Source organism: Paenibacillus sp. J22R160, assembly GCF_059692135.1.
Window position 1 is genome coordinate 1 of record NZ_JCAUAU010000032.1, and the last position, 44662, is coordinate 44662.

At 41.1% G+C, this 44662-nt stretch carries 40 protein-coding genes; 4 read left to right on the top strand and 36 right to left on the bottom strand.

The annotated features are described in order from the left end of the window. Positions 1–189: 189 nt before the first annotated feature. From AC58UW_RS31780 to AC58UW_RS31795, 4 genes are all read right to left on the bottom strand, one after another. Positions 190–1296 (bottom strand): acyltransferase family protein, encoded by a 1107-nt coding sequence (locus AC58UW_RS31780; protein WP_497424545.1) that lies wholly within the window; start codon positions 1294–1296, stop codon positions 190–192. A 150-nt stretch (positions 1297–1446) separates the two neighbouring features. Further along, positions 1447–1593 carry an ATP dependent DNA ligase gene (locus AC58UW_RS31785; RefSeq protein ID WP_497424546.1) on the bottom strand — a complete coding sequence of 49 codons (147 nt, stop codon included), beginning with the start codon at positions 1591–1593 and terminating at the stop codon, positions 1447–1449. Positions 1594–1613: 20 nt separating this feature from the next. Then, complete coding sequence (locus tag AC58UW_RS31790; protein WP_497424547.1) at positions 1614–1772, bottom strand: hypothetical protein; 159 nt, start codon at positions 1770–1772, stop codon at positions 1614–1616. Positions 1773–2329: 557 nt separating this feature from the next. Then, positions 2330–2581 carry a hypothetical protein gene (locus AC58UW_RS31795; RefSeq protein WP_497424510.1) on the bottom strand — a complete coding sequence of 84 codons (252 nt, stop codon included), beginning with the start codon at positions 2579–2581 and terminating at the stop codon, positions 2330–2332. 200 nt (positions 2582–2781) lie between these two features. Between AC58UW_RS31795 and AC58UW_RS31800 the strand changes: the two genes are divergently transcribed. Further along, positions 2782–3861, top strand: a complete 1080-nt coding sequence (locus tag AC58UW_RS31800) for an acyltransferase family protein (RefSeq protein WP_497424511.1) — start codon at positions 2782–2784, stop codon at positions 3859–3861. Between the two features lie 53 nt (positions 3862–3914). Here the strand turns inward: AC58UW_RS31800 and AC58UW_RS31805 are convergent, their stop codons facing one another. The 19 genes from AC58UW_RS31805 to AC58UW_RS31895 all read right to left on the bottom strand — a co-directional run bounded on the left by AC58UW_RS31805 (position 3915) and on the right by AC58UW_RS31895 (position 22449). Beyond that, on the bottom strand, positions 3915–4040 hold the full coding sequence (locus tag AC58UW_RS31805) for a hypothetical protein (RefSeq protein WP_497424512.1): 126 nt from the start codon (positions 4038–4040) through the stop codon (positions 3915–3917). A gap of 84 nt (positions 4041–4124) precedes the next feature. Then, positions 4125–5531 (bottom strand): undecaprenyl-phosphate glucose phosphotransferase, encoded by a 1407-nt coding sequence (locus AC58UW_RS31810; RefSeq protein WP_497424513.1) that lies wholly within the window; start codon positions 5529–5531, stop codon positions 4125–4127. A gap of 6 nt (positions 5532–5537) precedes the next feature. Continuing rightward, entirely contained in the window at positions 5538–6404 is an 867-nt protein-coding gene (locus AC58UW_RS31815; protein ID WP_497424514.1) for a glycosyltransferase family 2 protein, read from the bottom strand. A gap of 96 nt (positions 6405–6500) precedes the next feature. Next, on the bottom strand, positions 6501–7448 hold the full coding sequence (locus AC58UW_RS31820; protein WP_497424515.1) for a glycosyltransferase family 2 protein: 948 nt from the start codon (positions 7446–7448) through the stop codon (positions 6501–6503). Then, on the bottom strand, positions 7435–8292 hold the full coding sequence (gene rfbD, locus AC58UW_RS31825; protein ID WP_497424516.1) for a dTDP-4-dehydrorhamnose reductase: 858 nt from the start codon (positions 8290–8292) through the stop codon (positions 7435–7437). Before rfbD ends, AC58UW_RS31820 begins: the two co-directional genes overlap by 14 nt. 2 nt (positions 8293–8294) lie before the next feature. Then, entirely contained in the window at positions 8295–9311 is a 1017-nt protein-coding gene (rfbB, locus tag AC58UW_RS31830; RefSeq protein WP_497424517.1) for a dTDP-glucose 4,6-dehydratase, read from the bottom strand. A 17-nt stretch (positions 9312–9328) separates the two neighbouring features. Then, the gene (gene rfbC / locus AC58UW_RS31835; protein ID WP_497424518.1) at positions 9329–9874 is read right to left on the bottom strand and encodes a dTDP-4-dehydrorhamnose 3,5-epimerase; all 546 of its coding nucleotides are present in this window, start codon (positions 9872–9874) and stop codon (positions 9329–9331) included. A gap of 14 nt (positions 9875–9888) precedes the next feature. Beyond that, positions 9889–10632, bottom strand: a complete 744-nt coding sequence (locus AC58UW_RS31840; RefSeq protein WP_497424519.1) for a sugar phosphate nucleotidyltransferase — start codon at positions 10630–10632, stop codon at positions 9889–9891. 27 nt (positions 10633–10659) lie between these two features. Then, entirely contained in the window at positions 10660–11007 is a 348-nt protein-coding gene (locus AC58UW_RS31845; RefSeq protein ID WP_497424520.1) for an EamA family transporter, read from the bottom strand. Positions 11008–11026: 19 nt separating this feature from the next. Further along, positions 11027–11410 carry a DUF2304 domain-containing protein gene (locus tag AC58UW_RS31850; RefSeq protein ID WP_497424521.1) on the bottom strand — a complete coding sequence of 128 codons (384 nt, stop codon included), beginning with the start codon at positions 11408–11410 and terminating at the stop codon, positions 11027–11029. A 9-nt stretch (positions 11411–11419) separates the two neighbouring features. Next, entirely contained in the window at positions 11420–12127 is a 708-nt protein-coding gene (locus tag AC58UW_RS31855) for a glycosyltransferase family 2 protein (RefSeq protein WP_497424522.1), read from the bottom strand. A 36-nt stretch (positions 12128–12163) separates the two neighbouring features. After that, a complete protein-coding gene (locus AC58UW_RS31860; RefSeq protein ID WP_497424523.1) occupies positions 12164–13429 on the bottom strand; it encodes a glycosyltransferase family 4 protein in 1266 nt (421 codons plus the stop codon). Positions 13430–13441: 12 nt separating this feature from the next. Further along, positions 13442–14623, bottom strand: coding sequence for a class I SAM-dependent methyltransferase (locus AC58UW_RS31865; protein WP_497424524.1), 1182 nt, complete (start codon positions 14621–14623; stop codon positions 13442–13444). Between the two features lie 4 nt (positions 14624–14627). Further along, positions 14628–15833, bottom strand: a complete 1206-nt coding sequence (locus tag AC58UW_RS31870) for an ABC transporter ATP-binding protein (protein ID WP_497424525.1) — start codon at positions 15831–15833, stop codon at positions 14628–14630. 11 nt (positions 15834–15844) lie between these two features. After that, positions 15845–18166, bottom strand: a complete 2322-nt coding sequence (locus AC58UW_RS31875) for a glycosyltransferase (protein WP_497424526.1) — start codon at positions 18164–18166, stop codon at positions 15845–15847. Beyond that, the gene (locus AC58UW_RS31880) at positions 18163–19836 is read right to left on the bottom strand and encodes a glycosyltransferase family 2 protein (RefSeq protein WP_497424527.1); all 1674 of its coding nucleotides are present in this window, start codon (positions 19834–19836) and stop codon (positions 18163–18165) included. The genes AC58UW_RS31875 and AC58UW_RS31880 overlap by 4 nt, the downstream gene beginning before the upstream one ends. Before the next feature lie 22 nt (positions 19837–19858). Next, on the bottom strand, positions 19859–20356 hold the full coding sequence (locus tag AC58UW_RS31885) for a hypothetical protein (protein WP_497424528.1): 498 nt from the start codon (positions 20354–20356) through the stop codon (positions 19859–19861). Next, on the bottom strand, positions 20353–21612 hold the full coding sequence (locus AC58UW_RS31890; RefSeq protein ID WP_497424529.1) for an ArnT family glycosyltransferase: 1260 nt from the start codon (positions 21610–21612) through the stop codon (positions 20353–20355). Before AC58UW_RS31890 ends, AC58UW_RS31885 begins: the two co-directional genes overlap by 4 nt. A 39-nt stretch (positions 21613–21651) precedes the next feature. Next, positions 21652–22449 carry an ABC transporter permease gene (locus AC58UW_RS31895; RefSeq protein ID WP_497424530.1) on the bottom strand — a complete coding sequence of 266 codons (798 nt, stop codon included), beginning with the start codon at positions 22447–22449 and terminating at the stop codon, positions 21652–21654. Between the two features lie 233 nt (positions 22450–22682). Between AC58UW_RS31895 and AC58UW_RS31900 the strand changes: the two genes are divergently transcribed. Beyond that, positions 22683–25196 carry an O-antigen ligase family protein gene (locus tag AC58UW_RS31900; RefSeq protein WP_497424531.1) on the top strand — a complete coding sequence of 838 codons (2514 nt, stop codon included), beginning with the start codon at positions 22683–22685 and terminating at the stop codon, positions 25194–25196. A 58-nt stretch (positions 25197–25254) separates the two neighbouring features. Here AC58UW_RS31900 and AC58UW_RS31905 read toward each other — a convergent pair whose 3' ends face one another. From AC58UW_RS31905 to AC58UW_RS31915, 3 genes are all read right to left on the bottom strand, one after another. Then, entirely contained in the window at positions 25255–28308 is a 3054-nt protein-coding gene (locus AC58UW_RS31905; RefSeq protein ID WP_497424532.1) for a DEAD/DEAH box helicase, read from the bottom strand. Further along, positions 28305–29573, bottom strand: a complete 1269-nt coding sequence (locus AC58UW_RS31910; protein WP_497424533.1) for a hypothetical protein — start codon at positions 29571–29573, stop codon at positions 28305–28307. The genes AC58UW_RS31905 and AC58UW_RS31910 overlap by 4 nt, the downstream gene beginning before the upstream one ends. 114 nt (positions 29574–29687) lie before the next feature. Then, positions 29688–29942 carry a hypothetical protein gene (locus tag AC58UW_RS31915; protein WP_497424534.1) on the bottom strand — a complete coding sequence of 85 codons (255 nt, stop codon included), beginning with the start codon at positions 29940–29942 and terminating at the stop codon, positions 29688–29690. A gap of 313 nt (positions 29943–30255) precedes the next feature. Here AC58UW_RS31915 and AC58UW_RS31920 point away from each other — a divergent pair, with 313 nt between their 5' ends. Then, positions 30256–34491: a GGDEF domain-containing protein gene (locus tag AC58UW_RS31920; protein WP_497424535.1), complete on the top strand. Its 4236-nt coding sequence runs from the start codon at positions 30256–30258 to the stop codon at positions 34489–34491. A 369-nt stretch (positions 34492–34860) separates the two neighbouring features. Here the strand turns inward: AC58UW_RS31920 and groL are convergent, their stop codons facing one another. The 9 genes from groL to AC58UW_RS31965 form a co-directional block, all read right to left on the bottom strand. Next, on the bottom strand, positions 34861–36489 hold the full coding sequence (gene groL / locus AC58UW_RS31925) for a chaperonin GroEL (RefSeq protein WP_497371644.1): 1629 nt from the start codon (positions 36487–36489) through the stop codon (positions 34861–34863). Positions 36490–36582: 93 nt separating this feature from the next. Beyond that, entirely contained in the window at positions 36583–36864 is a 282-nt protein-coding gene (gene groES, locus AC58UW_RS31930; protein ID WP_028553854.1) for a co-chaperone GroES, read from the bottom strand. A gap of 231 nt (positions 36865–37095) precedes the next feature. After that, entirely contained in the window at positions 37096–37854 is a 759-nt protein-coding gene (gene tatC / locus AC58UW_RS31935) for a twin-arginine translocase subunit TatC (RefSeq protein WP_497424536.1), read from the bottom strand. 72 nt (positions 37855–37926) lie between these two features. Further along, a complete protein-coding gene (locus AC58UW_RS31940) occupies positions 37927–38484 on the bottom strand; it encodes a twin-arginine translocase TatA/TatE family subunit (RefSeq protein ID WP_497424537.1) in 558 nt (185 codons plus the stop codon). Between the two features lie 188 nt (positions 38485–38672). Then, positions 38673–39668 carry a molybdopterin-binding protein gene (locus tag AC58UW_RS31945; protein WP_497424538.1) on the bottom strand — a complete coding sequence of 332 codons (996 nt, stop codon included), beginning with the start codon at positions 39666–39668 and terminating at the stop codon, positions 38673–38675. Between the two features lie 14 nt (positions 39669–39682). Continuing rightward, positions 39683–40174, bottom strand: a complete 492-nt coding sequence (locus AC58UW_RS31950; protein ID WP_497424539.1) for a MogA/MoaB family molybdenum cofactor biosynthesis protein — start codon at positions 40172–40174, stop codon at positions 39683–39685. A gap of 104 nt (positions 40175–40278) precedes the next feature. Further along, positions 40279–40767, bottom strand: a complete 489-nt coding sequence (gene moaC, locus AC58UW_RS31955; protein ID WP_497424540.1) for a cyclic pyranopterin monophosphate synthase MoaC — start codon at positions 40765–40767, stop codon at positions 40279–40281. Between the two features lie 16 nt (positions 40768–40783). Then, a complete protein-coding gene (locus tag AC58UW_RS31960) occupies positions 40784–41413 on the bottom strand; it encodes a 5-formyltetrahydrofolate cyclo-ligase (RefSeq protein WP_497424541.1) in 630 nt (209 codons plus the stop codon). A gap of 64 nt (positions 41414–41477) precedes the next feature. Further along, the gene (locus AC58UW_RS31965; protein WP_497424542.1) at positions 41478–42311 is read right to left on the bottom strand and encodes an endonuclease/exonuclease/phosphatase family protein; all 834 of its coding nucleotides are present in this window, start codon (positions 42309–42311) and stop codon (positions 41478–41480) included. 145 nt (positions 42312–42456) lie between these two features. Here AC58UW_RS31965 and abc-f point away from each other — a divergent pair, with 145 nt between their 5' ends. Then, positions 42457–44400, top strand: a complete 1944-nt coding sequence (gene abc-f / locus AC58UW_RS31970; protein WP_497424543.1) for a ribosomal protection-like ABC-F family protein — start codon at positions 42457–42459, stop codon at positions 44398–44400. A 50-nt stretch (positions 44401–44450) separates the two neighbouring features. Here the strand turns inward: abc-f and AC58UW_RS31975 are convergent. Further along, the coding region (locus AC58UW_RS31975; protein WP_497424544.1) for a hypothetical protein at positions 44451–44662 on the bottom strand (212 nt) is incomplete at its 5' end.

A 44662-nucleotide genomic window follows, 5' to 3' on the forward strand; every position in this document is an offset into this window, starting at 1 on the left:
CCAAGGTTTGTTGTTGCCGAATCATCAGCTCTCACCCGCTTTTCATGATACCTTACTAATTCGGCAAAAAAGGTACAGCCTCCTTCATTTCTGAAGGTCTGTACCTTTTTTTGTAAGTGGACTTTTTCAGTGCCCTCTTATTGATTAGTGAGGACTTCTTTTCTATGTTCACTTCGTCTGTTTAATATCTTAGGCAGATTTGGAATTTATATTTTCTACATAAACCTTTTTCTTCGTCTGATTAAACCCAACAACTATTTTCCCAAGAGCAATCGATGGCTTTTCTACTAATAAATACATCACCGATGATAGAATTAAGGAAATAACTACTGCCAATACAAATAAGTAAGATGTTGGCATATGACCATACCATAATTTACGTGTGTAGAACATAACAATCAGGTGAATCAGGTATAGACTATATGATATTTTTCCTACCCATAGCACTGGTTTGATTGTAAGAAACCTAGTAAACCTATCGAATGAAAGTGCTGAAATGATAATGATTGATGCTCCGATAATTGTAGACCACTCAGCCCAAAATTGAATTTTATTCGGATCATAGCTTTGCATATAATTAGCATATAACATTATACCTATAAGAAGAAAAAGTACTTTCGACACTGGTTTGTGCTGTCTCAAAATATTAACGATATCCTCTCTATACTTAGCGATTGTAGCGCCAATGATAAACATCGATGTGTAATGTAATGTGTCAAAGTAATTTATTAAATAGTTAGGATCATGTATGAATCTTCCATGCAACAAACTAGCTGCGCAAGAAAGCAAGAGTGCTACACTTAGAATAGATATCCAACTTCCAGGCAAAAGTATCATTAATATTGGGAAAATAAGTGATATGCGCATTTCATGAACTAGTGACCATACAACACCTAAGATTGCGTTATAGTTGAAGTCGCCTATGAGAAGTGTATGTCCCATTAATACATTACTCGAAGGTAGTTGATCGGTTAAAAAATATAAAGCTACCGCAATCGCCACATAATATGGAATGTAAATTCTGAAGATACGTTTGATGATAAAAGGAAAGTATAGCGTGTTTTTTTTATTTAAAAATTGAAGTGCCAAAACAAATCCACTTAAAACGAAAAAGAAAATAACTGCTTCATGAGCAAGAAACAATACACTTGCAGGTGTTTTTTCAGAGAGGTACTTAATTTTACTGGTGTCGTATTCACCTGTTTGCTTATAAAATATAGTAATTGCATGACCGAACACAACTGTTAAAGCAGCTAACCCACGGAGTGAATCTAGCTCTTCATATCTATTCTTCATTAATTTCACCTTTTCATTAGAATGATTGGATTATATCAGAATTCGACATCAAAATATATTTTAATTATGACAAATTATAGCAAGCATCAAAAAAACCTAGTTTAGGAAAGCATCCTTGCTAGGCTTTTTTGTGTTTTGGATAGTCATCCCCTAAACTATGAATTCCTCAAAGACTGGAAATCGCATGGCTCCAGACTTAAACCAACCCCGATACTTTACCTTGCAACGAATAACAGGTTTAACATATACATATTCCTTTGTTTCTCCGTTTTTGAATGACTGAAACAAATGCCACATTGACTGACGAGCAGAAAGCGTTATTTCAGCTCCATTGTACCGATCGGACGAATACGATCTCCATCTGGATAACCGAGCAACCAAGAACTTTCCTTCTTATTGTAGCCTGTTATGTAGACCTCTGCCTTTTGATAAAAAAATGACCTTTTGCCAAGACCAGGAGCGAATTCCTTTTTCATACTTCGAGTCTTTCTTCTTGATCACAATACCCTCAAGTCCATGCTGGCATACGATCTTAAAAAGTCCATTGCACTGCCGTTTATGGGCCTGACAATTCTATAGTGATCAGTTTCCTTGAGGGTTAATTTTAGTAGCTTCTAACGCTGCTCCAACGGCAGTCCAGCCACATCTAAACCGCGGTGGTACAAGATGTCAAAAGCCATGAACACGACTGGTTGACGCTTCTTACTGGAGCGAAACCCAGCATTCGTTGCTTCAAAATCGGCAACGACCTTGCTCCATATGGAACTTGTGGATTGTGTAACTCTGGATATTTGGCTGTTGCATTCGTGTTTTTTGTATATAGGTTTAGTTCATCCATATTAGAGACGATTAGTCTTATGCCATCCCACTTTAGTTCGGCGTTAGTGGAAGAATCGTTAAACGGAAGATTGTTTTTACTGTATTGTAGTAGCATTGGAGGAATAAACATTTTCTTCTTCACCCATAATATTGTTACACCTTAGAGCTATGCATGACTATTGGTACTTGAAGGGAAGTAAGATCCTTATGCTTCTTACTTCTTGATGTGTTCCATCATCGTTACAGCAATTTGCTCACCTTGCTGCACTTGTACTTGTTTGATTTCTTGTAGAGTGTCATCTACTTTTGACATTCTGTTCTCTATGTTACCCATTCGGTCTTCAAGATTACCCATACGTCTGTCCATACTGTCAACTCTGTCTTTAATGGCTTTAACATCCGCGCCAATTTCATTAATTCTACCGAGCATGGCACTTAAAAACTCACGATCTGTCATTTCAGCCATTACCTTGTCCTCCAACCTATAAGCCTTAGTCCTTTTATTATAACCTAGGAGAGGAGCAAAAAGAATCCCTCAAAAAAATGAAATGACCTATTTGCACTCAATTAAATTCAGCAACTCTTCAGGTTCTAGACATATTTATTTCACAGTTATCTGGCATAATGATCTATTGAAGATCCATTCATGAACCGGAGGAATTATCATTGAATAACAACCAAAAAATCACACTCCAAGCTTCAAGAGGAGCGGCAGCCTTCTTTGTTCTGCTTTTCCACATTTCTGCCATGTCCTTTAAGTATTATCAATACGACTTTTTAGGGATCAGCTCGATTGGGAGATCAGGCGGGGTAGACTTCTTTTTTCTATTAACCGGCTTCCTGCTCTTTCATACATATGGCCACAAAATCGGAACCCAAATAACCGTTCTCCCTTACATAACTAATCGCCTCATACGTATCTATCCCTTCTACTGGCTGATTACACTCGTCGTGCTGCCTGTATATTTTTTTGTTCCGAGCTTTGGATACGGCTTTGAGACCCATAAAGATACCATTATTAAATCATTCCTGCTGCTCCCTCAAGCACACGGTCCTGTGCTGCCAGTGGCTTGGTCGTTAAGCTACTTTGTGCTATTTTACTTGGCGTTTAGCCTTCTCCTGGCTTTTGGGAAAAAGCCTGCTTATATATTCGCATCTATATGGATTGCCTTAACTTTATGTCTTTTTCTGCGCGTACCTCTGATAAGTGCCGATATCGACCGTCATTTCTATTTAAACTTTCTTTTTAGTGATGTGAATATAGAGTTTATCGCAGGCTGTTTATTGGCCAAATGGGTGGAGCAACATAGAAGTAAACATTACAAATGGTTGATTTCTAGCGGTGCGTTTGGATTTTTACTTATATGGATCAATAACAAATATCAACTTGCTCCTCTTCACAACTATCTGCTATATGTTATTCCAGCCATATTTGTTCTGCTAGGTGCTTCTTCCGTACCTGAGCAGCTCCGCCTGCCCTGGTGGGTGCAGGCTCTCAGTAAGCTAGGTAATGCTTCTTACGCCGTATTGCTTACACATCTGATATTCATTTCAATATTAATGAAACTAAGTGTGGCTACTCATGTCGTTGACTATTTAGGTTATCTACTCACGAATGTATTAATTGTGATGCTAGTCTTGCCACTATGCTACCTAGCGTACAGGTTGGCTGAGAAACCGCTTGTTGCAGGTCTTAGAGACATAATTAAGTTACGTCCTTCCCATTCATCCAAACCTGCCTCTTAAACAAAAAGACTGCCTAAGCTTTATTATAAGCCCAAGCAGTCTTTTATTTATTTTCACCACATATACACAATACCGGTAATAATACCTGCCCAGATCAGGGAACCGAACACCACACCAACAATCAAACCTTTGCCAATTGAAACGCGTTCATCTTGGTAAGCGTCATCATGATCGATCATAAAAAAAACCTCCCCGCACCATAAGTATATGCTTAGTATGGGGAAGATGTTGACGAATCATGCGGTTGAGGTAAAAAAATTTAACTAATACGCATTTTTATTAATAAAACCGTTAATAATCGTTCGCCAAATAATTTTAATATCAAATAAAAAAGTCCAATTTTCAATGTAAAAAATATCATGCTTGATTCGTTCTTCAATCGAAGTGTCTCCACGCAAGCCATTGCTTTGCGCCCATCCCGTAATACCAGGGCGAATGTGATGCTTCACCATATACTTCGGAACTTCTTCTTTGAATTGTTCCACGAAATAAGGACGTTCCGGCCTAGGACCGACTACACTCATGTGCCCAAAAAGCACATTAAAAAACTGTGGCAACTCATCCAAACTCGTTTTGCGAAGGAACGTTCCGACCTTTGTGCGGCGCGGGTCATTTTCAACCGTCCATTCCGTATTAGAGGCACTTTCCGGCAATACATTCATGCTGCGAAACTTATACATCATAAAATTCCTGCGATTTAGTCCAACACGCTCTTGCTTGAAGATAATAGGGCCATTAGAGGTAAGCTTAATTGCAATTAAAGATGCCAACATCACCGGCGCTGTAATAAGGATTGCTGCAAGAGAGAATATGATATCAAAAGCCCGCTTGAAAAGCCGATTTCGGAACTCATCCAGAGGAATATCACGTACATTAATGAGCGGCATCTCCGCAAAATTATCGAAATAAGGACGTGACGGTAAGAAGTCATAAAAATCCGGAATGATTAATGTTTTAACGCCGACTTTCTCACAAACATTGATAATATGACCGAATTTACGATGGGCATCCAACGGGAGTGCAATAATGACCTCATCGACAATACTATCATTCAAAATTGATTCGAGGTCATCGATTTTGCCAATAATCGGTTTATAATTCTGGTAAGGAATTTCGTGCTTTTCTTGATAATCATCAAGAAATCCAACAACCTCATAACCTAGCTCTGGATGCTGTCTGAGCTTCATGTAAAACTGTCTGCCAAGCGATCCCGCCCCGAGAATAAGAATGAATTGCTTATTATAGCCCTTCTGTCGAACTCGCTTCAGCGAAATTTTGATCATATAGCGATAAAAGCTAATGGCTAAAATATTGTTCACTAGGAAAAGCAACAGATAAGAACGCGAGACGTCTACCTCTTTTAATATGAACAAAAGGCTTAAAAGCAGCAGCAAGCTGAATACATGGACTTGAATAATTTTAAATACCTCATACGAGAACTGCTTCTTCCTCTTCGGAGTATAAAAATTAGTCATATAACTTATGAAAATCGCGATTAGCGCGTAGCTTACACTCCACATCAAATAATGCTTAATTGGCAGTGGAGAATCAAAATGAATCCAGCCACTTTTAAATTTCAGCCACCAGGAAAGTAAGAACACGAGCTGAATACAAAGAAAATCGGCCAGCGCGTATAGTTGGGTCAAAAAACCTTGACTCTGTCGAATCAATGTAAATCACCTCGTTGGTTTTAGTTTATTTCTTGCTAAAGACAGCCCGAACTTCAAGCCTACGCCTATGTAAACCGCCATATTTGTGAGCCAGGAATACTTCTGACGATAGTGTTTATTATGGAACAAAATCATCGCACGATGAAACTCATAAATGATTTTATAAGGCTTCCTTCGACTGCTTGCTCCCTTGTAATGAACGATTTGAGTCCGAGGGTAATAATAATTTACCCAACCTGCCTCTTTAATTCTATAACACCAATCTATATCCTCACCATACATAAAAAATTCCTCATCGAGCATCCCTACTTGTTCAATAGCTTCTCGGCGGATTAACATGAAAGCACCTACTAAGGAATCGATACCGTATTCCTCGTCTGGATTCAAGTATCCTAATTGGTATTGATTGAAGCGTGGGATTTTCGGGAAAAGCTTAGAAAAGCCGAAGGCATAGTAGAATGACGCTGACGGCGTCGGAAAGCCACGCTTACATGCTTTGTCGAGCGAACCGTCTGGCAGTACAATTTTGCAGCCACTGGCGCCTACGATCGGATTCTCGTCCATGAAACGCAGCATTGTTTCCAGCGTGTCATGTTGGACGATGGTATCGGAGTTCAGGAGCAGCACGTATCTCCCTTTCGCGATTCGAATACCTTGATTATTGGCTCTTGAGAAGCCTACATTGTCTTTATTAGCGATGCAGATGACCTGCGGGAACTGCTCATTAGCGGACTTAATGATGCCGTCATTCGAGGCATTGTCGATTAAAATAATCTCGTATTTGTATGCTGTAGCTGACGAAAATACTGACTTTATACAGGCTAGGGTTAAGTCATGTGTTTTGTAATTAACGATAATAATTGATAAATCCAAGGGGAAACCTCACTTATATTTAATTCATTAACCCTATTATAACATGGGTATATTAAAATTAGCCTAAAAAAATAAGACTAGCTTGTGCTAATCTTATTATTCAAACCATTTATTAAGTTCGCTTGGCGATACTCTTTGCTTATTACGAATGGAATGTCTCTTCTTACGGAGATCCGAATATTTGCGAAAGAAGTCAGCCCACGCTCCTAGCAGCTTGGGTTCCCTTACAAGAGCGTAGGCAAAACTAAGGCATTCGTATATGAAAAGAGGAGCAATTTGCTTACACATATTGGAAACGGTATCGTTCTTCACCATCATTTTATAACGATTAACGTAGGACAATCTCCTGACAAAAAGCGGCTTACTGCTCCTACCGCCTTCTTTCCAGCCTCGCTCGTGATACGCGACAGCAGATGGCTCGTAAAGAGCCTTCCACCCTAGTAGCTGTCCTCTCCAGGCGACGTCTACATCTTCTTTGTAGGCAAAAAAGTCTTCATCGAAAAATTCGCCATCTAAACTTATGTCATTAATCATCTCACGAGAGTACATGGCCGCGGCACCTGAGACGCCAAACACCTCTTCAGCTTGGTGATATTGATCGCTTGGTTGATGTGCGCCGCGGTCGAAGGCTCTACGAGATTTGTTAATGATTAGGCCTGTGCTATCAATGTTAGAAGGATTTGCTTTAAAAAGCAGCTTTCCTGTGGAACTACCCGCATGAGGTGTGTTCTCTAATGCTTTGATTGTCTTAAGCACATAGTCTTTATGGAGGACTACGTCTGGATTCAAAATCAGGCAATAGTCTGTGTCTGTCATTCTTATTGCTTGATTGTGTCCACCAGCGAAGCCGTTGTTCGTAGTGTTTTTTACAAGTTGAATCTTAGAGGTCCACTTTTGCAGCTTCTCGAGCGTGTTGTCTTTTGATGCATTATCTATAATAACGATTTGAGTTATAGGATAGGTTTGCATGATGACTGCCTCTAAGCAGTCGTCGATGTGTTCAGAGCTATTGTAGGTCACTATATGGATGCTAGCGGTGTACATTACTTACTCCAAGTTCCTTTAAAAAAGCCTGTAACCCCTCACGCCATGGTCTCAAATCTTCAAAACCATTCGCCCGAATGGCCATATGCTCCATCGCCGAGTATCGCGGTCTTGGAGCAGGTCGCGGAAACTCTTCTGTGGAGCACGGCTCCACATTCATCCTCTTTCCACTCTCTTCAAAGATAGCATTTGCAAAATCAAACCACGAACATACTCCTGAATTCGAAGCATGATAAATACCGTAGCGCTCTGTCTGAATGAGTTGCTCTAGAAAGTTAGCAAGATCAACTGTATAGGTTGGTGATCCGAACTGATCATTAACAACCTTTAAGCTATCGCGATCTTGGCCAAGTTTAAGCATGGTTTTCACAAAGTTCGCCCCATACAAACCATAAACCCACGATGTCCTAACGATAAAGTATTTCGTAGAAAGAGTTTGAACGAGATGCTCCCCAGCTCTCTTGGACTTTCCATAAATACTTTGGGGATTCGTATTATCATATTCTCGATATGCCTTTGTGCCAGTTCCATCAAAAACGTAATCTGTGCTTATATAACAGAGCTTCGCCCCTACCTTTTCCGAGACAACAGCCAAATTCCTTGTTCCAAATGCATTGATTTTATATGCCAAATCTTCTTCTGTTTCAGCAAGATCTACAGCTGTGTAAGCCCCGCAATGTATGACGATATCAGGCTTTAAGGCTTCAAGAACCTCGAAACACTGGCTTTCATTCGTAAAATCAAGCTGCTCTCTTCCAAAACCATGAACCTCATGATTAGTGCCTAAAATTTTTACGACATCTTGCCCTAATTGGCCATTAGCCCCCGACACTAAAATCTTCATCTCTAAACTCCTAGGCGTTCGCCGTATTGCTGAGCGAAATATTGTTGGTATTCGCCGGTCTGTATTCTCTTCCACCAATCCTGATTATCCAGGTACCAACGAATCGTTTCATGAATACCCGTATCAAAATTATGCTTCGGTACCCAACCTAGTTCATTTGTAATCTTTGTTGCATCAATACCATATCGACGATCATGTCCAAGACGATCTTTAACGTACTGAATTAATGACTCCGGTTTTCCCAATTCACGAAGAATAGTTTGTATGATTTGAATGTTTGTTCTCTCGTTATTCCCGCCAATATTATAAACTTCACCATTAATACCTTTATGTAAAACTAAATCGATCGCACTGCAGTGATCCTCTACATATAGCCAGTCGCGGATGTTAAGTCCATCTCCATATACAGGAAGAGACTTATCGTTCAAAGCATTAGCAATCATTAATGGAATTAACTTTTCTGGGAATTGATACGGCCCATAGTTATTGGAACAACGGGTGATGTTCACAGGAAGTCCGAATGTTTCATGATAAGCGCGCACTAGAAGATCCGAACCAGCTTTACTAGCTGAGTATGGACTGTTCGGAGATAGTGGGGTTTCTTCTGTAAAAAGACCCGTTTCTCCAAGTGTTCCGTATACTTCATCCGTGGAGACGTGGACGAATTTCTTAACGTCATATTTCCGTGCGGCTTCAAGCAATACTTGTGTACCAAGAACATTTGTTTTCACAAAAACATCAGGTTCTAAAATACTACGATCCACATGCGACTCCGCGGCGAAATGAACAACGGTTTCAACACCCTGCTCGAAAAGGCTGTTAACGAGCTCTGAGTTCGTAATGTCGCCTTTTACGAAAGTATAATTGCTGTTTTCTTTGATGGATCTTAGATTCTCAAGATTCCCTGCGTATGTTAATGCATCCAAGTTAACGATTTGATAGCTCGGATAACGTTCTAGCATATAATGAACGAAGTTGCTGCCGATGAACCCGGCTCCGCCGGTTACGAGTATTTTCATGAGTTGTAAGACTCCTATTAAAAATTTATTTCCGCATCTTTAAGCAGCGGATGCTTTTGATCTTTATCAGAAAGGATTGGTTTAGATGTAGGCCAATCAATACCTATCGCTGGATCGCTCCAAAGTATGCCCCTATCATGTTCTGGGGAATAATACTCGTCCACTTTATAGAGCACTTGTGTATTGGGAACAATCGTACAAAAGCCATGAGCAAATCCTTGTGGAACAAGCAGTTGACGCTTGTTTGCTTCGCTTAGAATAACTCCAACCCACTGTCTGAAAGTAGGTGAGTTTGTGCGGATGTCAACCGCAACATCATAAATAGCTCCCGACGCTACTCGAACCAACTTAGTCTGAGCTTTTGGTTTCAACTGATAGTGAAGTCCACGTAGTACGCCTGTTTCCACCGATAACGAGTGATTATCCTGAACAAAAGGAAAATCAATTCCATGCTCAGCAAAATTCCGACTGCTGTAGCTTTCCATAAAAAAGCCACGATTATCTCCATGGACATCGGGCTCAATGATGTATAATCCTTCAAGTTTAGTAGCTATGACTTGCATGATATGAACACCTCTTATAATTTAAGTTTCCCAAATTCTTCGCCAAAAAGCATATCCTTAGCTAATTCATTTGCTTTTGCTAAAGAGGCATGTGTGCCAGCATCTGTCCACCAGCCTCGAAGGATATCATATGTTAGCTCATTTTTTTCAATATACGCGTTGTTAACATCTGTAATTTCAAGTTCACCGCGGCCCGACGGTTTAAGTGTCTTAACAATACCAAAAACGGAACTATCATACATATAAATTCCTGTTACGGCAAAATTACTTTTAGGCCGTTTAGGTTTTTCCTCAATCGAGATGATTTTGTCTCCCTGTAACTCAGGAACACCGTATCTTTGAGGATCTTGAACTTCTTGAATTAGAATCTTAGCTCCAATTCGTTGAGCTCTAAAGTTATTTACAAATGGAACAATACTTTCTTCAAACACATTATCTCCGAGGATTACGACCATTTGGTCATCCCCTACAAAGTGTTCAGCGAGATCTAGAGCTTGAGCAATACCACCAGCCTCATCCTGTACTTTATAAGTAAAGGTTACATCCATTTCGCGACCACTGCCAAGTAAATTTACAACATCACCCATGTGGTCTTTGCCAGTTACTATGAGGATGTCATTAATGTCAGCTTGCTTGAGTTTAGCCACTGAATGGAAAATCATTGGGTACTTACCGACAGGGAGCAAATGCTTGTTTGTTACTTTTGTTAAAGGAAAGAGTCTCGAGCCTGTTCCGCCTGCTAGAATAATGCCTTTCATTTGAGTGTTTCCTCTTTTCCAGAATTTTTAATCAAAACTAATTAAAACAACTCCTAATATGATAACACCAGTTCCAATCCACTTTAACGGAGACACCGGTTCATTGAAGATAATCAATGCTGCGGCTACTCCTAGTACATAAGCCATGCTTTGTATGGGATACGCGGTACTTAAAGGCATTCGAGATAAAACTACAAACCAGATCAATGTTGCGAATGCATATAGAGCTAGTCCTAGAAGAATGTACGGGTTAACTAATGTTTTTACTAAATTATTTAAATTAAAGCCCCCTGATTGGTTTAATCCGATTTTAAACAAGATCTGTCCACTAACTAGCAATACTATATTAGTTGCAAGATAAAGATAATTCATCATGTTAATCCTCTAAAATTCTTTAATTTTCTCTTGAAATATTCTTACTTTCTTCTTTTGACTTTAGTAAATTCAACTCAGTCTTCAATATTCCCAACTCTTGAGATAATTCTTTAATCTTATTAGTAAAACGAGATACCGCAATAGTTAATGAGAACAAAATTAGTAATATAGCAGATATAGAAACAAGAAATAATGCATTAACTGCCAACTCAATTCCCATTAGTTTAGAAGCGAAAGTAACAATGCTGGGAAATATGGAACAAATGGTGACAGTAAACATAATCGCTAGCCACAACAAAGTATACTTCAGTTCTATTCTATATCTTCTAATCATATTAAGTAGCATACCTGAACAAAGTATGGAACCCACAAATAACAACAATTGAAGCCTTAAAGAAATCATCGTTTGCTCCTATACTATCTGTTTTCTCATCCTGTCAATTAAAATAGCCATTGAGACTTTTATCATATAATATATAGATTTTAATGAAGTTATTGAAGATTCTCCCTCAATCCTTGCCTGCATAATTACTGGAACCTCTTTAACTTTAAACTTATTTCTTATCAAATACATAATAGATTCTGGCTCAGGATAATCCGTAGGGTATCGTTTAGCAAACACTTCTATAACAGTCCTATTACATGCTCGAAATCCTGACGTTGGATCAGTGATGTTCTGGGAAGTTAAGAGCAACAATAATTTCGAGAAATAAGAGATTCCTATTCTACGGATGAACGAAGATTGGAACCCCTTCTTTGTAAGATATCTTGAACCTATTACCATATCTGCCTCAGAATTCAACAATGGTTCGATTAACATCTTTATATATTCAGGTTTGTGCTGACCATCACCATCAACTTGTATTGCAATATCATAACCGTTTTTTAATGCATATTTATAACCTGTCTGAACAGCTCCACCAATACCAAGATTACAAGGAAGGTTTACTGTAGGTACTCCTAAAAGATTACATACATTTAAAGTTCCATCTGTAGAACAATCATTTACAACCAGAACATTAATCCTTTTGTCATCTAAAGAAAGAATGTCCTTTATGAGTGATGTTAAATTCTTTTCCTCGTTATAAGCAGGAATTATTACTAAAATTTCATTCTCCATTCTCTTAATCACCTCTTCTCTAAAAAATTTACCAAGTTAATACTTCTTATTTTTGACATATAGCCTTAAAAGATAGTATATAACTCGATTAAAAAACCACTTTATCTCAAAAATAAAGTTTTTCTTTTTTGAAGTAAACACAGGATTTTGACAAAATTCCCTCAAATCTTTTAACGCAACCTTCCAGTGAAATTCTTCTTTTGAAATATAATTAGTATTTTTTATTTTATTATTTAGCATACCAATTAGAGTTTCACCTATTATCTCTGGGCTTGAATTACGAGGCAGTATAACACCTCTATTAGTTTCTCGTATAATTTCTGAAAGTACATCTCCATCTAAAGAAACTATACTCAAATCAGTCCATATGTAATCCAATATTCTCGTTCTATAGGCATACCTAGTCTCAATATGATCTTTATGAAGAGAAATTCCTATGTCAGATTCTAATAAAAATTGATCTCTATCATCATATTTAACCCAATCGTTAAAAACAACCGTATCCTCTAAATCAAGCTCTTTTCTAAGTTGTATTAATTTTTCAAGCATGAAAGATATTTGAGTAGTCCCCGGTGGTTTTACCCCCATAAAAAAGCACTTAATATTACTCTGGCGATTTTTTATGTATTTCATTGTGTGCAATAGAAGCTCAGGGTCAAGCCACTCCCATATCCCCCCCCCCCAAATAATCACTAAATCCTCATGATCTATTTGGGGATATATACCTTTTATTACTTTTTCCTTCTTTTGTGGCATTTCCTCTTGAATGCCGAAAGGAACTACGCCAATAAGACTTGTAAACGTTCGATCTTTTTTATAAAATTCTAAATCAACTCTATTAAATGCAGTTAACATGCCAAGCCAGTAATCTTTTTGTTTATTGGAAGCACAGAAAAAATAATCCCCTAAGCACATTTGCTCTTCTAAAATATTTAAAGTAGACTTATATAAATATCTACCTAGCCTTTTGTTAGCAAATAATTCTAAATTTTCTAAATGAAATGGATCATAAAGATCTATTGCTAATGGTACTCCTAAGTATTTAATAATTGGATATCTCCACAATGTAGTTCCTTGAAAGATAATAACCTTAGATTCTTTGCTATATTTAAATAAGTTTTTTTCACTTAAGGAATCAATTATAAATTTAGTATTCTTATTATTAGGAATATAATTGGGGGTTAATACGATGACTTCGAAATGCTGGGAAAGTTGTTTTGCAATTTCCCAATAACGTATTGAAGGCCCTGCCATATTTTGCGAAAAAGCAGCTGGTGATAGAAGTAGAATTTTATCTCTCATAAGCAACTCAACTCATTTCTCACGTCTAAAAAGATTCTGAAATTTTGTTATTAATGGTAGATTACGTCTAGATTCCTCAATTAAATCATTTTTTAGTTTTGCGCATGTCTCTTGCATTTCCATGAATCTATTCTGAATATCAGCAAAATTCGAATGAATTTTTGAATTTTCTTTTAATATCTGTTCAGTCGCTATCTCGAGTTCGATAATATTTTTTTGCAACTTATCTCTTTCAATTTTTATTCCTTTATTTTCTTCCCTTAATTCATTTATATTTGCTATTAGTTTTTCACTTTCCACGAGAAGTTCTAAATTATTATTTTTCTCTTTATCTAAAATATGATTTTCTAAGTTCATGAAATCCTTATCTTTTTTGGATATAATTTCCTCTAAACTTGCAGAATATTTTATTTGTAACTCTAGAGATTGTTTACGAGTTAACAATTCTTTTTCTAACTCTTTCTTCTCAGTGTCTTTTTGCTCTAATTGTTGATATAGCTCTTTTATTTTATTAATCTCATTTATTTTCACAGCTTGAATAATAAATTGATAAGTTTCTGCTTCTTCATTATTATTATATATATAATCAATTACTTCTTTTGGAAAAGTACTTCTATCGATATTAAATTCAGTGAATTCTGGGAAGATAATTGTTCTGTTTAAATATGTTATATTAAATCCACTTTTCTCGAATAATGTATAAATACTTTTTTTTGTGTATAGTTTTACATGGGTTTCATCTAATAAACCAATTCTATTATAATTAAAATTCCCTCTCAATAAGTTAAGCGATATTGCCGAATGACTTATATTGGGAATTGAAGATAATATTGCTCCTTCATTTTTTAGCACTCGTTGACATTTTTTCAGTATTGTTTCTGGATCTAACAAATGTTCTAGCACGTCTGCAAAGATTATATAATCAAATTCTTGATCTAAAAAATATTCATCAAAATCAATGTGTTCTATATTACCAAGAATAATTTTATCACAGTATTTTTGTGCTTCGTTCGCAGCTATTTCATCAATTTCGATACCAACTATAGAGCATGCCATTTTTTCTTTAAGAATTTGACTCATGTAACCAGTAGCACAACCAACTTCTAAAACTTTAGAATCATGTCTTATTAGTCTAAGGATTTGAGCTGCTGAAGTATCTGACTCTAAATCTACAGTATAATTATACTTAAACAATTTCTCACACATCCCAACTATGATCTAATAGTATTAAGCCTTCAGCCAAATATTTCGAGTCTACCACATTAAAGCTTGTAATCCGTGATTTGTAGTCCAATCTTCCAATAGCGGATTCCTCAAAAAAGCCCACATCTACATGATAAGTACCCGGTAATAGATTAGGATTTTTATAATTGATAGTTAATTCATTCTGACCAACTTTAGGCTCAATAATTACCCCATCAAGTTTAGTATTTAGTGCACAGACAGTTGTACCATTCGCGTTGAATATCGCTACTCCTGCAACTATATGTTTGATTTCTTTATACAAAGAATAATTCACTTTAATACAAAAGCTTTCGTTGATTTCATATGTTTGTTTCGGGTTATTGTCACTGAATAATTGACAAACATTTGCTTCTTGAATCGATAAGATTTCTCTAGAATCTTCGTTTACATCATCAATACTCTCATTAATCTTAGATACATTCAAATCACCTTTTTTCTTCATATAATCCTCGTAATGATTTACAACAAAAAGAGGATCTCCTTGCATTTTTATTTCACCATCGTGAATCCAAAAAGTGTAATCACAAATATTTTTGACAGAATAAGTATCATGTGTAACATAAATTATTGTCTTACCATTTTCTTTAAATTCTTTAATTTTTTCTATACACTTTAATTGAAAATATAAATCTCCCACAGCTAGGGCTTCATCAACAATAAGAATATCTGGATCTACATTAATTGCAGCGGCGAATGCCAACCGAACATACATTCCAGAAGAATAAGTTTTTACAGGTTGATATATATAATCTCCAATTTCTGAAAATTCTGCAACTAATGGAAACCTTTTATCCATTTCTTCTTTAGTAAATCCTTGGATTGCTCCATTCATATAAACATTTTCGATCCCCGTAAACTCAGGGTTAAAACCTGCACCTAGCTCTAATAAGGCTGAGATTTTTCCATTTACAAAAATATTTCCTTCAGTCGGTTTTAATACACCACAAATAATTTGGAGTAAAGTGCTTTTCCCACTTCCATTCTGTCCGATGATTCCAATAGTTTTTCCTTGAGGAATTTTCAAATCAATATTATTAATAACCCTTGATATCTCAAAATGATTACTACCAATTTGCAATAATTCTTTTAATCTATCTTTGGCAGAATTATAAATCTTGTATTCTTTTATTAAACCATTAATATCAACAGCATAGGTCATAAAACTACACCCTATCGATTTTTTATTTTCAAAGCATAGAGAAGGACTCTTTTAGCATATTTATTAATTTTTTGTTGTTTTCTAATATAATTTAAGAATCTCCAACCAAGTGTGTTATAAATAACATGTAATTGAGCTTCTTTTTCCCTTAATTCCTGCTCTAGATGCGAGTTAGAATTATTAATCACTTTGGTACTTAGATAAACCTGGTAATTAGTAAAACTTTTTTTATCTTCTGCCTCACCTTCAGCATTACTTAAAGGAACCTTGCTAACAATAAATGGTTCATAAACACTTTTATATTCAACTGCCATATCTGCTACTGTTCTTTTTACCAAATTATATACATTTTTTTGTACTACTGAATATTCAATATCTGAATTTTTAGCATTATTAATCGCAGCTAAAATTGATTTCGGATTTAAATCATCAATAACCCAACCTGTTTTGCCATCTTCTACTCGAGTTCCCAATGCACCACGATCATTAACTAGAACTGGTGTCTCAGATGCCCAAGCTTCGGATAAAGTATATGAAAAAGTCTCGGGACAAATAGATAATAAACAAACTAGGTCAATCTGGTATTGTTTGATAATTTCTACTATAGATTCTCTAGTATAACTTCCTAATTTAAAAACATTCTCTTTGTTTAATGCCGATAAAAGCGGATCATGAATTTCACCTATTAAATACCAGCTTATTTCTGATTTATTTGAATCAATACTGACTATATCATTAATAATAGAACTTCCTTTATGAACCGCAAAGGTCCCAATAAATGCTACTTTAAAATTATCTTTATTTACTGCGTGTTTAATTTTACTTTTAATTGGTTTTGGAATATTTAAACCATGTTCAATAACCTTAAATTTTCCATGCATTTTCGATAGATCATATTCTTTGTTAAAATTAATTTTTGCAGATTCAGACGGAAATATCAGCTGATCAAATAAGGGTAACATTTCTCTTACTGTGTTACTCCATTTTAATCTAAACTTCGTTTCATAACCCATTTTACAACTTAAACAATCGTGGCATTTCAAATCAGTCTTAGAATCTAAACAATACTCACCATCTTTATCCAGCAACAAAACCGAAGGACAAATCAAATGAAAATCATGAACTGTAAAAAGTACTGGTATACCTAGTTCCTTACAAACGTATGGTATATCAAAAGTATGTTTTTGGAAATGATGAATATGAACAATGTCAATATTGAAAGTAGTAAGAATATTGTTGAAAATCTCTTTATATTCATCATGAAACAATGTATGTGTTTCAATTTGATAGCTTAAATAAAAATTATATTGTGTTACATTGCCTCTATTGTATTCTTTCAACAATATCCTTTTACCATTTGAAACTAAAGTATAAAATACGAAATCTTCTTTTAACTCTCCTATTAAATCAGAAATGTGAAACTCAGTTCCGCCTCGTTTATGATTCCAATCCTCATCTATAGTATTGTGAACAACGAATAAAACCTTAGATTTATTTTCAAAAGTTTTCATCCTATAATTAATATTTTCAATAAAATGAGTCAAAGGATTAGTTTGAATAAACTGCTCGACTCTATTAAAATAGTAAGGGAATTTTCGGTTTAACACTTCTGAATTTCTTTTTATTAAACCTTTTTTCTCATCTTTAAATGACATTGATCCCTTATGATATACAAATGTAGCATCATCTAAAGCATTTATATATCCATGCTCTGTGACCCTACAACAGAAATCATTTTCCTCACCATAACCTTTTAAATAATTAATATCATCGAACAAACCTACTTCATTAAGTATATTTCTTTTTATTAACATACAAAAACCAACAGCTGTTGGAATCATAGGATATTTTCGAAAAGAAACATGCTCAACAAAATCTGCAAAAGAAGCTATTGTAAATCCTTCTGGAATAGCATTATCTTGACCAAAATTGGGAACCGAACAAATAGTACCATTATTAGTAAATGGTGTAACGGTGGCTATGTTCTTTGATGAATATGCACAATCATTCATTTTAGACAGCCAATTTTTAGTTAGTATTGTATCGCTATTTAGCAAAATAACATCGGTATTTGAGTACTCCATCCCTCTGTTTACCGTCTTAACAAAACCTTGATTTACATCATTATACAAAACAATAATATTTCTATGCATTGTTTGTAAATGGTCCAAATATGGTTTTATTCTTACATCAGGACTTTTATCATCAATAAGAAGTAATCTAAATGGATAATCTGTTTGTTTAAATATTGAATCAATACATTCAACTAAATCTTCATAGGCATTATAAATTGGAATAATAATATCATATACTTCTGGACCTTTAGTTCTCATAAATTCACCTGTCTAGTTCTCATTTTAAGATATCCATCTTTAGTAATCCCAACATTACAATTAAGATAAGGGTCTTCACGCAAAACTTTCTTCCATTTTTCGTATAATTTTTTAGAGGTTATTATAATTTCTTCGTTACTATTATCTAGAAATTGAATATATGGGTTATAAATATTTCTATTGTTATCTTTAATTATTCGAAGACAAAAATCGAGAATATTGAATTCTCCTTCATTATACATTTGTTGAAATATTTTTTTTTCAAACATAAATATTTTTGGAAAAGTCATTGTGATATTTTGAACTCTCATCACTCTTCCTAAGTAACCAAATTCGTCAGAGTCAATATTTACATCAGGATAAACTGTTTCTAAAACGCATTTTTCGTCATTAAAATTAATATATCCTCCAGCATACCTTATTTTATTTCCTCTTGTTAATACTTTTCCTGTTACAAGGCCAACTTCTTTTCTCTCCGAATACATTAATAATTCTTCTAACCAATTCGAATTTGATGGTTCTACTTCAATACTATCATAAAAAAACAAAACATGTTCGCCTTTAGTTGTTCCAATTAATTCTTGCATCTTTATATTTATTTCTGAAAAATCAGCTAAATTTATAGTTTTTTCATATCTTATCTTTTGTTCTTTTGTACCAACAACTATTATTTCTAAGTTCCAATTTTGTACAGTCTGAAGTATGTTTTTTATAACATTCTCATAATTGTTGTTAATGTTTATTATGATTATAGAAATACTCGTGTCTTTCTTAACCGGGAAAGAAGCTTTATAATTACCTTTGATCTTTAAATCTTCCTTTACCCTAACATTTCCGTATCCACGTCTTACTAGAGATTGCTCTAAAGCAATCCTCCCCCTGTCATATGCGTAACTTTTACTGTTAACTTCGACAGCTGTTGAACCTGGAATCATTCTCCAGTGGTAAAGCACTTTCGGAATATGCGCAATTTTTTGAGTCAGTTCTGTAAAACGAAGTATCAAATCATAATCTTGTGCACCTTCAAAACCCACCCTAAAGCCACCAATTGTATCTACTATTTGTTTCCTGTACACACCAAGATGCCCTACGTACATAAAAGAAAATAACATTTCTTGATTCCAATTATTTTTAAATGCGGGATAAATTCTTGAACCGTCAATAGTCAACTTATCCTCATCAGAATATATCAAATCAAGATCAGGTTGTTTGTTAAGTAACTTAATTACTTCAATTAATGCATCAGAAGTTATTTCATCATCATGATCTAGAAGTGCAATAAATTCACCTTCTGCCATTTTAAGTGCCTCATTTGAAGCTATCGATATATGGTTGTTTCTTTCTAGAAATTTCACTTTAATCTTGTCAGACACTTTAGTTTTCAAGTAGTCCTTTATGGATTGATTTGAAGAATTATCGTCAACAACACATAATTCCCAATTGGTATAAACCTGATTCTCAACTGATTCTATAGCTTTTATAAGCCAGTTAACATCAACATTGAATACTGGCATTATAATCGAAATTTTGGGAGAATATTTAAACATAAAACTATTCTTTTTAATGATTACTGGTTGGGATGACAGCCATTGAACATATGAAGTTCGATCATCTGGATGCCCTATCTGTGGGATATTCCGCTTAATCTTTTTTATTATCCTATTAATCAAATTAATACCCCCTACAGTTCATTCAATTAACAACTAAATTTTTAATTTGAAAGGACTTCCCTGCTTCAGCTGTATCAATTCTCATTGCAACAACTTTTTTAGGAAGGTTAAAAAAGGAAAATTTATACACTATCTTTTGCGTGCCTTGTTTCACTGGAATTTTAACAGAATTATTTTCTTTAAAACTTGGATCCTCTTCTGTTTGGAAGAATATTTGTACATAATCATTTGTTGATGCGTTTAGTTCAAACGATATATTTTTTAACAAAATTGATTTTTCGAATCGGTAAACTATATTGGGGTCATTGTTCAAAGAATTTCCGGATAGATTATCTATGTCTTGCTCTAAAACATCTATATTTGCTAGTTGAACTTTAGTTAGTTCTATACTTCGACTTTCAACTTCTGAATTGTGGATGTAAAAATATACCACATTTTTTATTAAGGGACCTGTTCCCAACAAATAAAAAAAACACGAAAATACAATAGTAATAAGTACTATAGCTTGTTTTTTGTTCATAAATCACTAACTTCCTTGTCATTTTTTGGATTATTCAACGTTAACGCTGCGCTGAAGTAAATAATTAACAAACAAAAAACAGGCAAACCATATCTTGGAATCACAAGGAATGGTAACGATAAAACAATATGGTAACACGCAAAAATAGGGATTTTAGTTATTCTTCTATTAGCAAAAAGATGTTTTAATAAATTGGCTCCCCCAATGATGCAAACACTTAATGCAATTAACATGTTAACTAACTTAATTCCTGTTTTAATAAAACCATTATTTATATAGTACGAATACACATTATCGTAAGGAAAAAACCAAGAAAACTTATTGCCAACTAACAGTCTTCCAATCTTTTTGAAATCCCAATAAAGGTACTCCCTAAAATTATTCTTAATATTTGAAATCGCAACTTTTTGTAGCCTAGCATCACCTTCACTTTGTAAGTGAGTAAAAGGATTAGTTATTTCCATAGTATTATAGGACTTCCCTCTATAAGGAGGCTCATCACCTTCAGTATCTGGTCTAGAACCTAAATAAAGAGCTGCCCCAGAACCATTACTAATAGTAGCTTTATTAAAAATTAAATAGTTTTTAATAAATACTGGGGAAATTAATAGAATAAATATTCCTAAATATATTAAATAATTTTTGACTATTTGTTTTTCTTTAAAGTTAATAAAAATATAATAAAATGAAATGATAAAGGGTAATAACAACAATATTGATCTAGTCAAAGTCGCTGCCCCTATTAACAACGATGAAATAATATAATGTTTTAATTTATTTTCCTTGTAACCTTTAATCATAAAATATATAGAACTTAAAAATAATAAGATGTATATTGGTTCTGTCAACATTGTAGGCGAAAGCTCAATTAAAGGAAAATAAATACAAAACACTAATGCTGATAAGACGCCAGTCTTCTTGTTAAACTGAGTAACCCCTATTTTATAAAGAACATATGCAGTAAAAACACTGATAAGGATATTGAACATTCGAATGAATAAGATTGGAGAACTCGTAATCCCGCTTAATATATATAGATATATTGGATTAAATGGGGCTACCCAAATTGAACTTTCATCAAAAAAAGCGTTAAGAAATCCTTCTTTTCCAATTTTCTCAGCGATTGTATAGTATACATTCTCATCCGGTAAATAAGTTAAAAGTTTAGTTCCATCTATAGGCGCAGGACTAAAATAAAAAAATAATAACCTTACTAATAATCCTATGAGCAGTACAAGTAACAACTTCTTTTTCATAATTTCCCCCACAAAAATATTGGCTTTACCGAAAAACGATTAAAGAACATCCACAAATCCAGCTTTCAATCGAACGAATAATTTATGTCCATACAAAAATAATACTAAAGAAAAAATTGTGCAATACAGTATTGAAGGAAAACTGGCTATTTGATTTGTTAGCAATGTCGTTCTAAAACCATCTATAAGATGAAACAGCGGGTTAATTTCAATAAATATTCGATACTTTTCAGGAATTATTGAAATTGGATAAATTATTGGAGTAAGATAAAACCATATATTAAGAAATACGCCTAAAAACTGTCCAACGTCCCTTAGGTAAACATTTATTGATGCAATAATCCATGATATTCCTAGTGTAAACATGCTCAAGATAACAAAATAGTACACGATTAACAATATTTTCAATCCAATAAAAACTTTAAAGTATAGCAATAGCGCTAACAGCAAAATTAAAAATATCAGAAAATTGAACATTCCAGTAACTAGATAAGAAAAAACTAGCCACTTTGTATCGATTATAGTCTTTTTAATCAAAGCGGCATTATCTAAGATAACATTAACCGATCTATTCAATACTTCGTTTACAAACATCCATGGAATTAATCCACTTAATAACCAAATAGAAAAAGTAATTCCACCGTATTCTGGCCCTAATTTTGCTTTTAAAATAAATGAAAACACAAAAGTATAAATTAAAACCGTAGATAGTGGCTGAAATATGAACCAAAATAACCCTAAAAGTGAACCGGTATATCTCTGTTTAATATCTCTTTTGACCATACTTTTCAATAAGTATTTGTTTTGGTTAAAACTAGTAATAACTGATCTAATCATTATAAACAACACCTTTATCGTTATTCTTACATATATAAGCTGCATCAAGAACGCAATCTAAGAAAGAAATCTTACACTTGTTTATAAGCAGGACTAGATATCATTTGCAACCCCAAATATATCTAAAATTGCTTCAAACATAAAAACCACTAGAAAAAAACAACCCATTTGGAAACTCCCTTCCATCTATGCTAAAATAAAGTCGAACTTTAGCGAAGAAGGAGACTGCCTTAATGAGTGCAAGTAAGAATGCCTACGCGGCGTCGCGTGCAAAATCAAGTGGGACGATAACGACAGAGAAAAGCTCTGTTATCTTTTGGTTATTAATTGTGTTTACAGGCTTATTCATGTTCTGGGCGCCGTTTCAGCGGGCGTTGTTTAATGGAGGGACGTATGATTTCGAGCGCTCGATCTACTCGGCTTCGGTGTGGTCCTCTATCATCATGCTGCTGATTGCAATCCTTGCTTTTTTTGTCTTCAAGCTTAAGGAACAGAAAGATGTAATGACGATTCTAGTATTCATTATGCCTCTTACTTATGTCATTTCTTTGTCAAACTCGGCCTCGCACTATTTGGCAACTAATATGGTGTACATCCAAATGCTGTATGCAACCTTCTTCATTTTAGGTGTATTTCTGACAAAAAACAAGCTTGGCGTGTCGATAGTTGCAAGTTTATTGATGATATCGGGATATTTCATTGTTTTATTCGGACTTTTGTACTGGCTCGGTAATGGAAACTTTGCAGCACACCTGGTTGGATGGTTCGCCTTTATGGATTCACCGGATTTATACCGCGATGCGATTATGACGGACTCGAACGGTTTGCGTCTGACTTCCGTTTTCCAATACGCGAATACATACGCGGCATTCTTAATTACATTATCACTTGGAGCATTGTTCTTCATTGTGAAATCTCGCAAGTGGCAAACAGTTCTACCGCATGCGTTCTTGTTGGTGCCGATCCTCGTTTCATTCTGGTTGACGCTGTCCCGGGGTGCAATTGTAGTTATTCCAGTCGTTTTCTTGATTATGTTGTTCTTCTTTTCGATAAGCAGACAAATTCTTGCTCTCCTTCAGTTCGGGCTAGCCTTCCTAACGTCAATCCTGATTCTTCAAAAGGTAACGGATATCGGAATTGGGTTACAAAAACAACCTAGCGCTTCTGAATCATGGCATGGTTGGTCAATTCTGCTCATTGCTTCTGTAGTTTTCACTGTGGTTGCTATCGTTATTCAGCTCTTCTTAGCTCCATGGTTAGAGCGAATCACAGCCCGGTTTGATACAAAAAAATATGCTACTTTCATTCTCCCGGTGGCAGCTATCGTTGTTGGTGTTCTGGGCGCTATCTTAATCCTTAGTGATACTGGATTCAAAAACATTCTTCCTGACAATGTGAAAACACGGATTGAAAATATTAACTTCCAACAGCACAGTGTTCTCGAGCGTGGAACGTTCTACAAAGACGCTATAAAACTTTGGACAGATTATCCGATTATTGGTGCCGGCGGCGGTGCTTGGGCTTCTTTATATGAGAAGTATCAAAACAATCCATACACAAGCCGACAGGCGCATAACTTCGCCCTTCAATACCTGGTTGAGGCTGGAGCGCTCGGATTCCTTGCTTTCGTAGGTTTCGTAATTGCTGTTATGGTGTTCTACATACGAAGCTATATCAAAAGTTCGCAGGAGAAACGAGATCTCCACTTCCTATTTTTCATAGTAACGATTTCACTCTTGGTCCACAGTATGATTGACTTCGATTTGAGTTATGCGTACTTGGGCGCTATTCTATTCCTAGCTCTTGGCGGGCTGCTTAGTAACAGCTCTTCAGCACCGCTTCGTTTTAAAAACGATTCTGCTGTGCTTCACAAATCATTCCCGGCGCTGCTAGCAATCTTATCGATTGTGATGTTCTACATCTCCGCTCAGCTCGTATCGGCTAATGGTTCTTATAAAGAAACGCTTGCGGTTATCAAAACAAGCCAAGATTATAATCAGATCATTAAACCATTGGACAAAGCAATTTCTCTACATCCTGCTCATCCAGATTATTTGTTAACAGGCCAAGTGAGCAGAATCGGAATTCTGCTTCAGGTCTATAATCAGATGCAGAAAGAAGATCCAACAAAAGCAGAGCCTTTTTTCAATCAGGCCCAAGATCTAATGAATCAGCTTTTGAAAAAAGAGCCGCATAACCGCTCGGTGGCCATGCAGCAACTTAATATGCTTCTTCTTAAAGGAAAGCACGAGGATGCACTAAACTGGTCCAATTCTCAAATTATAAACTACCCTTGGTACACGGAGATGTATGAAAAAAGTATATCTTTAAATATTGAGCTTGCGAATCAAGCTAATTCCAAAAACAATACACAAGAGTATAATAAAAGACTTGATGATGCCCTTACCGTTTATAAAGAAGTTCTTGCTCGCGTTGATTCCCTGAAAAACTTGCCTAAAGAGCAAGCGCAGGGTCGTCCTTTTGCCGTTACACCAGGTATGGCTTTGAATGTCGGAGAAATCAGCTATATGCGTGGAGATTACGCTGGTTCTGCTTCAACGTTCCAACCGTATATTACAGATAACCTAGATGATCAACCAAATCGTGTTCTGATCAGATGGTATCTGGCCGCTTTACAGAAACAAGGCAAGATCGATCAAGCTCTCCAGGATAAATTAATTGCAAAAGATCCCGCTGAGAAGCAAAATATTGCCGCGATTGTGGCTACGAGCTTTCCAAAACAATAAAGAAGAGGCTATCTCAAAAGGTCTAAATCGACCTGAGAGATAGCCTTTTTTGTATCATTTACTTCTCCACCCACTCCCGCCGAAGCGCAAAAAGCTCCCGCAGCTCACTCGTCGACATCTCGGTGACCCAGTTCTCGCCGGTGCCGACGATTTGTTCGCTGAGGCCTTTTTTGCGTTCAATCATCTCATCGATACGCTCTTCGAGCGTGCCCAGCGTGATGAACTTGTGCACCTGCACATCGCGGCTCTGGCCGATGCGAAAGGCCCGGTCCGTGGCCTGGTTTTCCACGGCGGGGTTCCACCAGCGGTCGTAGTGGAAAACATGATTCGCCGCTGTGAGGTTTAAACCCGTTCCTCCTGCTTTCAGCGAGAGGATGAAGATCCTGCAGCGCTCCGCCTCCGGGAGCGCGTCGTCCTGGAAGCGCGCGATCATTTCATCGCGCTTCGCCTTCGCCACAGCCCCGTGCAAAAACTGCACGGGTTCACCCCGCTCCTGCGCGATCACACGCTGCAGGATGTGGCCCATCTCGACGAACTGAGTGAAGATGAGGCAGCCGCCTCCTTCGCTTCTTAGTTCGTCGATCATTTCAAGCAGGCGCTCCAGCTTCGCTGAGCGCACAGCCCTCGCGGAGGCTACGCCGGCCCCCGCACGATCTCCTTCCTTCAGAAACAAGGAAGGATGATCACAAATCTGCTTCAGCTTCATTAGAGAAGCCAGAATTAGCCCTTTCTTTTCCATCACGGAAAGGCTATCGATTTTTTCCATCAGGCTTTGCACGACATTCTCGTAGAGTGCCCCCTGCTCGGGAGTCAAGGCCACATACGCCTTGGACTCCACTTTCTCGGGTAAGCTCAACTGAATCGCCGGATCCTTTTTGACTCGTCTTAGCAAGAAAGGACGGATCAATCGTTGAACACGTAAAGTCAGTCCCGGAGCGCCGTCAGTGCTTTTTTCAATAGGTCCCACGTAATGATGAGTGAAATGGCGCAACGTACCGAGATACCCTGGATTAATAAAGTCAAAAATCGACCAAAGCTCGGTCAACCGATTCTCCATAGGCGTACCCGTCAAGGCGATACGGTGGTGAGCATTCAGACCGCGAATTGCTTGGGATTGCTTGGTATAAGCGTTTTTGATATTTTGTGCCTCGTCTAAGCAAAGCGCGTTCCAGGTCAAGCGCGATAATTCTTCTTCATCCAGCAGAGCGATGTTGTAAGAGGTTATTACAAGATCTGCGCCTGCCACAGAAGCCTCGAACGCATCCCCCTTTGCACGCTGCGCACCGTAATGGAGATGAATGTTGAGTGAGGGTCCGAAGCGCTCAAGTTCTTTTTGCCAGTTGCCAAGTACGGAGGTCGGACAAATCAGCAACGAAGGGAGCGTATTTGCAATAGGTTGTAACCCAGTTTGGGCTTGGGCTTGGTTTTGAGCTTGGTTTTGAGCTTGGCCTTGGCTTTGGGCTCGCGCTGTCGATTGCTCAGCATTGTTTGCAGCCGCTTTTACCGCCAGCAAATAAGCAATCAACTGCACCGTCTTCCCAAGCCCCATATCATCGGCCAAGCACCCACCCAGACCAATCCCGCGCAGAAAAAGGAGCCACGACACCCCTTCCGCCTGATACGGCCTCAGATCAGCCTCCAAGCCGTCAATCTGGGCAAATGGCAATGATTCTCGCTGATTAAGCTTCCTTAGCAAGGTCCTTAGCGAGCTGTTTAGCTCCATATGGACCTTGAACTCTTCCTTCCGCTCGCTTGAGGAAGAGGCAGTGGCCGACTGCTCCGAAGGGTCAACCGAAAGCTGCATTTCCAGAACATCGCGAAAGGAGAATCCCTTCCTCTTCTCTCTCTGCCGTATCGCGGCTTTCATCTGCTCTAAGTCCGCAGGATTCAACTGCACCCATCTGCCGCGAATATAGATCAACCTCTTTTTCTGCTCGGCAATCTGATGAAATTCCTCCTCAGATAGATCGACACCGCCTAATGCCACTCGCCAGTCGAATTGGATGATGTGGTCCATGCCAAACATCGGTTTGCGCGAAGCGCCCACAGAGCTCCGCACTTTTGCTCGCAGCTGAGGCCGCGAACGGCTGAGCTCCCCCCACCACGATGGCAGGAAAACCGAGATGCCTGCAGCAGCGAGCTGCAAGCTTGATTCCGTAAGAAACTCCCAGGCCTGATCGTCTGATAACTGCTCTACGATCTTTCCCTTCTGAAACTCACTTTCAAGTTGTGGCAAAATGCGCAGCACCCGATCCGTTTGATTCTGGATGCTGGCACCAATACTATCCTGCCATGCCTCGGGAACTCTCCCCACCAGACTATTCCCCGTCGTACTGAATTCCACGAAATGATTGGCATCCCTACGATCCTGCGCGATGAATCTTAGGCGCCAGTCAGCTCCGTCATCTTTGGCAGTCGTCGTCCCGTCTACATACGTTTCCGCATAGGGCTCCACGAGCTGCACGCAGATTCGGTAAGGTGTGCCGTCCTGCTTCCAGCCAATCGCCAGCAGCCAATCGTCCTCTTGCATCCAGCTTACTTCAGCGGAAGGTCCTTCTTGCAGCAGGACGTTGCCCTCCGATAGGCGGCTCCATGCCATACCAATCTCCGACTCTGGCGCTTCTTTCACTAGCTCCAAAGCTGCGGCATTAAACCAATCGAGCCAGAAACCCTCGCCCTGCCGCCCATTGTATAGCTGCTCAAGCTCTCCCAGTTTCGCACCTGGCAGCTGCGGTTTCCACCCCATGCCGCTTTGAAGCCAATGCCTGAAAGACGGCATGTACCAACCGGCATCTAACGCCTCTTTAAGCAGTGCAGCCCCTTTTTTCATCAAAAGTACATCCGTATCCCAGGATAATTTCCCATGCAATAAAGTGCCCGGCGCAGCCAAATAATCCAAAGCCACATAAGGTGTCACAACCAAGCACTCACCGTACCCGGTTCGAATAATTTCGAGCTGTGTGCCATAAAAGGACCCTTCATGCCAAGCAAACAGCAGCTTTCGCAACGCATAGCCTGGAACCTCGTTGGCCTGCTCTGTCTCTCCATAGAAGGCGAAGCTCCCTGTTGGGAGCTTTTGCACGCGAATATGTATCTGTGACAAGCTGATCATATCAGTAGTTTCCCTTTCCGTAATTCCTCTTGAAATGCACGGTAACGCGCATATTGCTTGATAAGCTGCACCAAATAAGCCTCAAATCTAGGCGTTTGCTTCAGCTTTTTATAGGCAGCCGCCAGCTTTTTGAGGAGTTTGACCGCTTGTTTATACGATTCACGATTTTTAACTTGGAGGATTTCTTCAATCGCATAATGATACAGCGGCAGCAGTGCGTGAATATTGGCTTTCTCAACCATTTTCAGCTGAGCAGCATCGATATCTAGGGGAGATATGCTTAACAAAAGCATCAAATCTGCCCATGCCTGATACTCCTCTTTCCCCAGCAAGAAACGAGAATAGTGCCGATAACTGCCAGGAAGAAGCTCCACCATGGCTTTCCTGTACTCTTCTTCAAGGCCAGGACTACTCGCTGCCGCCTCTTCCCACAAATCAAAATACTCGGCTGCATGATACGTTACTTCCTTGCGGATCGCAGGACCAAGCCATCTGAGCCATTTCAACAATCGATCCCACTGCTCGTCCTTCCCAAAAGATTTCAGATACCCAAACCAATTCCCTTGCTCGATCACATCAAGATCAGTTAGGACGCGATCCCAAGCATTTTCATCCTCGTCAGACAAAATATCAAAATGAGCTAACGCCATAACCGCCGCTTCATGCTCAGTTTTACTTCTCCCTCTATCGCCTGCAATCTTCCTTAATCTTACAAGCTCGTCCGCTACAAATTGTTTATCATACAACAAACCAGACCACAGCAATTTACTGATCTCAAACCATTTGCCTCTGGAATCCCCTGCTACCTCCTTAGAAACCTGTACGGCCACGTATGCCGCAAGCTCCTTCAAATGTTCTGGGTACTTCCTCTGGGCATGTTCCATATCGATGTTAAGCATAACAGCTGTCAGCTGTCCTTGACTGTGCTTCGTAATTTTGGAGAAAAAGTAACCGGCATTATAAAAGAAGTCATACACACCTGACTTCGCATCAGCCAAAGCATCGCACAGCTGAGTTAGGTACAGGACAACTTGGATATCATAGATCCCCCTAATCGTCAGCTCCCAATCGTCAGCCAGCTGATTGAGTTGTCCCCACGCCCGCATATATAATTCCTCGACGCTAAAAGCGTTATATACTTTGGCAGTCGCATATTGCTTATCAAAATAGAAGATCCATTCCGCGCACGTTCCTGTCGCTTTCGGCGTGTTAACTGGGCCGCGGGCTGTTAGATCGAATTGTGGTTTAGCATCTAGTTCTTGCATCCCTGACCCTCCCTCACTCAAAAAAAGCTATCTATTCATTATACAGGAAAAGGCGTCCATCGATAAAAAAAACCCTAGTTGGAATCTTCACAGATTCAGACTAGGGCGTCGTCATTATTTGTCGCGCATCATGCCTTGGTGTGGATGCGGGTGAGTACCGCAATACTCATCTGTCTCTTCATACGTGCACACATGCTCATAAACAGGTACACAATGATGTCTATTTACGATTTGAATAGGGTGAATAACTTGAACCTTTTGCGGATGATAGAAATCTCTAACTACTCTTTCTGGACTTGTCATTATAGGGTCAGCTGGGGGACACTGAAATTGTTTTCCTTGGCCAGGTTGATTCGGTTGATAAGCCATTGATTAAGTCAACTCCTCTTTAGGTTTGAGATAGTATACGTCTATGCCTAGTCCAAGGAATGTACCAATGCCTAGTTTCTCAATAAATAGGCTCTTTTTTACTGGCCAAGCAGGTAGATGTCCAAGCAGAGTGAAAATTGACAGGCTCCCTTGCTTTTCACCTAAAAATCAGCGATACGTCACTGCAATTTTCAGCAATTCTTTTCCCATTTCGACTTTATTTTTGTTACAATTGATAAATCAGTCCTAATTGATGGAAATATCCTATCCCCTACTTGCAGAAACCCTATACTTTAGAAGGAGCGGGAGTAAGATGAATACTACAACCCAAAGAAATTGCTCGGAAACTCGACATCTAACTTACTCTCACACTTTTGGCTATTCAGACATGTATTTTAATCATAAGCTATGGTCTTACTTTCCCTATAAACAAATTGAGAACCGTCTGGTCTCTTGGGCAGAAGCGGCTCAGGGAGACTTATTCCGTCGCCCTACAGGTTGGAAGCTTGTGAACGGAGATCTGATAGTAAATCTTCCTGCTTTACCGGACGGATTTGTCCCCTTTTCGCAAATAGACAAGGAACAGTTAAGCGATGAAGCTAAAGCGATGCTCCTCGCCCGCTTATGTAAAGCGCTTTCAATTTTACATGATAACCAGTTTTATATGGGCTTTTTGTCGCCCGACATGCTATTTTTCCATCCAAAAACACTAGCTATTCTTATTGATGTCCAACCATTCCCCTCCGCCATTGAGTTTATCAATCACTTGCTGACGGACTATCCATACAGCTTATTTCCGCGCTATGCGCGAAGATTTCTTTTATCGCGTGTTGCCGATTTTGAATCTATTCACCTCCTGATGGAGTCGATGTACAACGGCCTTGTACCTGCTACTTTGCAACCTCTTTCTGAACGGCTCCATGCTAAACCTGAAACCTTTCTATTCGCCGATGAGATTGCCGCAGCCCTTCTTGACTATTTGCAACTTCCAACGGAATCGCACCCTGATACAGTTATACAAGTTAGCTCAAAATTGCTGCACCCGGCCGCTTCCCCCATTTCACATGAACAGCAGGAGCTTTTTCGAGATTTCTTGAAATCCAGTGAAGATCGACTGCTAGGTCTCATCTGCGAAGATGAGGCTATTCGTTTCGATTTATACGCGCAGCACATTAATGAAGTGATTGAAACGGGCTATTTTTTCAAAATCATTTCGCAAGAATTGCCTTATTCCACCTTACGCGAAGTGGTCTCAAGAACACTCCACAAAGCTTATGATATCCTTCCAGAGTCCATTACCATGCTTCGGAACCTGGCCCGAAAATTTGATCAACTGCTCAAAAAACACGATGAAGGCGACGACATCCTTTATCTGCTGACAGAGTGGCTGCATCAATTTTTCATGTCTGTTATACCACTGTTTCCCGTTCAAAACTTTGTGTTCACCTTTGAGAACTGCGAGCACTTTGATGAAGATTCCCAGCTCATTCTTCTGAACTTCTGGAGAGAACATGGACATGAGATGAAATGCATGAACTTCATTTTCAGCGGAAGCTGTGTCCCCACCCAATTTGCGGAGGTACCCTTCCAAGTACTTACCATTCATCACTCGGACCCTGCCATATATGAGCAGTTGCTGGCTTCACAATTTGGACGAGCAGACGAAACTTTAGTCAACCAGCTGAAAAACTGGCTATACGAACATCAAATTAACGCAAGCCACTGCCGCATAATTTTGGAGGAACTCACCCTGTCCCAGTCCATTCAGGTCACCCGAAGCGGTTGGAAACAAACAGACAGATTCCATCTGGATCATGATCACTTGAACCCTCTCCGCTTGATTGCGAACCGTATCGCTCTTCTGGATAAGAAGGATTTAGAGCTTATGAGGTTGCTGTGCTGTCTGCCTATGCCGGTCCATGCTGCCTCTCTCTTTACCGCAAATCGACTGGATGCAGGCAATATTCTGCTCTCGGTGACCAGGCTTGCAGAGCTCGGTCTTATGCATGTCAGTCGCAATGACAGTCTTTTTATTTCAAATGAAATTAGCGGCCTGGTCCTGCAGCAGCTATCGGAAGACAAACTTGCGTCCTATTACCAAACAGCGCTGAAATATCTTTATAGATACCGCCCATTCGCATTGCCTCAGCTAATCACACTGTCATGTCAAGCAGGGGAATACAAGGTCGAATACTATTTGCTTTTAAAATATTACAGACAGATTCGTACGCTGCTCTCCTACAGCCAGAAGGCCGAAATATTAGAGCGTATTAAATATTTATATGAAAAACTGGGAAGGCCTTACCTTATTTTTCTGGATCGGCTGCTTAGCCGCATGTATCATCTGCTCAACCAGTTTGCACTATCTGAACAATTGGCTCTAACCGTCTATGAACGAACAGGAACCATTTCCGATCGCTTTGGCTGGCTGTCTATTCGGATCATTCAAAATGATGTAGACGTTTATCAGCTGCGCGAGGAGCTCTTCCCTTTTATTTTTGATGAAAAGCAGCAGCTTACGGATCGGGTACGGGCAGCATTTTTACTCAATACGAGCAATCTTTGTTTCCCTCTACAGGATGAAGAAATGCATAAATTGCATAAGTTCTATACGGAAGTTGTTTATCCAAAGCGCCATTTGCTTACCCTGCGCCATTTTGCAGAAATCACGAATTACTATACGATTAATATGTTGATTCATTTTCCAGAAACAGAGGAATTGGCCTTATCGATTACAGCGAAACTTGAACCGCTACTCGATTCCTCACCGCATACCGATCTGATGCTGCGTCTTTATGATGTTTACTCCTATCAAAACAACAATAAGATCATCAATACGTATGTCTATCGTGGAATTGAAGGCGCCAAGCGCTCTGGATATACGATTAAGGAGCAAGTTGGCCATCTGAATGCGATGGAGCTTTCCTTGAATCAAGGCGATATCGCCAGTTATTTGTACCATAAGGAACGTGTACTGCAGGTCGACATGCTGCGTCGCAAGGATTTGGCGGAAAACTATTTGACCAATCAGCTCTTATTCGCTCTGGAGTGGGAGGAATGGGCGTTATTCCACCAGCTGGAAACTAGCCTTATTGAACAGCAAATTACCGATTGGGGCCAGTCCTTATTGGCTGTTTATCAAGGCTATGCTGCCTTTCGCCAGCATCAACCGGTTCATGTTCCCGACTCTCTCGAGAATGAAAACCATGCTGTTTTCCTTGAAGCGCTGCGCCAAGCAAGTTCAGGCAATCCCTTATACGCTTGCCAGCTCTTTGAGCAGTTTATTATAAAAAATAACGCTGGCCTTTATGCTGGTTGGGCTTATCGGGAAATCCTTACTCTCCTGCTCAAGCTGCATTCCGAAAAAGTAGACCAGTGGTTTGACCAGTTTGAAGCCTACTTGAAACGATATGCTTATGATGTCTTTTGGCCTGATTACTACAGGCTTTCAGCGGAGAGGTCTATGACGGAAGGCGATATTCAACATGCCATGCTGTATTTGAGGCGGGCCTTAAACGGCTATCATATGATTCAAAAGGAAACGTGGCGCCCGTATTTAACAGCCTGTATGGAACAGGCAATTGCACCAGCGTTTGTGCCAGCGTCTCCGGCTATTTTGCAGGATGATTATGTTCAGAAAATGATGGCCGACCGCGAACAATGGCTGCTTCTTTCATTAGATTTACAAATTATCATCGAGCTGAGCGAGCAAGTGACTGAAACGCTGGATCTGGCCACAACCATGCAAAGACTGATCAAAGCCTTGTTCGACTACTTCCCGGTCATTCAACTTTCAATTACATACAAGCTGCTGCATTATAAGCAAAAAGTTTTCGCCACCGCCTCGGGGTTACGTGATCATGACGAATTGATTGCCTACCAAACGCGAAGCGAAGATCACTGCTTTCTCGTCTTTACCCTGTTTCAGCGTAGCGAGCAGGCAATCACCTTGCAGGTTCATGTCGATGGCATGACCAAAACTAAGCAGCAGCACATGGAACACTTCCTATCCTTCATCAAACCGCATATCATCAACGTGCTTCTGCATCGGGAAATGGTCATTGATAATTTGACCGGCTTCTACCTGCGAGGTTATTTCATGGAAAAGCTGAGAGAAGAGTTCGAGCTTGCCAGCCGCTATCAACTGGACCTCTCCGTCATCATGATCGACGTCGATAATTTCCGGAGAGTCAATGAATTCGGGCATCCCGAAGGGGACAGGGTGCTGCGGGAAATCGCTGATATTTTCCGGTTTAATTTGAGGAAAAGCGACATTGCGGGCCGATATGGAGGCGAAGAGTTAATTCTTATTTTACCGAAAACGGACGGTAAAGAAGCCCTTAAGATTGCCCATCAGCTGCGGGGCGAGATTGAGAAAGAGTTCGCCTACGGGCGTCCGTACACGATTACCGTCAGCGTTGGTGTTTCTTCAATGGAGCTGTGTCAGCCTAGCTCCATTGAGCAGCTTATTGAACAGGCGGATACCGCTGAAATTACGGCAAAGCGGACGGGGAAGAACAAGGTGATTGCGGCTTGGGAGTTGGGGTAGAGGTAGTTGGTGTGAAAAAGGGGCCCAAGGCTCCTTTTGGCTTGCCAATGGGAACTCTGATCCGTTATTTTGGCCAGATGGGTCAGATTGCGTGCTGGAAGGGAACTGGAGGGTCTTATTCTCACTTAATGAGCTGGCTAGATGAGTAGCATCACGAAATAGCGGATCGTAGTTCCCATAGCTTAGACAAAAGGGCTGCTTTGACAAAATAACGCCCTGTAGTTCCCTCTCCTCACTCTATGAGAGGCATCCTTTAGGCAGGTAATAAAAGCTGGCCTACCAGCTTCACTACAGCAAAAAAAGAGGCTCCTCAGATGAATCTGAGGAGCCTCTTCGAACTAGCTTTGATGCAAAAGGGCTTCGCCCTTCTTACATCATGCCGCCCATTCCACCCATGCCGCCCATATCAGGCATGCCTGGTTTGTCTTTTTCTGGTTTATCAGCGATAACCGCTTCAGTTGTCAAGAACATAGCTGCTACGGAAGCTGCGTTTTGAAGAGCGGAACGCGTTACTTTCGCAGGGTCAACGATACCAGCTTCGAACATGTTTACCCATTGTCCAGTTGCTGCGTTGTAGCCGATGCCTACTTTTTCGTTTTTCAAGCGCTCAACGATGACAGAGCCTTCTTGACCAGCGTTAGCTGCGATTGTGCGAACTGGCTCTTCTAGGGAGCGCAGGATAATGTTAACGCCTGTTTGCTCGTCACCAGTTGCTACTACTTTAGCTACTGCGTTGTATACGTTCACGAGAGCTGTACCACCACCGGAAACGATACCTTCTTCAACAGCTGCACGAGTAGCGTTCAAAGCATCTTCAATGCGAAGTTTGCGCTCTTTCAGTTCTGTTTCAGTCGCTGCGCCAACTTTGATTACCGCTACACCGCCGGAAAGCTTAGCCAAACGCTCTTGCAGTTTTTCTTTATCGAAATCGGAAGTTGTTTCTTCCAATTGTGAACGAATTTGAGTTACACGTGCAGCGATGTCTTTGCTGTCGCCAGCGCCGTCAACGATGATTGTGTTCTCTTTGGTTACACGGATTTGACGCGCGCTACCCAATTGCTCAGGACGCGTGGATTTCAGATCCAAACCAAGCTCTTCTGTAATCACTTGTCCACCAGTCAAAGCAGCGATGTCGCCAAGCATAGCTTTACGACGGTCACCGAAACCAGGAGCTTTAACAGCTACGCAAGTGAATGTTCCACGAAGTCTGTTCACAACAAGCGTTGCTTGTGCTTCACCTTCAACATCTTCAGCGATGATTAGAAGTTGTTTACCGGATTGAACAACTTTTTCAAGAACAGGCAAGATTTCTTGGATGTTCGAGATTTTTTTGTCAGTGATCAGGATGTATGGGTTGTCAAGGACAGCTTCCATTTTATCCGTGTCAGTGATCATGTAAGGGGACGTGTAGCCACGGTCGAATTGCATACCTTCTACAACTTCAAGCTCAGTCAAGAAACCTTTGGATTCTTCAACTGTGATAACGCCGTCTTTACCTACTTTTTCCATAGCTTCAGCGATTAGTTCGCCTACTTCTTCGTCAGCAGCAGAGATAGCCGCAACTTGTGCGATGGATTGTTTGCCTTCGATAGGCTTAGCGATGTTTTGAAGCTCTTCCACAGCTGCTCTAACAGCTTTCTCGATACCTTTGCGGATAACCATTGGGTTAGCGCCTGCAGTAACGTTTTTCAGACCTTCGCGGATCATAGCTTGTGCAAGAACCGTTGCTGTTGTTGTACCGTCACCGGCAACATCATTTGTTTTGGTAGCAACTTCTTTAACCAGTTGAGCTCCCATGTTTTCGAAAGCATCTTCAAGCTCGATTTCTTTCGCGATGGTTACACCGTCATTCGTGATCAACGGGCTACCGAATTTTTTCTCAAGTACAACGTTACGGCCTTTTGGACCTAGGGTTACTTTTACAGCATTAGCCAAAGCATCTACCCCACGAAGCATCGCGCGGCGTGCGTCTTCACTGAACTTAATATCTTTTGCCATGAATAGGAAACCTCCTCTTATTTAAACGATACATAGTAAGTAATAAAACGGAAAACCTAAGTAAAACGCATTGCCGATCTATATCCTGCTAAATTAGGCTAATACAGCGAGAATGTCGCTTTCGCGCAAGATCAACAGTTCGCGGCCTTCGTATTTCACTTCAGTTCCTGCGTATTTGGAGAAAATGATACGGTCGCCTTCGCTTACTTCAAGCGGAACACGAACGCCATCTTTCAACGCGCCTGCGCCTACGGCTACAACTTTACCTTCTTGTGGTTTTTCTTTCGCTGTATCTGGCAGCACGATACCACTTGCTGTAGTCTCCTCTTTCGCAACGGCTTCAATGATTACTCGATCACCTAACGGTCTGATCATGGAAAAATAGCCTCCTTTAGAAAATTGGTAATAGTGTTTTTCAAGGTTATTAGCACTCGAATGTGTTTAGTGCTAACAACAACTCTTATGATACTCATTCTGGGAGTAATTTGCAAGTCCTTTTACACATTTTTCGTACTTTCGAACACCCCCCTCATTCTACCCAAATGAAAAACAAATATTCCCTCTCTCAAAGAAAAACAGCCTGCACAAAAGTGACAGACTGTTTTCTTATTTGGTACCGAATTCCCGTTCCCATTCTGCATCCTTCAGCAGTTGCTTGCGGTAAATAAAGCCCGACATAAATACGCTAAACTCATATAAGACAATAAGCGGCAAAGCCACGAGAATGGCCGAAATGGCGTCTGGAGGCGTAATAACTGTTGCTAAAATAACGAGCAGCATGTACGCATACCGTCTGAACTTATGCAGCCGTTTCGGGTTAAGAAGCCTGATCTTCGTCAAAAACATGACCACAATCGGCATCTCAAATACAAGTGCCAATGGAAGAATGATGTTGAACATAAATGTAAAATATTCGGCAGCACCATACATCTCGGTGATTTCCAGACTTTTGCTAATGGAAGAAGTAAAGTAAAAAGCCATCGGGAAAACAACCCAATAACCGAACGAAAGACCTCCTAAAAAAAGCACAAACGCATAAGGAATATAAATGATTGAAGCTTTCTGCTCCGTCTCTCGCAGCCCCGGCTTAACAAAAGCCCATATATGATAAAGCGTAACCGGCAAGGTAATAAGGATACCAACGGCTAAGCCAAAATTCATATACAATCGCAAAGCATCCCATGGGGAAAAAACATTCCAGCTAATCGAATCTGCCGGCGGAATATTCTTGAGGTATCGAATGATTGGCTTGGCCGATATTAAACCAGCCACCATCCCAATGACCAAAACAAGCAATATCCACATGATCCGTTTGCGCAGCTCACCAAGGTGCTCCACGAGTGACATTTCTTCGTTCGTTGACATATTTCACCAACCTGATCTAGTGAATCGAGCCTGTAAGACTGAACCACTTGTTATGCTTAAAAGAAAAATGGACTAGTCCGGTAGACGCCGCGGATGGTTCGGTTGAACAGCCGCAGGTGTTGCAGGCGCTGGTGCAGGGGTCGCAGGCTGAGCGTCGGAATCCGCCGCCAAGTCAGCTAAGTCTGGCCCAGGCGTACTCGACACGAACGACACAGCCGCTTTCTCGGCTGGCTGCGAAGCTACAGGTGCCGCTGGAGACACAGGTGATGCGTCAGCCTTGTCTAAGAATGGACCGCTCGCTGCGTACGCGACAACTGGCGCTGGCGCCAAATCTTCCTCGGCCACAGGACTAGCCTCCTGAGCTTGCTGAACCGCCGCAGGCGCAGGCGCTGGTGCCGCTTTCGGCTCATCGTTCATGAGCTCGTAGGCGCCCTTCTTGAAATCCCTGAGCGTGCGTCCCAGCACACGGCCAATCTCGGGCAGTTTGTTCGGCCCGAATAAAACTAGCGCAACGATAGCAATTAATAATAACTCGGTAAATCCGATGTTTTGAAACATGTCTTTCATCTCCATCATGTATTGCTTTACGAACAAAAGTGATCCGTTGAGAACGACACGACACATTAACATGAAAATATCCTGCTAATTTGTCCTCAGATAATCGATTAACGGCATTAACAGGAATTCCTCCCGTTAACTTCACTCGAGTCCTCTGAAAGCAGTCAAAACCTTCCAAATTAGCAGCAGAAATTCCTTCTATTTCTCCTAAACACAATGAAAATCTCCAATTAACTGGACTAATTCCAGTTAATTAACTACTAACATTGATAAAACCCGCCATACCCCATCTCCGTAATGTCGCTGCGCACAATCGTCTCGCCTGCGCAAATACGCGGCAGCAGCACATCAAAGGACGTGTACGGGTCATGCATAACACAACCCGGCAAGCCCATGATCGGCACATCGCCCAGATAGGCGATCATCAGCATCGAGCCCGGCAGCATCGGCGTGCCGTAGCTGACCACGCGGGCGCCGGCTTGCTTGATCGCTCCTGGCGTGCGGTCATCCGGGTCCACGGACATGCCGCCCGTGACCAACACCAGATCCACGTTCTGCGCAAGCAGCGCGTGGATCTCACCAACAATCGCTTCGCTATCGTCGAGCGCGAAGCGTTGGTCTACCACCTCGGAGCCAAGCTGCGCGATCTTCTCCTTCACCACCGGGCCGAATTTATCCTTAATTCGGCCCTTGTACACCTCGCTGCCCGTCGTCACGACGCCAACGCGCAGCTTACGAAAGGGCTTCACCTCAAGCAAGGTGAAGCCTTCTGCACGGCGAGCGGCGGCTATGCGCTCGACCTCCACAACCTTCGCTTCGTCAACAATCAGCGGGATCACCCGCGTGCCAACCAGCGAAGCGCCTGCCTGAACGACCACGCCGCTGCGGATGGTCGACATCACGACCTCGTCGATGGCGTTCACGCTGTCGACGAAGGTTTTATCGATTCGGACTAAGCCGCGAATCGGCGATTTCACGTTCACTTTGCCCTCATGCGGCTCCGTGAGTATGAGCTCGTCGCCCGCGATCGCTCTCGCCATGCGCAGCGCGGCTTCATCTTCATGGAAATAGCCCGGCTGCAGTTCCATGACGTAGATATGCTCTTTGCCAATGCTCAGCAGCGCGGGAATATCGGCCTCCGTCACCTGGTGGCCTTTGCGGAACAAGCGACCTTTGAACTCGCCTGGCAAAATCTGCGTAAGATCATGGGGCAGGATCATCCCAATAGCATCCTCAACCTTTACTTCACGCAGCATGGATTCCTGTCTACTCACCCGTGGTCACCTTCTCTGCCCGTCAGAATCCCGAGCGCATGCGGAAGCTGATCGATGATCGCCATCAGATTCTCCTGTACGCCTTTGGGGCTGCCTGGCAAATTAATAATCAATGTGCGGCCGCGAATACCCGATACGGCTCTGGAAAGCATCGCTTTCTTCGTTTTCTGCATAGATATCATCCGCATGGCTTCGGCAAAGCCCGGGGCAACCCGGTCAATGACATTCAGCGTTGCTTCCGGCGTCACATCGCGGGGAGCCAGACCTGTCCCGCCTGTCGTTAATATCAGATCTGCCTGATAATAGTCCGTCATTTCTATTAATGAAGCCATAATTTCGTCCATCTCGTCCGGAACAACACGGTACTCGATGATCTCGCCTTGAATTTCTTCTTCAATGAGCTCGCGGATTACCTGAGCGCTGGTGTCTTCTCGTTCTCCTCGGTAACCGCGGTCACTGGCTGTCAAAATCGCAACTTTCCAGTGCATCCTTCGTCACCTCTCCCTTGTTAACTGAATGAGATAACCCCTACTACTGAATGATCGTCGACTTCATCTATGAGCAAACCCCAGTGGTCTTTGTCGCGTCTCAATCAACTATCTTGTCTGTGAAAATCCCCATTTTTACCGCCTGTTTTCGTGACTAGCATCGTGGAGTTAATCATCATATCCTTCTCAGCGGCTTTGCACATGTCATAGACGGTTAACGCGGCGGCAGATACAGCCGTTAAGGCCTCCATCTCCACGCCTGTCGGTCCCGTCGTCCGGACAGTTGCTTCTATGTAGAGTTCGTTGTTGCCATTATCAGCAAATTGAATATCTATCCCCGATAAAGCGATGGGATGGCACATAGGAATCCAATCTGACGTTTTTTTTGCGGCCATGATGCCAGCCACCTGCGCGACAGCCAGGACGTCGCCTTTTTTCATTTTACCCTGTTTAATTAAGGCAAGTGTCTCGCTTTTCATAAGTAATGTCGAACGTGCTGTCGCTGTTCGCTTCGTTTCCGGTTTGTCCGAAATATCAACCATGCGAGCTCGTCCCTGTTCGTTAAAATGGGTTAGTGGAGAGGAATCGGTCAAGTCGCTCACCTCCCTTTTATGATTCTGATTTAAAAACCATTTTGCTTTCGGTAACAATGCCATCCACCCGGAAATCATGCCAGGAGGAGGGAACCGCAGGAATTAACTGCTTATCAAAAGCAGCAGCAACCGCAAAAGGTCTCTTCAGACCTCGCGCAGCAAATAGCTGCATGAATCTGTCATAAAAACCGCCGCCATACCCAAGCCTTCCGAAATCCATGTCAAAGGCAAGCCCTGGCACCAAGATCATCGAAATGGCGGACAAATCTTGCTCGATCGGCACATTGCTATGCGGCTCTCGAATGCCCCATGTCCCGCTCTCCAGATCGTCGTAGGAGTGAATGATATGCAAATTCATAGTTTTCGTATCTGCTACAACCTTCGGCACAAGCACACGAATTCCCTGCTGCCAACACCATTCCATCAGAGGAGCAACGTCCAACTCGGACCGGAATGGCATATAAGTCATTACCGTAGGGGGAACGGTGGCTTCCTGCTGCTCAGTGCCCAGAAGTCTATCTGAACAGAGCTTCGTCATTCGCTCATGAATGCGCTGCTGCTTGTCTTCCCGTTCTTCCGCTGTAATGGATGCGCGCAGTGCTTCCATTTCCTTACGTAGTTCAATTTTCCGTTCACGAATGTTCATACTGGCTCAGCCCTTCCCTAACAAGGAGTGGTTTCCCCCATTTTAACATAAACAAAGAAAAAAACTATACTCGTGCTGCAGACCCCAGTCTAAACCGTACTATGACAGGAAAATGGTCGGAAAATATCGTCGGAACCGTCCATGCTGAACCGCTATTTTTCACATTCGTGAAAACATAATCGATCCTTTGACCGCCTGCAAAAGTGCCCTGCGAGTCTTTGCTTAATGGGACGTCCACCAGCGACATCCTGTTCATTGTGACTGGGAATGCACACTCTTTCATATTAAAATCGCCGAGAACGACGAGCGGTCCTTTCTTATCTGCCAAAAGCTCTGATATACGCGTGAGCTGAAGCTGCCGATCCTCCCCAGAAAGCCCCAAATGCGTCGTTGCAATATGGACTGGCTCGGAACCAATCAGCACGGTAGTCATTAGAAGGCTCCTACTTTCCAAACTTCCCGGAAGAAGCGCCCAGCTGCTGTCAGCGATCGGATAGCGACTCAAAACGGCGATGCCATATTGACCTACTTTATAGGTTAGACTAGGACTATAAACCATATGCATGCCAAGCATCTCCGAAAGCTCTCGGGCTTGATCCACGAATCCGCTGCGCAGGCGGTAACGATCCACTTCTTGAAGGGCGATAATGTCGGCATTTTCCTGCTGCAGAAGCTCAGCAATCCGAATAATATCAACTTTACCATCCAAACCTTCTCCGTGGTGCATATTAAAAGTCATGATCGTGAAGGAAGCAGGCGCTTCTAAATTAGCGGCAGGCATAACGGGAACATTGGATAATAGACCTTTATCCCAGCCATGGATGGGCAGACCAAGCACAACAATAAGCAGCGCAAATATACCTAAATACCTGGCAAGCCGCAAAGGCAAGTACGCCATCTCCCTATCCCCCTTCAGCTCCATGCAAAATTAAGCATACGACGTACTCACGCATGGTGTATACTAGTGAATTGATGGGATTATAGGCAGTTCGGTTAAGGTTTTCCACAGGTTTCTTTCATTAATAAGCAGGAGGCAGCAGAAGATGTTATTACAGGTTTCTAACATTTCCAAAAGCTACGGGGTACGTTCTGTACTCTCCAATATAACGCTACAAATCGAAGACAAGGAACGTATTGGCCTAGTCGGTGTCAACGGTGCCGGGAAGTCAACCTTGCTCCAAATTATTGCCGGCGAAATGTCTTATGACAGCGGCGATCTCTTCAAAGCCAAAGAAACGAAAATCGGTTATTTAAAACAAAATAGCGGTCTGCAAACGGACAAGTCCATCTGGAACGAGCTGCTCAGTGTATTTAGCTCCTTACTGGAGACAGAGAGAGAGCTGCGTGAGCTGGAAGCACAGATGGCAGACCCATCCCTAATTGAAGATGAAAAAAAATACGAAACTACGATGAATCGATATTCAGGACGCTCCGAATATTTCCGTGAGCAAGGCGGCTACGAAATCGAGGCCAAAATTCGCGGGATCCTTCACGGGATGGGCTTCGGCCAGTTTTCCCCTGACACTCTCGTCCAAACACTAAGCGGTGGTCAGAAAACTAGATTAGCTCTGGCCAAAATGCTGCTCGAAGAGCCCGATCTGCTCATGCTCGATGAGCCTACGAACCATTTGGATATCCAGACGCTGACTTGGCTGGAAGGCTACCTGCGGGGTTACCCAGGAGCGATTCTGGTCGTCTCCCATGACCGCTTTTTCCTGGATGCCTTAGCCACGTCCATTTACGAAATAGAACGCCATGCTTCCAAACGGTACACGGGCAACTACTCCCGGTTTATCGAAATCAAAGAAGCCAACTATGAGATTGAAATGAAGCAGTTCGAGAAACAGCAGGGAGAAATCGCGAAGCTGGAGGATTTTGTACAGCGTAATATCGTGCGTGCTTCTACGACCAAAAGAGCGCAGAGCCGCCGCAAACAGCTCGAGAAAATGGATCGTCTGGATAAGCCGATGGGGGATCTGAAGCGTGCTTCGTTCTCTTTTGAGATCGAGCAGACGTCCGGTAAAGAGGTTCTCCAGGTCGATCGTTTGGCGCTTTCGTATGATGGGAAAAACCGCCTGCTTGACGGTGTCTCCTTCCAACTGCGCCGCTCGGAAACGGCTGCCCTTATCGGCCCCAACGGGGTCGGCAAATCTACGCTGCTGAAAACCTTAATTGGTCAGCACAAACAAGACGCCGGCACCTTCAAATGGGGAACAGGCGTCACAATTGGGTATTACGATCAAGAGCAGACAGGCTTAACCCCATCCAACAGCGTGCTGGAGGAAGTGTGGAACACATATCCGCATCTGGAGGAAGCCCGAATTCGCACTGTGCTCGGGAACTTCTTGTTCAGCGGCGAAGAGGTGTTCAAGAAAGTCTCTGCCTTAAGCGGCGGCGAAAAAGCACGCGTGGCTTTGGCCAAGCTCATGCTGCAAAAAGCGAATGTGCTCATCCTGGATGAGCCTACCAACCATTTGGATCTGTACAGTAAAGAAGTGCTGGAATCAGCGTTGATGGATTACGAGGGTACTCTCCTTTTCATCTCCCATGACCGCTACTTCTTGAATAAAATGGCCGAGAGCATGCTCGATCTGCAAAAGGATGGGCTCACGACTTACCTTGGCAACTATGACGATTATCTGGAGAAAAAAGCGGAGCTCGCCGAAATGGAAGCGAAGCGTCTAGCCAAAGAAGCGGAGAAAAAATCCGCTAGCAGCGTTGGTAAAAATGAACCTGCCATCAGCGGCGGCGGATATGAAGCGGACAAGCTGGCCAAGCGCGAAGAACGCAGCCGCCAGCGTAAGCTGGAGCAGCTTGAGCTCGACATCGCGCGGTTGGAAGATGAAGTCTCCATCTTGGAGGCTGAGCTCGCCGATCCTGAGGTGTACAACAACTACGTCCTCGTTCAGGAGAAGACGGCCGAAGTTGACAAGCGAAAGCACGCGCTTGCGTCTTGTTATGAAGAGTGGGAGATTTTGCTCGCTTAATTGGATGAATGAATGATTGAATGAATGAATGCCGGACTGCTCTAGCGGAGTTATAGATGAGGATAAGTTACATAGCTCTGATCTGGAGAAAGCCATAAAGGCCCTCTCGCGATCAGCTTCCGCTTGGAAGCTGCGTGAGAGGGCCTTTTGGGACTGCTCAGCAAGATATCTTGGTGAAAGCTTGGGTTTTCTCGCTCTGAGAAAGCCATAAAGGCCTTCTCGCGATCAGCTTCCGCTTGGAAGCTGCGTGAGAGGGCCTTTT

Coding starts and splice junctions, on each gene's coding strand:
- AC58UW_RS31795 (WP_497424510.1), bottom strand. CDS start 2,581: ATGGCTGAAATGACAGATCGTGAGTTTTTAAGTGCCATGCTCGGTAGA.
- groES (WP_028553854.1), bottom strand. CDS start 36,864: ATGATCAGACCGTTAGGTGATCGAGTAATCATTGAAGCCGTTGCGAAA.
- AC58UW_RS31790 (WP_497424547.1), bottom strand. CDS start 1,772: ATGAAAAAGGAATTCGCTCCTGGTCTTGGCAAAAGGTCATTTTTTTAT.
- AC58UW_RS31785 (WP_497424546.1), bottom strand. CDS start 1,593: ATGTGGCATTTGTTTCAGTCATTCAAAAACGGAGAAACAAAGGAATAT.
- AC58UW_RS31820 (WP_497424515.1), bottom strand. CDS start 7,448: ATGTACACCGCTAGCATCCATATAGTGACCTACAATAGCTCTGAACAC.
- rfbB (WP_497424517.1), bottom strand. CDS start 9,311: ATGAAAATACTCGTAACCGGCGGAGCCGGGTTCATCGGCAGCAACTTC.
- AC58UW_RS31850 (WP_497424521.1), bottom strand. CDS start 11,410: ATGATTTCTTTAAGGCTTCAATTGTTGTTATTTGTGGGTTCCATACTT.
- AC58UW_RS31960 (WP_497424541.1), bottom strand. CDS start 41,413: ATGAACATTCGTGAACGGAAAATTGAACTACGTAAGGAAATGGAAGCA.
- rfbC (WP_497424518.1), bottom strand. CDS start 9,874: ATGCAAGTCATAGCTACTAAACTTGAAGGATTATACATCATTGAGCCC.
- AC58UW_RS31780 (WP_497424545.1), bottom strand. CDS start 1,296: ATGAAGAATAGATATGAAGAGCTAGATTCACTCCGTGGGTTAGCTGCT.
- AC58UW_RS31965 (WP_497424542.1), bottom strand. CDS start 42,311: ATGGCGTACTTGCCTTTGCGGCTTGCCAGGTATTTAGGTATATTTGCG.
- AC58UW_RS31870 (WP_497424525.1), bottom strand. CDS start 15,833: ATGACCTATGCTGTTGATATTAATGGTTTAATAAAAGAATACAAGATT.
- AC58UW_RS31805 (WP_497424512.1), bottom strand. CDS start 4,040: ATGATCGATCATGATGACGCTTACCAAGATGAACGCGTTTCAATTGGC.
- abc-f (WP_497424543.1), top strand. CDS start 42,457: ATGTTATTACAGGTTTCTAACATTTCCAAAAGCTACGGGGTACGTTCT.
- AC58UW_RS31860 (WP_497424523.1), bottom strand. CDS start 13,429: ATGAGAGATAAAATTCTACTTCTATCACCAGCTGCTTTTTCGCAAAAT.
- AC58UW_RS31920 (WP_497424535.1), top strand. CDS start 30,256: ATGAATACTACAACCCAAAGAAATTGCTCGGAAACTCGACATCTAACT.
- AC58UW_RS31890 (WP_497424529.1), bottom strand. CDS start 21,612: ATGAAAAAGAAGTTGTTACTTGTACTGCTCATAGGATTATTAGTAAGG.
- tatC (WP_497424536.1), bottom strand. CDS start 37,854: ATGTCAACGAACGAAGAAATGTCACTCGTGGAGCACCTTGGTGAGCTG.
- AC58UW_RS31840 (WP_497424519.1), bottom strand. CDS start 10,632: ATGAAAGGCATTATTCTAGCAGGCGGAACAGGCTCGAGACTCTTTCCT.
- AC58UW_RS31895 (WP_497424530.1), bottom strand. CDS start 22,449: ATGATTAGATCAGTTATTACTAGTTTTAACCAAAACAAATACTTATTG.
- AC58UW_RS31845 (WP_497424520.1), bottom strand. CDS start 11,007: ATGATGAATTATCTTTATCTTGCAACTAATATAGTATTGCTAGTTAGT.
- AC58UW_RS31885 (WP_497424528.1), bottom strand. CDS start 20,356: ATGAACAAAAAACAAGCTATAGTACTTATTACTATTGTATTTTCGTGT.
- rfbD (WP_497424516.1), bottom strand. CDS start 8,292: ATGAAGATTTTAGTGTCGGGGGCTAATGGCCAATTAGGGCAAGATGTC.
- AC58UW_RS31945 (WP_497424538.1), bottom strand. CDS start 39,668: ATGCTGCGTGAAGTAAAGGTTGAGGATGCTATTGGGATGATCCTGCCC.
- AC58UW_RS31940 (WP_497424537.1), bottom strand. CDS start 38,484: ATGTTAATGTGTCGTGTCGTTCTCAACGGATCACTTTTGTTCGTAAAG.
- AC58UW_RS31875 (WP_497424526.1), bottom strand. CDS start 18,166: ATGAGAACTAAAGGTCCAGAAGTATATGATATTATTATTCCAATTTAT.
- AC58UW_RS31915 (WP_497424534.1), bottom strand. CDS start 29,942: ATGGCTTATCAACCGAATCAACCTGGCCAAGGAAAACAATTTCAGTGT.
- AC58UW_RS31950 (WP_497424539.1), bottom strand. CDS start 40,174: ATGCACTGGAAAGTTGCGATTTTGACAGCCAGTGACCGCGGTTACCGA.
- AC58UW_RS31910 (WP_497424533.1), bottom strand. CDS start 29,573: ATGCAAGAACTAGATGCTAAACCACAATTCGATCTAACAGCCCGCGGC.
- groL (WP_497371644.1), bottom strand. CDS start 36,489: ATGGCAAAAGATATTAAGTTCAGTGAAGACGCACGCCGCGCGATGCTT.
- AC58UW_RS31900 (WP_497424531.1), top strand. CDS start 22,683: ATGAGTGCAAGTAAGAATGCCTACGCGGCGTCGCGTGCAAAATCAAGT.
- AC58UW_RS31905 (WP_497424532.1), bottom strand. CDS start 28,308: ATGATCAGCTTGTCACAGATACATATTCGCGTGCAAAAGCTCCCAACA.
- AC58UW_RS31855 (WP_497424522.1), bottom strand. CDS start 12,127: ATGGAGAATGAAATTTTAGTAATAATTCCTGCTTATAACGAGGAAAAG.